This is a genomic window from Streptomyces sp. NPDC088124, from assembly GCF_040685895.1.
Lineage (GTDB): Bacteria > Actinomycetota > Actinomycetes > Streptomycetales > Streptomycetaceae > Streptomyces.
The window spans coordinates 115,344-173,014 of sequence record NZ_JBFBJB010000011.1 but is presented as its reverse complement, the minus strand read 5'-3'; the positions used below and the strand labels follow the sequence as shown (position 1 = coordinate 173,014).

At 73.2% G+C, this 57,671-nt stretch carries 39 protein-coding genes and 1 riboswitch (2 of these 40 cut by a window edge); of the genes, 13 read left to right on the top strand and 26 right to left on the bottom strand.

Annotated features, from left to right (window positions below; translation table 11 throughout):
* A protein-coding gene (locus AB0P17_RS11810) for an amino acid adenylation domain-containing protein (RefSeq protein WP_365809912.1) crosses the window boundary here: on the bottom strand, window positions 1-1,596 show its beginning. Its footprint begins 3,165 nt before the window's first position; the window shows 1,596 of its 4,761 coding nt (coding positions 1-1,596); it begins with the start codon at window positions 1,594-1,596; the stop codon falls past the left edge of the window.
* A 347-nt stretch (window positions 1,597-1,943) separates the two neighbouring features.
* Between AB0P17_RS11810 and AB0P17_RS11805 the strand changes: the two genes are divergently transcribed.
* Window positions 1,944-3,815, top strand: a complete 1,872-nt coding sequence (locus AB0P17_RS11805; RefSeq protein ID WP_365809911.1) for an amino acid adenylation domain-containing protein — start codon at window positions 1,944-1,946, stop codon at window positions 3,813-3,815.
* 117 nt (window positions 3,816-3,932) lie between these two features.
* On the opposite strand, the gene AB0P17_RS11800 is transcribed toward AB0P17_RS11805, so the two are convergent.
* The 6 genes from AB0P17_RS11800 to AB0P17_RS11775 are packed head-to-tail and all read right to left on the bottom strand — an operon-like array spanning window position 3,933 to window position 10,085.
* Entirely contained in the window at window positions 3,933-4,961 is a 1,029-nt protein-coding gene (locus AB0P17_RS11800) for a Gfo/Idh/MocA family oxidoreductase (protein WP_365809909.1), read from the bottom strand.
* Window positions 4,962-4,992: 31 nt separating this feature from the next.
* The gene (locus AB0P17_RS11795) at window positions 4,993-5,943 is read right to left on the bottom strand and encodes an aldo/keto reductase (protein WP_365809908.1); all 951 of its coding nucleotides are present in this window, start codon (window positions 5,941-5,943) and stop codon (window positions 4,993-4,995) included.
* Between the two features lie 2 nt (window positions 5,944-5,945).
* On the bottom strand, window positions 5,946-7,154 hold the full coding sequence (locus AB0P17_RS11790) for a mandelate racemase/muconate lactonizing enzyme family protein (RefSeq protein WP_365809906.1): 1,209 nt from the start codon (window positions 7,152-7,154) through the stop codon (window positions 5,946-5,948).
* Entirely contained in the window at window positions 7,151-7,990 is an 840-nt protein-coding gene (locus AB0P17_RS11785; RefSeq protein ID WP_365809904.1) for a carbohydrate ABC transporter permease, read from the bottom strand. The genes AB0P17_RS11790 and AB0P17_RS11785 overlap by 4 nt, the downstream gene beginning before the upstream one ends.
* A complete protein-coding gene (locus AB0P17_RS11780; protein ID WP_365809903.1) occupies window positions 7,987-8,862 on the bottom strand; it encodes a sugar ABC transporter permease in 876 nt (291 codons plus the stop codon). The genes AB0P17_RS11785 and AB0P17_RS11780 overlap by 4 nt, the downstream gene beginning before the upstream one ends.
* Window positions 8,859-10,085 (bottom strand): sugar ABC transporter substrate-binding protein, encoded by a 1,227-nt coding sequence (locus AB0P17_RS11775; RefSeq protein WP_365809901.1) that lies wholly within the window; start codon window positions 10,083-10,085, stop codon window positions 8,859-8,861. The genes AB0P17_RS11780 and AB0P17_RS11775 overlap by 4 nt, the downstream gene beginning before the upstream one ends.
* Before the next feature lie 233 nt (window positions 10,086-10,318).
* On the opposite strand from AB0P17_RS11775, the gene AB0P17_RS11770 reads away from it, so the two are divergent.
* Window positions 10,319-11,074: a GntR family transcriptional regulator gene (locus tag AB0P17_RS11770; RefSeq protein ID WP_365809900.1), complete on the top strand. Its 756-nt coding sequence runs from the start codon at window positions 10,319-10,321 to the stop codon at window positions 11,072-11,074.
* A gap of 437 nt (window positions 11,075-11,511) precedes the next feature.
* Window positions 11,512-12,576, top strand: a complete 1,065-nt coding sequence (locus tag AB0P17_RS11765; protein WP_365809899.1) for an LLM class flavin-dependent oxidoreductase — start codon at window positions 11,512-11,514, stop codon at window positions 12,574-12,576.
* 44 nt (window positions 12,577-12,620) lie between these two features.
* Here the strand turns inward: AB0P17_RS11765 and AB0P17_RS11760 are convergent, their stop codons facing one another.
* On the bottom strand, window positions 12,621-13,403 hold the full coding sequence (locus AB0P17_RS11760; protein ID WP_365809898.1) for a glutathione S-transferase C-terminal domain-containing protein: 783 nt from the start codon (window positions 13,401-13,403) through the stop codon (window positions 12,621-12,623).
* A 111-nt stretch (window positions 13,404-13,514) separates the two neighbouring features.
* Window positions 13,515-13,580, bottom strand: coding sequence for a putative leader peptide (locus AB0P17_RS11755; protein ID WP_351121255.1), 66 nt, complete (start codon window positions 13,578-13,580; stop codon window positions 13,515-13,517).
* Between the two features lie 36 nt (window positions 13,581-13,616).
* Window positions 13,617-13,724: riboswitch (SAM riboswitch) on the bottom strand.
* Window positions 13,725-14,240: 516 nt separating this feature from the next.
* Between AB0P17_RS11755 and AB0P17_RS11750 the strand changes: the two genes are divergently transcribed.
* The 4 genes from AB0P17_RS11750 to AB0P17_RS11735 all read left to right on the top strand — a co-directional run bounded on the left by AB0P17_RS11750 (window position 14,241) and on the right by AB0P17_RS11735 (window position 18,498).
* On the top strand, window positions 14,241-14,357 hold the full coding sequence (locus AB0P17_RS11750; RefSeq protein ID WP_365809897.1) for a putative leader peptide: 117 nt from the start codon (window positions 14,241-14,243) through the stop codon (window positions 14,355-14,357).
* Between the two features lie 74 nt (window positions 14,358-14,431).
* On the top strand, window positions 14,432-15,646 hold the full coding sequence (locus AB0P17_RS11745) for an LLM class flavin-dependent oxidoreductase (protein ID WP_365809896.1): 1,215 nt from the start codon (window positions 14,432-14,434) through the stop codon (window positions 15,644-15,646).
* A gap of 20 nt (window positions 15,647-15,666) precedes the next feature.
* A complete protein-coding gene (locus AB0P17_RS11740) occupies window positions 15,667-17,040 on the top strand; it encodes an NtaA/DmoA family FMN-dependent monooxygenase (protein ID WP_365809894.1) in 1,374 nt (457 codons plus the stop codon).
* A 102-nt stretch (window positions 17,041-17,142) separates the two neighbouring features.
* Complete coding sequence (locus tag AB0P17_RS11735; RefSeq protein WP_365809892.1) at window positions 17,143-18,498, top strand: sulfite oxidase; 1,356 nt, start codon at window positions 17,143-17,145, stop codon at window positions 18,496-18,498.
* Here the strand turns inward: AB0P17_RS11735 and AB0P17_RS11730 are convergent.
* The 8 genes from AB0P17_RS11730 to AB0P17_RS11695 all read right to left on the bottom strand — a co-directional run bounded on the left by AB0P17_RS11730 (window position 18,476) and on the right by AB0P17_RS11695 (window position 27,053).
* A complete protein-coding gene (locus AB0P17_RS11730) occupies window positions 18,476-20,275 on the bottom strand; it encodes a sugar-binding domain-containing protein (protein WP_365809889.1) in 1,800 nt (599 codons plus the stop codon). The two genes, AB0P17_RS11735 and AB0P17_RS11730, sit on opposite strands and share 23 nt — an antisense overlap.
* A gap of 37 nt (window positions 20,276-20,312) precedes the next feature.
* Window positions 20,313-20,915: a hypothetical protein gene (locus AB0P17_RS11725; protein ID WP_365809888.1), complete on the bottom strand. Its 603-nt coding sequence runs from the start codon at window positions 20,913-20,915 to the stop codon at window positions 20,313-20,315.
* Between the two features lie 5 nt (window positions 20,916-20,920).
* On the bottom strand, window positions 20,921-21,751 hold the full coding sequence (locus AB0P17_RS11720; RefSeq protein ID WP_365809942.1) for a carbohydrate ABC transporter permease: 831 nt from the start codon (window positions 21,749-21,751) through the stop codon (window positions 20,921-20,923).
* A gap of 38 nt (window positions 21,752-21,789) precedes the next feature.
* The gene (locus tag AB0P17_RS11715) at window positions 21,790-22,758 is read right to left on the bottom strand and encodes a sugar ABC transporter permease (RefSeq protein WP_365809887.1); all 969 of its coding nucleotides are present in this window, start codon (window positions 22,756-22,758) and stop codon (window positions 21,790-21,792) included.
* Window positions 22,755-24,134 (bottom strand): extracellular solute-binding protein, encoded by a 1,380-nt coding sequence (locus AB0P17_RS11710; RefSeq protein WP_365809886.1) that lies wholly within the window; start codon window positions 24,132-24,134, stop codon window positions 22,755-22,757. The genes AB0P17_RS11715 and AB0P17_RS11710 overlap by 4 nt, the downstream gene beginning before the upstream one ends.
* A gap of 116 nt (window positions 24,135-24,250) precedes the next feature.
* Entirely contained in the window at window positions 24,251-24,997 is a 747-nt protein-coding gene (locus AB0P17_RS11705) for a cupin (protein WP_365809885.1), read from the bottom strand.
* Window positions 24,991-25,914 carry a PmoA family protein gene (locus AB0P17_RS11700; protein ID WP_365809883.1) on the bottom strand — a complete coding sequence of 308 codons (924 nt, stop codon included), beginning with the start codon at window positions 25,912-25,914 and terminating at the stop codon, window positions 24,991-24,993. Before AB0P17_RS11700 ends, AB0P17_RS11705 begins: the two co-directional genes overlap by 7 nt.
* The gene (locus tag AB0P17_RS11695; RefSeq protein WP_365809881.1) at window positions 25,911-27,053 is read right to left on the bottom strand and encodes a Gfo/Idh/MocA family oxidoreductase; all 1,143 of its coding nucleotides are present in this window, start codon (window positions 27,051-27,053) and stop codon (window positions 25,911-25,913) included. Before AB0P17_RS11695 ends, AB0P17_RS11700 begins: the two co-directional genes overlap by 4 nt.
* A 242-nt stretch (window positions 27,054-27,295) precedes the next feature.
* Here AB0P17_RS11695 and AB0P17_RS11690 point away from each other — a divergent pair, with 242 nt between their 5' ends.
* Window positions 27,296-28,339: a LacI family DNA-binding transcriptional regulator gene (locus AB0P17_RS11690; RefSeq protein WP_365809879.1), complete on the top strand. Its 1,044-nt coding sequence runs from the start codon at window positions 27,296-27,298 to the stop codon at window positions 28,337-28,339.
* A 78-nt stretch (window positions 28,340-28,417) separates the two neighbouring features.
* Here the strand turns inward: AB0P17_RS11690 and AB0P17_RS11685 are convergent, their stop codons facing one another.
* Together AB0P17_RS11685 and AB0P17_RS11680 are read right to left on the bottom strand one after the other, a co-directional pair.
* Window positions 28,418-29,287 carry a TauD/TfdA family dioxygenase gene (locus AB0P17_RS11685; RefSeq protein WP_365809877.1) on the bottom strand — a complete coding sequence of 290 codons (870 nt, stop codon included), beginning with the start codon at window positions 29,285-29,287 and terminating at the stop codon, window positions 28,418-28,420.
* 180 nt (window positions 29,288-29,467) lie between these two features.
* Entirely contained in the window at window positions 29,468-33,409 is a 3,942-nt protein-coding gene (locus tag AB0P17_RS11680) for an amino acid adenylation domain-containing protein (RefSeq protein ID WP_365809876.1), read from the bottom strand.
* A 292-nt stretch (window positions 33,410-33,701) separates the two neighbouring features.
* On the opposite strand from AB0P17_RS11680, the gene cobF reads away from it, so the two are divergent.
* Window positions 33,702-34,544, top strand: coding sequence for a precorrin-6A synthase (deacetylating) (gene cobF / locus AB0P17_RS11675; protein WP_365809940.1), 843 nt, complete (start codon window positions 33,702-33,704; stop codon window positions 34,542-34,544).
* 12 nt (window positions 34,545-34,556) lie between these two features.
* Here the strand turns inward: cobF and AB0P17_RS11670 are convergent, their stop codons facing one another.
* Complete coding sequence (locus tag AB0P17_RS11670; RefSeq protein WP_365809874.1) at window positions 34,557-35,552, bottom strand: aldo/keto reductase; 996 nt, start codon at window positions 35,550-35,552, stop codon at window positions 34,557-34,559.
* 127 nt (window positions 35,553-35,679) lie between these two features.
* Between AB0P17_RS11670 and AB0P17_RS11665 the strand changes: the two genes are divergently transcribed.
* Entirely contained in the window at window positions 35,680-36,540 is an 861-nt protein-coding gene (locus AB0P17_RS11665; RefSeq protein ID WP_365809873.1) for a helix-turn-helix transcriptional regulator, read from the top strand.
* A 27-nt stretch (window positions 36,541-36,567) separates the two neighbouring features.
* Here AB0P17_RS11665 and AB0P17_RS11660 read toward each other — a convergent pair whose 3' ends face one another.
* The 4 genes from AB0P17_RS11660 to AB0P17_RS11645 form a co-directional block, all read right to left on the bottom strand.
* The gene (locus AB0P17_RS11660; protein ID WP_365809872.1) at window positions 36,568-43,437 is read right to left on the bottom strand and encodes a beta-ketoacyl synthase N-terminal-like domain-containing protein; all 6,870 of its coding nucleotides are present in this window, start codon (window positions 43,435-43,437) and stop codon (window positions 36,568-36,570) included.
* 117 nt (window positions 43,438-43,554) lie between these two features.
* Window positions 43,555-49,584 (bottom strand): SDR family NAD(P)-dependent oxidoreductase, encoded by a 6,030-nt coding sequence (locus AB0P17_RS11655; protein ID WP_365809870.1) that lies wholly within the window; start codon window positions 49,582-49,584, stop codon window positions 43,555-43,557.
* Window positions 49,585-49,640: 56 nt separating this feature from the next.
* Window positions 49,641-51,236 carry a PfaD family polyunsaturated fatty acid/polyketide biosynthesis protein gene (locus AB0P17_RS11650; RefSeq protein ID WP_365809868.1) on the bottom strand — a complete coding sequence of 532 codons (1,596 nt, stop codon included), beginning with the start codon at window positions 51,234-51,236 and terminating at the stop codon, window positions 49,641-49,643.
* 79 nt (window positions 51,237-51,315) lie between these two features.
* Window positions 51,316-52,458, bottom strand: coding sequence for an NAD-dependent epimerase/dehydratase family protein (locus tag AB0P17_RS11645; RefSeq protein WP_365809938.1), 1,143 nt, complete (start codon window positions 52,456-52,458; stop codon window positions 51,316-51,318).
* 430 nt (window positions 52,459-52,888) lie between these two features.
* Between AB0P17_RS11645 and AB0P17_RS11640 the strand changes: the two genes are divergently transcribed.
* The 3 genes from AB0P17_RS11640 to AB0P17_RS11630 all read left to right on the top strand — a co-directional run bounded on the left by AB0P17_RS11640 (window position 52,889) and on the right by AB0P17_RS11630 (window position 55,789).
* Entirely contained in the window at window positions 52,889-54,271 is a 1,383-nt protein-coding gene (locus AB0P17_RS11640; RefSeq protein WP_365809866.1) for a wax ester/triacylglycerol synthase domain-containing protein, read from the top strand.
* A gap of 103 nt (window positions 54,272-54,374) precedes the next feature.
* Window positions 54,375-54,989, top strand: coding sequence for an ABC transporter ATP-binding protein (locus AB0P17_RS11635; RefSeq protein ID WP_365809864.1), 615 nt, complete (start codon window positions 54,375-54,377; stop codon window positions 54,987-54,989).
* Window positions 54,986-55,789, top strand: a complete 804-nt coding sequence (locus AB0P17_RS11630; protein ID WP_365809862.1) for an ABC transporter permease — start codon at window positions 54,986-54,988, stop codon at window positions 55,787-55,789. Before AB0P17_RS11635 ends, AB0P17_RS11630 begins: the two co-directional genes overlap by 4 nt.
* Window positions 55,790-55,819: 30 nt before the next feature.
* Here the strand turns inward: AB0P17_RS11630 and AB0P17_RS11625 are convergent, their stop codons facing one another.
* Both AB0P17_RS11625 and AB0P17_RS11620 read right to left on the bottom strand, forming a co-directional pair.
* The gene (locus tag AB0P17_RS11625; RefSeq protein ID WP_365809860.1) at window positions 55,820-56,782 is read right to left on the bottom strand and encodes an aminoglycoside phosphotransferase family protein; all 963 of its coding nucleotides are present in this window, start codon (window positions 56,780-56,782) and stop codon (window positions 55,820-55,822) included.
* A 126-nt stretch (window positions 56,783-56,908) separates the two neighbouring features.
* Window positions 56,909-57,671, bottom strand: partial view of a GNAT family N-acetyltransferase gene (locus AB0P17_RS11620; RefSeq protein ID WP_365809859.1) — the 3' portion only. The gene runs 278 nt beyond the window's last position; the window shows 763 of its 1,041 coding nt (coding positions 279-1,041); its start codon lies off the right edge, out of view; the stop codon is at window positions 56,909-56,911.

Here is a 57,671-nt window from a genome sequence, read left to right as displayed (position 1 = left end):
GGCGGCCCGGGTGGCCGGCAGATCCTCGGCGGCCCCGGCGGTGACCGCGCTCCCCGGCGGGCGGGCCGACGCGCCGAGCGTGCGCGGCGCGCCACCGCCGTGGGAGTGCACCACGTACCGCTGCGGGCAGGCATAGCCCGGCAGCCGCTCCGCCGCCCGCCCGCTGAGTGCCCCGACGAGCCGCTCCGCCGCCCCGGCGGCCGCCGTGCCGACCACCTCGGCGACCAGCAGCTCCCTGCCGTCCGGCCCCGGCTCCGTGGTCACCGCGACCTTCTCGACTCCGGCCACCTCGGCCAGCACGCCCTCGACCTCCCGCGGCTGCACCGTGAAACCCCTGATCTTCAGGCGGGTGTCGATGCGCCCGGCGAAGCGGAAACCGCCGTCGGTGAGGGCCACCGCGCGGTCCCCGGTCGCGTACATCCGGGCGCCCGGGCGGTCCGCGAACGGGTCGGGCGGAAAGCGTTCCGCCGTGCGCGCCGGCTGTCCCGCGTAGCCGCGGGCCGCGGCCAGTCCGCCGACGTACAACTCTCCCGGCACGCCCGGCGGCTGCGGACGCAGCCGCGCGTCGAGCACATAGGCGCGGACGCCGGACAGCGGCCGGCCGATCACACCGCTGCCCACCGGGTCACCGGGGGCGAGGGGCCCTTCCACGACGGAGGTGATGGCCTGCTCCGTCGATCCGTACATGTTGAACGTGCGGCACCCCGGCCCCGCGACGGCCCCCCACCGGGCGATGTCGTCGGCGGCGACCTCCTCACTGCCGACCGCGACCACCCGTACGCATCCCGGAGGCGGCGGCACGTCCCCCGCCTCGACCGCCGACAGCCACGCGGTCCAGAAGGAGGTCGGCAGATCGAGGGCGCTGACCTGGCATTCCGCCAGGAACGCGGTGAAACGCACGAAGTCGCCGGCGGTCGCGGGATCCATCAGGACGAGCGCGGCCCCCGCCGTCCACGCGCTGAACGCCTCCTCCAGTGTGATGTCCACGCCGAGCGGGGTGAACTGCAGCACCCGGTCCGCCGGGGTGAGCTCCCAGCGGTCGGCCAGCCGGGCACAGGTGTTGGCCAGCGCCGCGTGCTCGGTCAGTACACCCTTCGGCGCCCCGGTCGAGCCCGAGGTGAACACCACATAGGCGAGGTCGGCGCCCGTCCCGGCCCACCGGGACACTGGCGCCCGGCGCTCCACCGCCGCCTCCTCCGCCGGGAGCACCACGGACAACCCGGCGTCGCGGGCGAGGCCGGTGTGCTCCGCGTCGACGAACACATGGCGCAGGCCCGCCACTTCGGCGACGTCCGCGATACGGGCCGGCGGCCACGACGGGTCCAGGGGCACATACGCCGCACCGCTGCCGAGCACCCCCAGCACCGTGGCCAGGAAGTGCGGGCGGCGCGCCCCCAGATAGCCCACGGGCAGCTCCGCGCGCTCGGCGGGGGTGCCGAGCGCGCGCACCGAGGCCGCGACGGAGTCCGCCATCGCGCCCAGCCGCTCAAAGGACAGATCACCGTAGGCACCGGTGACGGCCACGGCGTCGGGATGTGCCGCGCGCCGCGCGGTGAACGCCTCGCACACGGACGTCCATGCCCCCGAACCGACCACTGCGGTCTCCTCACATCATCCGATGGTTGGTCACATGCGGTTATTCATCACGGCTTTTCATTGTTCGAGGATTACTACGCAAAGCTCTCGCCACTCCGCTAGACAGATTGACCGAAGGCCGCTGCGCACACCATTCACCAGAACCTGTGACTTGACAGATATGGGTGCCATCGATCTAGTTCCTTCCGGTACGACGCACCGTTGACAGCCCCCCACCCCTGTGGCAGCTTCGGCACATCGCGGCTCCGCCCTCCCACCACATCTGCGACACACCGTCCTGCCGTACGCGCGGGGAAACTCCCCGCCGGCGCGCACGCGGTGTCCTGCCCCGTTGGGAGCGCCGAGAGTTGTCACCGTCATCCGCCGTACCGGCCACCGCCCGCGTTCCGTGGCACGGCTCCCCCCGCCGGCTCCCCCCGGTCACACTCCCCGAGCTGTTCGAGGCACAGGCCGCGGCCACCCCCGACCGCACCGCCCTGGTCTTCGAGGGGAGCGGGACCCGCTACGACCGGCTCGACGCCGACGCCAACCGCCTCGCACACCTCCTGCTGGCGCGCGGCGTCCGCCCCGGTGACCGGGTCGCGGTCGCGGTGCCGCGCTCCGCGGACCTGGTCGTCGCGCTGCTCGCGGTGGTCAAGAGCGGAGCGGCGTACGTACCGGTCGACACCGACCACCCCCGCGACCGGGTCCGCCACCTGCTGCGCGACTGCGCACCCCGCGCGGTGCTCACCACGACCCCGGCCGCCGAGGCCCTGGACGTGCCCGACGGCGACGGAGTCGTCGTTCTGGACGATCCGCACACCACCGCGTCGTTGGCGGCCCTCCCCACGTCCTCGCCCGCCGCGCCGGGACGCGGAGCGCCGCCCGCTCCCGGCGATCCCGCCTACGTCATCTACACGTCAGGATCCACCGGCCACCCCAAGGGCGTCGTGGTCCCGCACCGCGCCGTCGTCAACCGCCTGCTGTGGATGCAGGACACCTACCGGCTGGAGGCCGACGACCGCGTCCTGCAGAAGACCCCCGCCGGCTTCGACGTGTCGGTCTGGGAGTTCTTCTGGCCCCTGATCACCGGCGCCACACTGGTCATCGTCCGGCCCGGCGGACACAAGGACCCCGGCCACCTCGCCCGGCTCATTCGCGCCGAGCGGGTGACCACCGTCCACTTCGTACCGTCCATGCTGCGGTACTTCCTCCAGTCGCCGGGCGCGTCCGGCTGCGACACCCTGCGCCGGGTGTTCTGCAGCGGCGAGGCCCTCCCGGCCGACCTCGTGGAGCCCTGCCTTCGCGTCCTCGGCGCCGACCTCCACAACCTCTACGGCCCCACCGAGGCGACCGTCGACGTCACCGCCTGGCACTGCCTCCCGGGCAGCGGCGCCGCCTCCGTCACGGTCCCGATCGGCAGACCGGTGTGGAACACCGGCGCCTACGTCCTCGACGGGGCGCTGTGCCCGGCCGCCCCGGGCGGCATCGGCGAGCTGTACCTCGCGGGCGCCCAGCTCGCCCACGGCTACCTCGGCAGGCCGGGGCTGACGGCGGAGAGCTTCGTCCCGGACCCCTTCGGAGCGCCGGGCACCCGGATGTACCGCACCGGCGACCTCGCGGCCTGGCACGGGGACGGGTATCTCCTCTTCCACGGGCGCGCCGACCACCAGGTGAAGGTGCGCGGCTTCCGTATCGAGCCCGCCGAGATCGAGGCGGCGCTGACCGCGCGTCCGGAGGTCGGCCAGGCGGTCGTCGTCCTGCGCGAGGACCGGCCGGGCGACCCCCGTCTGGTCGCGTACGTGACCCCCGGCCCCCTGACCGCCCGGCGCGACGGGCCCGACACCGCTCTCCTGCGGGACGCGCTGACGGCCCGGCTGCCCGACTACATGGTGCCCGCGGCGTTCGTCACCCTGGACGCGCTGCCGCTCACCCCCAACGGCAAGCTGGACCGGCGCGCCCTCCCGGCGCCCGGGAGCCCCGCCCCGGCCCGCGCCGGCCGGGAGCCGCGCACGCCCGAGGAGCGCACGCTGTGCGCGCTGGCCGCCGAGATCCTGGGCGCCGACGGCCTGACCATCGACGACAACTTCTTCCATCTCGGCGGGAACTCCCTGCTCGCCGTCGGCTACGCCGCGGGCATCCACACCGCGCTGGGCACGCCGATCGAGGACGTGAGGGTCTTCTTCGAGGCGCCGACCGTCGCCGAGCTGGCCGCACGCCTTTTCCCCACAGCGGGCTGAACACACCGCACACCGCACACCGCACACCGCACACCGCACACCGCACACCGCACGCCCGCCGACGCGCGGCGTGCGTGCGGCGAGCGTGCGGCAGGCGTGCGGCGCGTGGCCCGTTCGCTACCGGGCCCCTGCGAGCGCCTGTTCGATGATCTCCAGCGCGCGGATGCTGTCGGCCGGGTCGACGGGCAACGGGCCGCCCTCCCGCAGAGCGGCGGCGAGCAGACGGTAGAACGCGCGGTAGTCGCCGGCCCGCAAGGGCACGGCCGCCGCACCGTCGGGGCCTTCCACGACGGCGGTCCGTCCGTCCTCGTGCACCCCGAACCCGGCTTCGCCGGGCTTCCGCCCGGCGATGGACTGCGCTTCCTGCGGGTCGAGGCCGTCCGAACGGAAGACGGCCCGGGAGCCGCTGACCCGGAACCGGGGGCGTGGCGCGGGCGCCACGGCGCTCATCCACAGCCGCGTCCGCACACCGGAGACGTGCCGCAGGGTGAGGAAGGAGTCGTCGTCGCTGAAGCCGCCGGGGCGCCGGCGGTCGAGTTCGGCGTGGACCTCGGTGATCTCGCCGAACAGTTGCAGGGCCTGGTCGATCAGGTGCGGTCCGAGGTCGTAGAGGATGCCGCCACCCGCGTCGGGGCCCGTGAGGTCCTTCCAGCCGGTACCGACCCGCGGGTTCCACCATGTGAAGGCGGAGTCGAACTGGCGGACCTCACCGAGCCCGCCGCCTGCGACGACCTCGCGGAGCGTGAGGAAATCGCCGTCCCAGCGCCGGTTCTGGAAGACGGTCAGTACGCGTCCGGCCGCCTTCGCCGCGGCCGCGACGGCGCGTGCCTCGGCGGAGGTGACGGCGATGGGTTTGTCGACCACGACATGCGCCCCGGCCTCGATCGCGGCACGGGCGAGCGGCGCGTGGCTCTCGTTCGGGCTGCCGATGACCACGAGGTCGAACTGGTCCGCCCTGGCGAGGAGGGTGTCCGTGTAGGCGAGTACGTCGGTCTCCGGGTACGTGTCACGGGCGGCCCGGGCCCGCTCGGGTGATCCCGTGACGATCGCGTCCAGGGAGTAGCGCGGGTCCGCGGCGATCAGCGGCGCGTGGAAAACGCGCCCCGCGGTGCCGAAGCCGATGACGGCGGTGCGAATGACGCTCATGGCGTGGTCCTTCCTTCGTGTCGGTGGGCGGTCATCGGGGTCCGACGCCGGCCGGAAGCCCGGCGGCGATCTCGTCCACCGCGTCGAAAAGCCCCGGCGGGATGTCGAGTTCGACCGCCGCGACGCTCTCCGCGATCCGTGACGGACGCGAGACCCCCACGACGGTGGACGCGATCCGCGGGTCACGGGCCGAGAACTGGACGGCCGCGGCGGAGAGCGGCACGCCGGCCTCCCGGCAGAGATCCTCGATCCGGCGGATCGCGTCGAGCAGTTCCTCGGACGCCTCCCGGTATCCGTACCGGCTCGACGCTCCGGTGCCGGCCGCCAGGATCCCGCCGCCGAACACCGCGGCGTTGACCACCCCCATGCCGCGCTCGACCGCGGAGTCGATGAGCCGGTCGGCCGTACGGTTCACGAGGGTCCACCGGTTGTGCGTCAGCAGTACGTCGAAGTGGCCGGTCTCCACGTAGGCGCCGATCGTCGCCGTGTCACCGCCGGCCACCCCGATCGCCCGTGCCACTCCCCGGTCCTTCAGCTCCCGCAGGACCTCGACGGGGCCGCCGGGCGCGGTCGCGGCGGCGAACGTCGTGTTCTCGGGGTCGTGCAGATACAGCAACGGCACCGTGTCGACGCCGAGACGGCGCAGACTGCCCGCGATCGCCCTGCGCATCTGCTCGCCGGAGAAATCACCGGTGTCCAGATCACGGGTGATCTTCGTGGCGAGCAGATAACCGTCGGGCAGACCGCCGACCTCGGCGATGGCCGTTCCGATACGCCGTTCCGATTCCCCGCGGCTGTAGGCGCAGGAGGTGTCGATTCCGCGGATCGGTCCGGTCAGCGCGGCGACGGCGGTCGCCACTCCGTCCTCGGCGCTCACGTCGTAGCCGAAGTTCGAGGGCATCGAGCCCAGCGGCGCGCCGCCGACCATGAGAGGGGTTACGGGGAGCCCTGTGGCACCCAGGGTCCGGGGGGTCCAGCGCACGCTCATTCCTCCGCGCTCGTCCAGTCGAAGAACCCGGCGTCCGCCGGGTCCAGGTGGGCACGGGCGGCCGTACGGTCGAACTCGACGCCCAGCCCCGGGCGATCGCCGACGGTGACATAGCCGTCCCGCACGATCGGCTCGGTGAATCCGTCGAGGATGTCGTACCACCACGTGTCCGTCGCCACGGGGTACTCGAAGGCGATCAGATTGTCGGGCAGGGTCGCCGAGACCTGGATCAGGGCCGCCAGTCCGAGCAGGCCACTGCTGACGCCGTGCGGAGCGATGCCGATCCCGTACAGATCCGCGAACTCGGCGATCCATTTCAGCTCGGCGAGGCCACCGACATCGCCCGGGTCGGGGCCGATGACCCGTACGGCGCGTGTTTCGATCAACTCACGGAAATTCTGCCGGAGATAGAGCTGCTCGCCGGTGTGGGTGGGGACCGTCGTCGCCGTGGTGATCTCGCGGTAGCCCGCGACATCGTTCCAGGGCACGAAATCGCCCGTCAGGATGTCCTCGGCCCACGCGATGTCGAACCGCTCCAGTTCCCGCAGGACCCGGAGGGCGTCGGGCACCGTCCACCCCGGACCCATGTCGAGAGCCAGCCGCCGTTCGGGTCCCAGCACGTCCTTCATCGCGGCGACCGCGTCGACGATACGGCTGATGCCACTCGGCGTCAGAAACCCGCGGTTGGGGTGCAGGGGGCCCTCACGGAGATCGTTGTAGAGGAAGTCCGGCGTATGGGGCGCCATGAACCCGTGCAGGCCCACGCCTTCCTTGATGATGGAGAACTTCTCGGGAGCCGCGGCCATGTGTGCCATCGACGCCGCGTAGTCCTCGGGCGTGTGGGCGCCGAGCGAGGTGCGTACGCCGCCGTTGTAGACACGGACACGGTCACGCACCTTGCCGCCCAGAAGCCGGTGTACGGGGACGCCGAGAGCCTTGCCCGCCACGTCCCACAGGGCGATCTCGATGGCCGAGACGACGGCGCCCCACGGCTTGGACGCGCCCATGCGCCGGATGCGGAGCATGCAGCGCTCGACCTCCGTCGGGTCGGCGCCGAGCAGCAGCGGGCGGTACACCCCGAGCGTCGCGGCCACATAGGGCTTGGAGAACTCGATCTCGGCGAAGCCGTCGATCCCCTCGTCCGTCAGGATCCGGATCACCGGGGACCGGCCGATCCGGGCACACCGGATGTCGGTGATCCTCATCCTTTGACCGCCCCTCCGGTCAGTCCGGCCGTGAAATACCGCTGCGTGATGACGAAGAGGAGGACGATGGGAACGGTGAGGACGACGGACGCGGCCATGGTCGCGCCCCAGTCGACATCGAACTCGCCGGCGAACTGCGTCAGCGCCACGGGGGCGGTACGCGAGGCCGTGGACGTGGCCATCACGGAGGCGAACAGGAACTCGTGCCAGGACTGGAGGAAGGCGAACATCCCGGCCGCCGCGAGGCCCGGAGCACAGACGGGCAGCGTGACGTAGCTGACTGCGTCGAACCGTGAACCACCGTCGATCTGGACGGCTTCCTCCAACTCGTACGGGATCGCCGCGATCTGGTTGCGCACCATCCAGGTCACGAGCGGCACGGTGATCGCGAGATGGGCGAACGCCACGCCGGTCGCCGTGTCGAGCAATTTCAGCGACGAGACGATCTGGTAGACCGGCAGCAGCACCACGGTGAGCGGAACCATCTGCCCGAGCAGAATGAACAGGGCCAACGGCCGGGCCGACCTGAACCGGAACCGCGCCAGCGCGTATCCGGCACTGAAACAGAACAGAAGAGTCGCGAGGGCGACGAGGCCGCCGATGACGACGGAATTCAGCAGCGCACGGGGCATCGACGACGAGGTGAACACCGCGGCGTAGTTCTCGAACGTCCACGAGGCGGGCAGCAGTCGGGCCGGTACGGCGAAGATGTCCCCCCGCTTCTTGAACGACGTGAGCACCATGACGGCGATCGGAGCGAGGCTCCACACCAGCAGGACCGCCAGGGTTCCCCAGACCGCGGCGCGGGCGGACGCGCGGCCGATCAGAAGTCTCATGTCCGCTCCTGGAGATCTGTGCGCATGGTCCGCGCGAAGAAGACGGCGAGGACGGCCCCGATGAGCACCTGCACCAGTGCGACCGCGGACACGAGGGCCTGATCCCCGTTCTGGAACGCCTGGTAGAGAAGGATGGGCAGGATCGTCGACGCGCCGGCCGGACCGCCGCTCGTGGCGACCCAGATGATCGTGAAGGAGTTCAGGGCCCATATCGCGAGTGTCAGTACGCAGATGCCCGTGGTCGGGCGGATGGCGGGCAGGATGATGTGCCGCAGGATCGCGGGACCGCCTGCCCCGTCGAGACGGGCCGCCTCGTAACGCTCGGCGGGGATGGTGGCCAGCGCCGCCGAGACCATCAGCATCACGAATGGCGCGGTGACCCAGATCTGGATGAGCGCGACCGCCCACAGCACGATGCCGGGATCGGAGAGCCAGCGGACGGGCTCCCCGATGAGCCCGAGATCCAGCAGCGTCCGGTTGAGGATCCCGTAGTCCGTGGAGAGCGTCCACCGCCATACGGTGGCTCCGACCACACCGGGAATGATCCAGGGAATCATCAGCAGCGAGCGCCACACCCCGGCGAGCCGGAGCCTTTTCGACTGGAGCACGAGGGCCCCGGCGTAACCGATGACGATCGCCCCTGCCACCGAACCGACCGTCCAGTACAGCGTGTTGAGAAAGACCTGGCCGACATCGGGGAGACCGAAGAAGCGGCTGAGCCCGGTACCGCCGTCGGAGACGACCCGCGCGATCGTCGTGACGACGGGTATCACCATGAGGACGGCGGTGACGATCGCGGCCGGGAGTATCAGGGCGACCGGGCGGGTCCGGTGCCGTCTGCGCACCGGCTCCGTCGCCGTGGTGCCGGTCATCGCGTCACCAGCCGCTGGACCCGGGCGGCGCCCTCGGCCGGCGTGGTACGTCCCAGCGCGACCTCCTGGATCGTGTCGTGCACCGTTTGGACGGCCGCGGTCCAGCGGGGGTCGTTGGGGGCCGGAACGGAGTGGCGGGCGAGCTGCTCCGCGTACGGCCGCCGCTCCGCGGTGGTCAACTTCGCGTCGGTGGACGCGCTGGTCCGCGCGGGGAAGGTCACCGTCAGCTCCGCCATGTTCTCCGGTCGCGCGAGAAAACCGACGAGTTGCCGCGCCGCTTCCTGGTGCCGCGCGGCCTTGGGGATGAGGTAGCCCCAGCCGACCCCTTGCGCCGTCCCCGGCCCGTCCGGTCCGGGCAGCAACGCCGTCGCGACGGGCGCGCCCTGGTCGACCGCGGTGTCCACATCGAACACACCCGCGGGATACATCGCGACGCGCCCCTGGAGAAACAGCTCGCGGATACCCGTGTTGTCGAGCTCGAACGAACTCTTGCCGGCCCATCCCTCGCGGATCGAACCGCCGACCAGCTTCAGTGCCGCCTCGGCCGACGCTTCGGTGAAGCGGGGCGCGCCATCGGTGATCTCCGTACCGCCGGAGACGGCGAAATCGAGGAAGCGCAGTGTCAGGTCATTGGGATCGCCCTGCATCGGCCACGCGGTTCCCACCACGTCGCCCCGGGTGAGGCGCTTGGCGTCCCGCTCGAAATCCGCCCAGGTGCGCGGCGGGGAGTCGATACCGGCCGCCGCGAACAGGCGGGGGTTGTAGATCAGGGCGTTGGTCGCCCACCGGTACGGCACGGCGTACGTACCGCCGTCGAAGGTGAGCGAGTCGACGAGCCCCGGTGCGAAGTCGCCGGCCGGCATGCTCGGGCCGTACAGATCGCTGACACTGGCGAGCTGCCCCTTGCCGGCGTAGCTGCGCACGCGGGACAGCGACTCGGTGATGACATCGGGCGCGTTGCCCGAGTCGAGCGCGACGGAGGTACGGTTCGCCACCGTGTCGCCGGTGGTCTGCACCAGCTCGACCGTGAGGCCGGGATGCTGCTGTTCGAACTCCCTGACGAGCCCGGTCGCCTTCTCGTAGTCCCAGTCGGGCACCCACCAGGCAACGGTGTTGTCGCGCGCCCCGCTCTCCGCGACGTTGTAGGCGGTCGTGCCGGCGAGGGTGAGAACCGCCGCGGCGACCACGCCCATGAAGATCCGGGTCCGAGGCATCATTGCCATCTTCGCTCCGTTGATCGAGTACTCCCTGCTCGGCTTATCGTGTATCCTGTCATTACAGGATGTCAAGCACTCTTCCTGGAGGGGACCGGCTCCCGGGCCAAGCTAGGATCTGGTCCCAGCGGGCAGTGGGCAGCGGGTGCTCTCAACAGGCAAGGGGATGCGGAGACATGAGCGGGGAGACCGAGACCGCCTGAAGCTTCGGCCCGGCCCGGCTCACCACAACCAGGGAACCCATGAGCATTTCATCGTCGATCGACCGGCGCTCGGACGTACCGTTCTACTCGCAGCTGAAGCGATTGCTGCGGGAGGACATCGCGGCACGAGGCCTGGAACCCGGTGACCGCCTGCCCGGGGACCACGAACTCTGCGACAGGTATCAGGTTTCCCGCACCGTGGTGCGCCAGGCGCTCCTGGAACTCGAACACGAGGGCGTGGTCCGCCGGGAAAAGGGCCGCGGCACATTCGTCGGCGACCCGCGGACGTCGCACGGGTTCGGCGGTGCGCTGATCGGCACGTTCGAGGACATCCAGAGCAACGCGGGTGAGCAGCACTCCCGTACGCTGTTCCGCGGCATCGTCGCCGCCACACCGCAGGTCGCGCGTGATCTCGCCGTGGCCGAGGGAGCGGACGTCGTCGAGATACGGCGCGTCCGCGAGGTGGACGGCGTTCCGTGGGCCTTCACCCGCACCTTCCTTCCCGTCGACGTCGGGCAGCCGTTGCTCGACATCGAGCTGGAGGACGTCTCGCTCTTCGGTGTCCTGGAACGGCGGTTCGGAATCCGGTTCGAGCGCGCCCGGCGGTCGGTGGAGGCGGACGTGGCGAACGAGACGGTCGCGTCGGCCCTCGACTGCGCGCCGGGAGCGGCGGTCCTGGTGATGCGGAGCGTCTCCTTCGACCAGGCCGGCCGGCCGATAGAACGGTTCACCGGTTTCCATCGCGGCGACCGCAGCCGCCTGAACGTCGAGGTGTTCCACTCCGCGGATCGCTGATCCGGAGGCCGGGCGGACCGTGCCGTCGTCCGCCGCCCGGTCGTCGTCCGCCGCTCACGCCGGGGACAGAAGCGACGGGCCGCGATCCGGTGAGGGCGAGGCCAAAGGCGCGCGTTGACATTCCTGTCGATCGCGCGGAGACTCCCTCACATGTATGAGGTCCCGTTGCTCACCCGCGAGCGCTGTGTCGACCTCGTCCGCGTGTCCAGCGCACGGTGTTGACCCTCCGGTCCACCTCGCGCCACGCCACCTCACCCTCCGACGTCCGGGGCCGGCACGGCCGTGGAGCGGTGGCCGGTTCGCGTCGCTGAACGGCGCGCACCGCGTACACCCCGGCCGACGAGGCCGCCACGGCCCCGCCCTTCCTCCGGCGTCCCGAGTCCCTCACCGGGCCGTGCCCGCAGCTTCGCGGTGCGGGCCGAGCAGAGATCGGAGTCATGATGGGTCCGGAATTCCTCTGGTACATCCCCAACACCGTCGAACCGGGCCACCGCGGTGACGACAGGGCGACCGGCTGGGGATCCGTCGAGTACTCCACCGACCTGGCCAGGACGGCGGAGGCGCACGGGTGGGGCGGCGCGCTCCTGGGCACCGGGTGGGGGCGGCCGGACACCTTCACCCTGGCCACCGCGCTGGCAGCCAGGACCGAGACCTTCAAACCCCTGATCGCGGTCCGCCCCGGGTACTGGCAGCCGGCCCACTTCGCCGCCGCGGCGGCCACGCTCGACCAGCTCAGCCGCGGCCGGGTGCTGGTCAACATCGTCAGCGGGCTCGACCAGCCCGCCGCCTACGGCGACCCGCACAGTGACCCCGCGGGGCGGTACGCCCGCACGCGGGAGTTCCTGCGTCTCGTACGGCGCCTGTGGACCGAGGAGGACGTGACGTTCGACGGCGAGTACTTCCGGGTCGGCCGGTCCACGGTCGCGCCACGCCCGTACGCCACCGGCACGCGGGCGCATCCCACGCTCTACTTCGGTGGCGCCTCCGAGGCCGCCGAACGGGTGTCGGCGGCGGAGGCGGACGTTCAGCTCTTCTGGGGCGAACCGCTCGACGGCGTCGCCGAACGCATCGCCCGGCTGAAGGCGTTGAGCGAGGAGGTGGGCCGCAGGCACCCGCCTCTCCAGTTCGGCCTGCGGATCACCACGGTGGTGCGTGACACCACGGAGGAGGCCTGGCGGGCCGCCGAGGAGAAGGTCGCGCGGACGGCCCGGAGCGCGGGGGAGACCGCCTGGACGGAGAACGGCAGGACCGCCGCAGGACAGCAGAGGCTTCTCGACCTCGCGGCACGGGGCGAGGTCCTCGACACCTGCCTGTACACCACCCCCGGCACCGTCGGCGGCAAAGGGGCGGCGACCACCTGGCTGGTCGGCTCCGCCGCCGACGTGGCCACGGCGCTGGACAACTACCGCGCGCTGGGCGTCACCCACTTCGTCCTCTCCGACACCCCGTACCAGCAGGAGACCGCAAGGGTCGGAGACCAACTGCTGCCCAGGCTGCGCTGACCGTCATGGACGGCACGACGGCCGGCGCGGCGCCGCGCCCGCCCTCACGCCGCGTCGGGCACCGCCCCGGTCCTGTCCCGGAAGGCGGGGTGATCGGCGAGGCGGCGTACGTACGCCCCGAGCCGGGGGTACGAGCTGAGAGTGCCGGCCGGGCCGAGGTGGACGAGCGCCACCCACAGGTCCACGTCCGCGGCCGTCAGGGTGTCGCCCAACGCGTGGCTGCCCGAGGCGAGCCGGCGGTCCAGCAGGTCGAGTGCCGCCGACCGCTCCGAAGGCCGTCCGGCCGGCGTGACGTCCTGGTCCAGCAGGTCGCGCAGTGCGTCGATCTCCGGGGCGAGACCGGGCGGGTTGAGGGCGCGGTGACGCGCTCCGTCGCGGCCCGGGAGCAGGCCCCCGAGGTCGCGGAGGATGGCCGGGGTCTCGTTGCTGACGATGCGTCCGCTCCAGCGGTCGCGCAGCGCGGGCACGGTCAGCGGCCCGTCGTAGTGGTGCACCGTTGCCTCGTACGCGCCACGCAGCGAGGCGAAGGCCTCGGGCGTCCCGGCGGGACGGGTCAGGAGCGTGGTGGCGACCGACTCGCCGAGGCCGAGCAGGTCGAGGGTGATCGAGACACGCAGCGAGCGGGGACACCCCGCGCAGAGGTAGAGATCGTAGCGGTGTGGTGCCGGGTAGAAGCCGCCGGCCAGGCCGACGCCGATCCTGCTGTGGAAACGGTGCGGTCGGGGGGAGGCCGCGGCCACCCTGGGGCGAAGTGCGGACGCGGACGGAGCCGGGGGACGACCGCCGGCCATGGCCGTGCCGGGGCCGCGCGAAATTGTCTCGGGCATGACTCTCCCTTGGGGAACGAGGAAGCCACCGCCGCCTTGTGGGCACCGGCGGCCGAATACGGAGCGACCGCGCTTCCCGCACCGGTCCGGATCGCACGGACCAACGGCGGATCAGTAAGCGCTGGAGACACGCAACAGGTCGATGTGCAGGCGCCTCGTCAAGCCGTTCCTCGGCATTGCCACCCGTCTCACCTCCGGGGCCCGCGAGACGCGGGACCGCGCTTGCCCCGCCGCGTCGGCGGGACCCGGTCGTCACCCGGAGCACCCCGTCGCGGTGGAAGGGTTGCCTGTCGGCGGGCCGGGGCCGATGACCACATGAGCGGGCGGAACCCGCGCCGTGGGCGCTGACAATCGTGACCGTCCACATCAGTCTCGGTGCCCTCCGTGACGGCGTCAAGGAAGCCGGGTGCGCGATCTCACCTGATGGGCAGCCGCGTTGACATTCTTTTCGGGGCGCGCCTACCGTGCGGCGCACAACGGGAGCCCCCAGGGCCGGAGAAGTGATGGTGACAGCGATGTACGGAGCTGACAGGACGGCCGCACGGCGGCACCCGCTCCGCGCGGACCGCTCCGACGGCCTGCCGCGCGTCAACAGCGCGCCGTGTCCCGCACCTTGTCCCGCCCTCTGCCACTGTCCCGCCCTCTGCCACGACTGACGGTTTTCCCCGTCCCCGACGACCACCGCTGTCGCGGACCGGACGGACAGGAAGCCGGACAGCGGAATGAAAGCCACAGCCGCGTTGTTGCGCCTGCTGACCAGTGAGCGGCGCGCCCCCAGGACAGCCGCGAGCGTGAGGCCGGCCGGGCCGCCGGGCCGGAAAGGTGGAGGTGAGGCACATGCGTCCCGTGTCCCGTCACCGCGCCGTGGCCCCCGCCCCGCCCCGCCGTCTGCACCTGTACTCCCGGACGCACATCGACCTGCTCCGCGTGGCCGGCGCGCTCTGTCGCCCCTGACCTGTTGCCCTCGCAGCCGCACCCCTCGTACGGGGACCGGCTCCCCGTACGGCTGATCAGGAAGGCGTCTCCCGATGTCCTCGTCACCCTCCCCGCTGCACCTCGCCGTCGCCCTCGACGGCGCCGGCTGGCACCCGGCCGCCTGGCGCGAGCCGGTCTCCCGCCCCCGTGAACTGCTTGACCCCGCCTACTGGACCGACCTCGTCACCGAGGCCGAGCACGGCCTGCTCGACTTCGTGACCATCGAGGACGCCCTCGGCCTCCAGTCCTCGTCCCTCACCGAACCCGACGGCCGCACCGACCAGGTACGCGGCCGCCTGGACGCCGTCCTCATCGCCGCGCGGGTCGCCCCGCTGACCCGCCACATCGGTGTGGTGCCGACGGTCGTGGCCACGCACACCGAGCCGTTCCACATCTCCAAGGCGATCGCCACCCTCGACTACGTGAGCACCGGCCGCGCCGGCCTGCGCGTACAGATCTCGGCACGCCGGAACGAGGCCGCGCACTTCGGACGCCGTACGGTCCCGCCGCTCCGCGGCGAGGAGTACGCCACGCCCGCCGGGCACGAAGCCCTGTCCGACGCCTTCGACGAGGCCGCCGACCACGTCGAGGTGGTGCGCCGGCTCTGGGACAGCTGGGAGGACGACGCGGAGATCCGGGACGCCGCCACCGGCCGCTTCATCGACCGCGACAAACTCCACTACATCGACTTCGAGGGCAGGCACTTCGCCGTCAAGGGCCCCTCGATCACCCCCCGCCCGCCCCAGGGGCAGCCCATCGTCAGCGCCCTCGCCCACGCCACCATCCCCTACCGGCTGGTGGCCCGGGCCGCCGACATCGGCTACGTCACCCCGCACGACGCCGCTCAGGCCCGCGCCGTCGTCGACGAGATCCGCGCCGAGCAGACGGCCGCGGGCCGCGCCGACGAACCCCTCCACATCTTCGGCGACCTGCTGGTCTTCCTCGACGACGCCCCCGCCGAGGCCGTGGCCCGCCGGGAACGCCTGGACGCCCTCGCGGGACAGCCGTACACCGGCGACGCCCCGGTCTTCACCGGAACCCCCGCCGGGCTCGCCGATCTGCTCCAGGAACTGCAGTCGTCGGGACTGTCCGGCTTCCGGCTGCGCCCCGCCGTCGTCGGGCACGACCTCCCGGCGATCACCCGGGGCCTGGTCCCCGAACTCCAGCGCCGGGGCGCCTTCCGCCGCGCGTACGAGGCCGGCACCCTGCGCGGGCTGCTCGGGCTCGCCCGCCCCGCCAACCGCTACGCCGCCGCCCCGGCCGTCTGAGCCCGAAGGAGCCTCCTCCCGTGAGCCAACCGCTCAAGCAGATCCACCTCGCGGCCCACTTCCCCGGCGTCAACAACACCACCGTGTGGAGCGCCCCCGAGGCCGGCAGCCATATCGAGTTCAGCTCCTTCGCGCACTTCGCGCGAACCGCCGAACGCGCCAAGTTCGACTTCCTGTTCCTCGCCGAAGGGCTGCGACTGCGTGAACAGGGCGGAAAAATATACGACTTGGACGTCGTCGGCCGACCCGACACCTTCACCGTCCTCGCCGCGCTGGCCGCCGTCACCGAACACCTCGGCCTGACCGGCACCATCAACTCCACCTTCAACGAGCCCTACGAGGTGGCCCGCCAGTTCGCCAGCCTCGACCACCTCTCGGGCGGCCGGGCGGCCTGGAACGTGGTCACCTCCTGGGACGCGTTCACCGGAGAGAACTTCCGGCGCGGCGGCTTCCTCCCGCAGGAGGAGCGCTACGCGCGCGCCAAGGAGTTCCTGGCCACCGCGAACGAACTCTTCGACTCCTGGCACGGGGACGAGATCGTCGCCGACCAGGAGACCGGTACCTTCCTGCGGGACGCGCGCGCCGGAGCCTTCGTGCACCAGGGCCGGCACTTCGACATCCAGGGGCAGTTCAACGTCCCGCGCAGCCCGCAGGGCCGCCCGGTCATCTTCCAGGCCGGGGACTCCGACGAGGGACGCGAGTTCGCCGCGTCGAGCGCCGACGCCATCTTCAGCCGGTACGCCGCCCTCGCGGAAGGCCAGGCGTTCTACGCCGACGTCAAGGGCCGCCTGCCCCGCTACGGCCGGGGCCGCGACCAGTTGCTGATCCTGCCCGCCGCGAGCTTCGTACTCGGCGACACCGACGCGGAGGCGGAGGAACAGGCCCGTGAGGTACGCCGCCTGCAGGTGAGCGGGGCCACGGCCATCAAGCACCTGGAGTTCGTCTGGAACCGTGACCTGTCCGCGTACGACCCGGACGGCCCGCTCCCCGACATCGACCCCGACCCCGGCGAGCACACCGTCGCCCGCGGCCGCGCCCAGGTACGGATGTACCGCGACCCGCTGACCACGGCCCGCGACTGGCGCGAACGCGCGGCCGCCAACAAGTGGTCGATCCGTGATCTCGTCATCGAGACCGGCAACCGGCAGAACTTCGTCGGCTCCCCGGCCACCATCGCCCGGACCATCAACGACTTCGTGCAGGCCGACGCCGCCGACGGCTTCATCCTCGTCCCGCACATCACCCCGGGCGGCCTCGACTCCTTCGCCGACCGCGTCGTCCCGCTGCTCCAGGAACGCGGCGTGTACCGCACGGAGTACGAGGGCACCACGCTCCGCGACCACCTGGGCCTGGCGCACCCCGACGACGAGCGGGGTGAGCGTGCGGCGTCATGACGTTCTCCGCCGGACGGGTTCCGCGAGGATCGGACCCCACCCCCGGCACGGGGCGCGGGCCAACGGGCTCCGCTCCGTCCCTCCACCCCCAGGGAGCTGCTGATGCGTATCGACGAGTCCGCGTACGACCGACGCCGCCTGCGCCAGTGGTTGGCCGGCGAGGCGAGAGCCGACGGGGTGTCCCGGCGCGACCTGCTGCGGCTGGCCGCGGCGGCGGGAGTGCTGACGACGCTGGCGGGCCGGCCCGCCGGCGCGGCCGCCGACACCCCCGCACCCGGGATCGTCAAGCCGGTGCCGCCGGAGCTGTTCACGATCCGGGGCACCAACGCCGAGACCAACTGGAGCGCGCTGCGCGGTACGGGATTCCACACGCCCGTGGACCGGTTCTTCGTCCGCAATCACACCTCGACGCCCCGCCTGGACCGGGACAGCTGGCGGCTCAAGGTGTGGGGCGGCGGACTGCGCGGCGCGCCGGGCCCCGACCGGGCGGTCGAGTTCGGCCACGACGACCTGCGGCGGCTGCCGTCCGTGACGCTCGACGCGTTCGTGGAGTGCGCGGGCAACGGGCGGAGCCACTTCACCACCCAGCAGGGCGACACCGTCACCGGCACCGCCTGGACCCTCGGCGCCGTCGGCACCGCCCGCTGGCGGGGCGTCCGGCTCTCCCGCGTGCTGCGGCTCGCCGGGCTGACGCGGCACGCGGTGGATCTCCAGCCCCGGGGCCTGGACGACGCGTACGTGACCGGCGGGACCAGCCTCGGCCGGGTCCGCCGGCCGCTGCCCGTCGCCAAGGCGCTGGACGACGTGATCCTCGCGTACGAGATGAACGGCGAGCCGCTGCCCCCCGACCACGGCCACCCGGTCCGCGTCCTCGTGCCCTCCTGGGTGGGCATCTCCCACATCAAGTGGGTCGGTGACATCGAGGTCTCCGACCAGCCGCTCTACTCGCCCTGGAACACCGACTTCTACCGGCTCTTCGGACCCGGCCATCCGCCCGGAGGCAGCGCCCCGCTCACCCGGCAGACCCTCAAGAGCGCCTTCGAGACCGACGCGGGCGCCGCCTTCGGCGCGGGGGTACGCCACCGGCTGACCGGCCGCTCCTGGTCGGGCGCCGGAGGCATCCGCCACGTCGACGTCAGCACCGACGCGGGCGCCACCTGGCGGCGCGCCGACCTCCACGACCGTCCCCGGGCCGGCGTCTGGTCCCGCTGGTCCCTGGACTGGCACCCGGCCACGTCCGGCCCCACCGCCCTGCTCGCCCGGGCCACCGACACCGCGGGCCGCACCCAGCCCGACACCACCGCCCCCAACACCCAGGGCTACCTCTTCGACGCGGTGGTCCGCCACCCCGTCACGGTGCTCCCTCCGGCGAGCCGCCACGGCACACAGCCGGGTTCCGGACGACCGGCTGCCGCCGCCGGACCTCCGCCCCAGGTCACCGGGGGCGCGTCCGGGTGAGGACGGCGCGCAGCTCGCGCGCGGGGACCTTCGGCCGCCGGTCCGCGGTGAGCAGGCCGTTCACCTCCTGCTCCGTATCGGTGAACTGGGTGTAGCAGTAGCCGGCGAGACCCGAGTCGACGGCGGCGCCCACCAGGGCGGCCAGCCGGTCGGTGAATTCCCGCTCCGTGGCCACGGTGTCGTAGCCGAACCACTCCGCGCCCTCGGCGGGCTCGAAGGTCGCCCCGCCGAACTCGCTCAGCACGACCGGCTGGCCCTGGTGGTGTACGCCGTCGAGGAGGAGACGCTTGGCGCCCGGCCACGGCTCGGGGAGTTCGCCGCGCCGCAGCGAGATGTGGCCGTACCGCTCGCGCAGCACCCGCGCCTGCTGGGTGTAGTCGTGCACGCCCCAGATGTCGGCGGCGGAGATCTCCCAGCCGTCGTTGGAGACGGCGGGGCGCGCCGGGTCGAGGGTCTTGGTCAGGTGGTACAGGCTGTCCATGAAGTGGCGCTGCTCCGGGACGAGCGCCGGGTTCGGGACGGACCAGGACTCGTTGACCGGCACCCAGGCGACGATCGAGGGATGGCTGAGGTCGCGGGAGATCGCCTCGGTCCATTCGCCGACGACCCGCTCGACGGTCCGCGTTCCGAAGGCGTACGCGGACGGCATCTCCTCCCACAGCATCAGCCCGAGCCGGTCGGCCCAGTACAGGAAGCGGGGATCCTCGATCTTCTGGTGGACGCGCAGTCCGTTCAGCCCGATCTCCTTGGCCAGTTCGGCGTCGCGGCGCAGTTCCCCGGCCGAGGCGGCGAGGTGCGACGCCGGCCAGTAGCCCTGCTGGAGCGCGAAGCGCAGGAAGTACGGCTTGTGGTTGAGGAGGAAGACCCCCTCGCCCCAGCCGATGTCGCGCAGGCCGAGGTAGGAGGAGACGCGGTCGACGAGGGAGTCGTCGGCCGTCTCGCTCAGCACGACCGTGGCGTCGACCAGGTTCGGGTGCTCCGGGCTCCAGAGCAGACCGTCGAGGTCCTGTCCGTGGCGCAGCGCGGGCACCGAGATGTCGAACGCCGTCTCCTCGCCGTCGACGAGGACGCTCTGCTCGGCGAGCAGGCGCCCGCCCAGCGCCAGGCGCACCGTCGCCCGCAGGGGGCGCAGCGGCCACCGGGCCAGACGCATGCGGCACCGCACGCGGGCGTGCGCGACGTCGGGGGTCCAGTGCAGGACCGTCAGATGGTCCTCCGGGACCTCCTCCAGCCAGACCGGCTGCCAGATCCCCGAGGTGCGGTGATACCAGATGACATGCGGGTCGCGCCGCCAGTCCTGCTTGCCCCGGGGCTGCGCGGAGTCCAGCGGCTGGTCCTCGGCCCGGACCACGACCACCTGCTCCCCGTCGCGGTCGACGGCCTCGGTGAGATCGCAGGTGAACCCGGTGTGTCCGCCCTCGTGGCGGCCCACCTGACGGCCGTTCAGCCAGACCTCGGCCCGGTGGTCGACCGCCCCGAAGTGCAGCAGGAGCCGCCGGCCCGCGGCGGGCCGGGCCACGTCGATGGTGCGCCGGTACCAGAGCACCGGGTGGAAGCCGGTGTCCTGGACGCCCGACGCCTTGGACTCGGGTGGGTAGGGCACGGTGATGGTGCGGGTGAAGGGCTCGGTGACGGCCGGATCCATCCAGCGCTCCGACCGGCCGGTGCCGGTGTCGTCGTGGGCGAACTGCCAGGGACCGCTCAGGTCACGCCAGTCGGGGTCGCGGACGAGCTGCGGCCTCGGGTGTCCGGCCGCGTCCAGGTGGGTGTGGGGCATGGGGAACTCCGGTGGTGTAGCGGGGGAGAGAGGAGGCTCAGCCGTGCGGGGAGCGCAGCTCCACGACGGTCGCGGCGAACGCAAGCGGGCCGGGCAGCAGCGGGACCAGCAGCGGAATGGACCAGGCGAGGAGCGCCGTCAGCAGGACGGCCCCGGCCAGCAGCAGGCTGCCGCGCGGGTCGGCGACCGAGCGGACGAGCCCCTCACGGACGGAGAGCCGGTGCGGGGCGTCCAGCGCCGTGGCGCGCAGCCCCACGACCGCGGCTCCCAGCGCGAGCAGGGCCAGGGCGGGTGCCACGACCCCCGCCCCGGGCAGCGCGCTGCGCGCCACCGCGGCGTCGGCCAGCAGGACCACGACCAGCAGAGGCAGCGCCAGACCGGCGCCGAGCGTGCCGGCCGACAGGCGGGCCCGCAACGCGCCGGCGTAACCGCCGAAGGTGACCGGGGCTCCGTCGCCCACGGCCCGGCGGAGGCTCGCCGACGCCGCGGCGAACGCCGCCGGAGCGGTGACGACCGGCAGACAGGCGACGCCGGTCAGCAGGCCCACCAGCAGCATGTCGGCGAAGAGGGAGAAGCCGGAACCGAAGATCTCGCCCGGCTCCTTGCGCTCGCGGCGGACCGCGACAGGTGTGCGGGTCATGGCGGTCAGCCCTTCAGTCCGGAGGTGGCCATGCCCTGCACCAGATAGCGCTGGAAGACGAAGAAGAACAGCACGATCGGCAGCACGGAGATCACCGACATGGCGAACATGGGCCCGTACGCGGAGACGCTGGACTGGTCGACGAAGCTGCGCAGCGCCAGCGTGATGGTGAAGTTCTCCGGCGCGAAGAGATAGATCATCTGCGTGAAGAAGTCGTTCCACGTCCAGATGAAGGTGAAGATGGCCGTGGTGATCAGGGCGGGCCGGCTCAGCGGCAGCGTGACCGACCAGTAGGTGCGGAAGGGCCCGCAGCCGTCGATGCGGGCGGACTCCTCCAGCTCACGCGGCAGCCCGCGCATGAACTGCACGATGAGGAAGACGAAGAACGCCTCCGTGGCCAGGAACTTCGGCAGGATCAGCGGCCAGTACGTGTCCACCAGACCGAGCTGGTTGAACATGATGTACTGCGGGATCAGCACGACGTGGTGCGGCAGCATCAGCGTCGCCACCATGAAGGCGAACATCCCGGTGCGCATGCGGAACCGCAGCCGGGCGAAGGCGTAGGCGGCCAGCGAGCAGGACAGTACGTTGCCGAGGACGGCGCCCCCGGCGATCAGCAGGGTGTTGCCGAGCAGCCGGCCGACGGTGACACCGGAGACGCCTTCGAGGGCGGTGGTGTAGTTCGACCACTCCAGATGGCCGGGCCACAGGTCGAGGCTGGTCACCACCTCGTCGGCGGGCTTCAGCGAGGTGGCCAGCAGCCAGGCCAGCGGGTACAGCAGCAGGAGCAGGCAGAGGGCCGCGACCGAGTGCGGCAGCCACCGCTTCGTGGCGATGCCCGCCGTGCGAGCCGAGTTCACGGGGTTCACCGAACTCACCGTCCCTCCTCGTCCGCGTAGAAGACCCAGGACCGGGAGGTCCGGAACAGGATCAGGGTGATCGCGCCGATGCCGATCAGCAGCAGCCAGGCCATCGCCGCCGCGTACCCCATGTGCGAGGCGGTGAAGCCGCGTTCGTACAGGTACAGCGTGTAGAACAGGGTGGAGTCGGCGGGGCCGCCCTTGCCGTCGCTGATCGCGAAGGCCGGGGTGAAGACCTGGAAGGAGTTGATGACCTCCAGCACCAGGTTGAAGAAGACCACGGGGGAGAGCATCGGCACCGTCACCGAGACGAACTGCCGCCAGCGGCCCGCGCCGTCGAGCGCCGCCGCCTCGTAGAGATCGGACGGGATCTGCTGCAGCCCCGCCAGGAAGATCACCATCGGCGCCCCGAACTGCCAGACCGTCAGCAGCACCACCGCGTACACCGCGAGATCGGGATCGCCGACCCAGCCGCCGGTGTCGATGCCGACCCGGCTCAGGACGTCGGCGACCGTGCCCCCGTCGTTGAAGAGCGCCTTCCACACCAGGGCGATGGACATGCTCGCGCCGAGCAGGGAGGGCGCGTAGAAGGCCGAGCGGTAGAAGCCCCGGCCCGAGCCGAGGTTCCTCAGCAGCATCGCCACACCCAGCGCGAGCCCCAGCTTCAGCGGGACGGCCACCGCGACGAACAGCATGGTGATGCCGACCGACCGCCAGTAGCGCGGATCGTCGGTGAGCATCTCGGTGTAGTTGCGCAGGCCCACCCACTGCGGTGGATCGAAGAGGTTGTAGTCCGTGAAGGACAGGTACAGGGACGCGGCCATCGGCACCAGCGTCAGCACGCCCGCGCCGAGCAGCCACGGTGACAGGAACACGTACGCCGGCCACTGCTTCTCGCGGACCCCGCGCCTCCGCCCGGCCGGCCGTGGCCCCTCGGTCTTCCGCTCGGCGGGCGCGGGCGCCCTGGTCGACACCGTGCTCATGGCCTCAGCTCCCGGTTGGCCTCGTCGATGAGTTCACGCGCCGCCTGCCGGGGGGTGGCCAGGTCGTAGAGCACGCGCTGGTAGGTACGGGTGAAGGCGGTCTGGATCGGGACGTCGCCGCGCGGGGGCGCCGTCGGCGGGGCGGCCAGGCCGTACTCCTCCATCGTCCGCGCGTACTGGTAGATCTCCTTCTCCGGTCCCGTCAGGGTCGTGGCGACCCGGTCGGCGATCACGCGGTTGGGCGGGGTGGAGCGGGTGAAGCCGAGGATGTCGCCCGCCCGCACGTCGTTGAGGAGGAAGTCGATCAGCCTGGCCGCCTCCTCGGGGTGCGCGGTGCCCGCCCCGATGCCCAGGAGCATCGAGGCCTTGAAGTACGAGCCCGCGCGGCCGCCGGTCGTGGGGACCGGCGCGAAGCGGATGTCCCCGCCGAGGAGGCCGACGTACCCGGGGAACGGCGCGTCCCAGGTGAAGTCCGCCGCCGCCAGACGCCGGCCCATGGGGCTGGTCTCGATGCTGCCGGCCTGGACGGTGTCCTTGGCCCCGGCGACCGTCCCCGCCCTGCGGAGGTCGTCGCAGAACGTCCAGAACTCGGTGAGGTCCTCCTCGGTGAAGCCGAGTTCGGTCTGGCTCGCGTAGAGCCGTCCGCCGCGGCTGCGCAGCCACGTCTCGAAGATGTCCTCGTTGGGGCCGTTGTCGTTGGCACCGGTGAAGGGGCGCCCGTCGGGGGCCTTGAGCCCCAGTGCGGTGATCCGCCGGTTGGCGTCCGCCCACTCCTGCCACGTCCAGCTCGGCCGGGGGGTGCGGATTCCGGCCTTGCGGTAGAGGGCGGCGTCGTAGGCGTATCCGGTGATGCCGCGGCCCATGGGCAGCGCGAACTGGCGCTCCTCGTAGGTCCCCGTGCGCAGGAACCCCCGGTCCATCTCCGTGGTGCGGATCGCGCCGCCGCTCAGGATGTCGTCCAGGCGCAGCAGCGCGCCGCCGCCCGCGTACTGGGAGATCTGCCGGTAGTCGAGCTGGGCCACGTCGGGGATGCCGCCGCCGGCCGCCTGGGTCGCCAGCTTCTGCATGTAAGCGCCGAAATCCCCGTTCGAGGTGCGGACCGTGATGCCGGGGTTCTCCTTCTCGAAGAGCCGTACGGCCTTCTCGGTGCGGGCGGCGCGGTCGTCGTTGCCCCACCAGGAGAATGTGAGGGTGACCCCCCGCGACGAGCCGCCGACGGCGGAACACGCGGAGAGCGTGGAGGCCAGGGCGGCACCGGCACCGGCCGCCGCCACGGTCAGTACCGCGCGGCGGCTCGGGGGCAGGCGGCGGCCGTGCGGGGGGCCGGGCACGGGCGGTTCGGGCAACGGGGCTTCGCGCACAGGGGGTTCGGGCATGAGGGGGCGGCCTTCCGGGAGAGCGGGACGGTTGAGGGGAGCGGCGGGGATGCCGGGGTGGGGTGGCGCCACCCCCGACCTCGGGGGTGGCAGCACCCTCGTGGCCGGCGGCGGGCTCAGATGCCGGGGTAGACGTCCAAGCGGCCGCACATGCCGAAGCGGCCGCGGGCGGCGGGCCCGGTCGCGGCGACGCGGGCCTCGGCCAGATGCCGGCCGTCCCGCTCGCGCAGGGCGCCCAACTGGCGCTGTGTGGCGGCCGCGGCGGCGCCCGCGCCGTCGCGCCAGCGTTCCTCCCACCCGTCCAGCCGAGGCCGTACCAGCGCGGCGGCCGCCCGCTGGAAGGCCGCCAGCGGCTCCGGATCACCGGCCGCGGCGGCCTCGCGCAGTTCGAGGAAGCGCCGGGTGGCCAGGTCGCGCCGGGCGCGGGCCGCCTCCGCCTGCTCGGCCTCGGGCGCGCCGGCCGGGATACGGACCGCCTCGGCGTACACCGCGGGGTCGGTGAGGCGGTCCTGCGGCAGGGTGAGGACCGCGTCGCCCGCCTCCGGCAGACCGCTGTTCTGCATCACGACGGTGATCTCCAGGCCGCCCTCGGTGCCACCGGCGTCCTCGCTGACCAGTCGGTGGATCGTGCCGGGGGTGAACCAGGCCACGACCCCCGGCTCCAGGGGCGTCTCCCGGTAGCCCGAGGTGGTCAGCGTCTGCACGGCGCCGCGGCCCGCCGTGACCACGTACCCCTCGCTGCAGGTGAGGTGCAGATGCGGAGTGCCGCCGCCGGGCCGGCCGTCGACGGTGGGCCAGTCGTACACGCGCAGCCGGGACACGCCGACCGCCGCCGGGAACCCGTCGTACGTCGCGCTCACCACGCGACCCCCGCCACGTGCGCGGCGACCCGCTCCCGGTCCCAGGCGCCGTCCGCGACGTGCACGCGGTAGCCGCGGGTGAGGGTGTCGCCGGGGTCGAGGACCAGCTCCTCGTGGAACGCCCAGGACGGCGCGACCGCGGCGAACGGGTCGCTGCGTACGAACCAGTGCGCCGGGTGCGTTCCCTTCTCGCCCGCGTGGTCGTTGCCCGGGGCGTGCTCGAAGACCACCGTGGCGTGGCCGTCGCGCCCGTCGTGCTCGCCCACGTACGCCAGCCAGGGGGCCTGGGCACCCATCAGGTCGCCGCCGTCCGCGCCGGCGGTGAAGACGCGGCCGTCGCGGAAGGCGCGCGGGCCGCGCCAGAACAGCCCGGTGTATCCGGCGGCGGGGCGGCCGTGGGTGGTGGGGCTGCCGAAGCGCAGCGGCTCGGCGCGCCGGTTGGTCACGGCGGAGGTCCAGGTCAGGGACCAGACGCCGGCGTCCGGGTCCACGCCGCCCACCTCGATGCGGCGTTCCTCCTCGGCCCACAGCTCGCCGTCGTGGGGGTGCCAGCTCAGCCGCTCGGCGATGACGGCCCGGTCGCCGGTGGCGGAGACCTCCTCGAAGGCGGTGTGCGCCATGGAGCCGATCCGCTCGGGCAGCGCGACGTACCCCTCGCCGTGTACATAGGTGTTGCCGCCCCACAGGTTCTGCCCCGAGAGGTGGGAGGCCGTCAGCTGCAGCCCCTTGTGCCAACGGTGGTCGTTGGGGCGGTAGTCGGTGACCACGGCGCCGGAGAGGGTGCGGACCGGGTGCAGATAGGGCTTGGGCGCCTCCCACGCGGCTTCGGGACGGTAGACGTACGCGAACAGCTCGGTGCCGGTGGCCTCGTGGGTGACGGTGACCCGGTCGCCGTGGGCGTGGGTCGGTATGAGGGTCATGCGCGGTCCTCTTCCTCGCGGGGGGCGGCCGGCGCCCAGCCCGGGGCGCCGCCGTGCAGTGCGGTGTAGTAGGGGTCGCCGGGGCCGATCTCGCCCGCGCGGACGGTGGCGTCGGTGAACGCGGACTTGTAGAGGGCGGTGATGAACTCCAGCGTCCGCCGGCCGCCCGGGCCGCTGGTGGCGTGACGCCGCCCGGCCCGGATGTCGGCGACCAGCACCCGGAGCTGGGCCAGGTGCGAACTCGGCACATCGGCGCCGAAGTCGCGCCAGGCGGCCACGGTCTCCTCGGGGACGCCGGGCGCGGGGGTGATGCGCCAGTCCGCGTTGCGGTAGCCGTACAGATGGGTCAGCTCGATCGTGGCGCGCTCGCAGTCGACGCGGATCCGGCTCGTCTCGTCGGGGCTGAGGACGCTGTTGACGACGGTGGCGACGGCGCCGTCGGCGAAGCGGACCTGGGCGGTGGAGACGTCCTCGGTCTCCACGTCGTGCACCAGCCGGGCCGCCATGCCGCGCACCTCGGTCCACGGGCCCATGAGGTCCAGCAGCAGGTCCGTCTGGTGGATGCCGTGGCCCATGGCGGGCCCGCCGCCCTCGGTGGCCCAACGGCCGCGCCATGGTACGGAGTAGTAGGCGCTGTCCCGGTACCAGGTGGTCTGGCAGTGGGCCACCAGCGGCCGGCCGAACGCGCCCTCGCGCAGCAGCCGGCGGATGTGGCGGGCGCCGGAGCCGAAGCGGTGCTGGAAGACGATCGAGGCGTACGGGTCCGCGTCACCGCCCCGCTCCGCCGCCTCGACGGCGTCGTGGTCGGCCAGTGACAGGCACGGCGGCTTCTCGCACCACACCCACGCGCCCGCCCGCAGCGCGGCCACCGACTGCTCCCGGTGCGCGGCGGGTGGCGTGCAGAGCACGACCAGGTCCGGGCGTACCTCGGCGAGCATCGCGTCGAGATCCGCGGAGGCGTACGGGATGCCGGACGCGGCGGCGAACGCCCGCACCGCGGCCGTGTCGAGGTCGACCGCGGCGACGAGTTCCACCTCGCCCTCGGCGGCGAGCTTCTCCAGCGCGGGCAGATGACTGCCGCGGGCGATCCCTCCGGTGCCGACCACGGCCGTACGCAGGGGGGTGGTGGAGCGAGACATGCGGACCCTTTCGTGGGGCGGCGTCCGGCCGCAGCCCGAGCACTTCCCTCGTGAGCGGCTCGTACACGGGGTCGGACGGCGTCGGCGAAAGCTTCGTAAGCGCTTTCTGTTCCAACGTTGTACCGGCCGTGTAAGTTCTGGGTCAACCCCTCGTCAGCACGCGATCCGGACCGTCGGATACGCTGAGATCCGCCGCTGGGACACCGGCGATCTGCGGAAACAACAGAGAAGGGGGCCGGTCGGTGGCAGCAGCGACGCTCAAGGACGTGGCGGCTCGCGCGGGAGTGTCGATCAAAACCGTGTCCAACGTTGTACGCGGCGCCCCGCGGGTCTCCGAGGCCACCCGGGAGCGGGTGCTGCGCGCCGTGGGCGAGCTCGGCTACCGACCGAACCCGTCGGCGCGGCGGCTGCGCACCGGCCGCAGCGGACTGATCGGCCTCTCGGTGCCCGACCTGGCGATCCCGTACTTCGCGGAGCTGGCCCAGCATGTCCGGGCGGAGGCCGCGGGGCTGGGGCTGACCGTCCTCATCGAGGAGACGCTGGGCGACGCGGCGGAGGAGCTGCGCCTGGCGACCGGCGTCGGCGCGGCGCTGCTGGACGGTGTGATCCTCTCGCCCCTGCACGTCCCGCTCGACGACCTCGCCTCCGCCGCCGACGCGTTCCCCCTGGTCCTGCTCGGTGAACGGAGCTACGAACGCGACCAGGTCACCGCCGACCACGTCCTGATCGACAATGTCGCCGCGGCCCGCGATGTCACCGCGTATCTGGCCGGGCTGGGCCGCACCCGGATCGCCGCCGTCGGGGTGAAGACACAGTCGGCCGCGACCAGCAGGCAGCGTCTGGAGGGCTTCCAGCGCGCGCTCCACGACGCCGGGCTGACCTTCGACCCGCGGCTCGCGCCGCCGGTGAAGGAGTTCGACCGCCGTAACGGCCTGCTGGCCATGCGCGCGCTGCTCGCGCTCCCGGCGGACACCCGCCCGGACGCGGTCTTCTGCTTCAGCGACCTGCTGGCGGTGGGGGCGGTGCGGGCGTTGCACGAGGCGGGAGTGGGCATTCCCTCGGAGGTCGCCGTGGCGAGCATCGACGGCTCCGAGGAGGCGCTCTACAGCACGCCGTCCCTCACCTCCGTCATACCGGACAAGGCGGCGATCGCCGCGCTGGCGGTGAAGTCGCTGGCCGCGCGGATCGGCTCGGCGGAACCGCTGCCCTTCGAGGTCCACCTGGCTCCGCACCGGCTGGTGGTGCGGGAGTCCACGGACGGGGTACGACGGCGGCTGGAGGTATGACACCGCCCGGTCCGGGAGGCCGTACCGGCTCCCGGACCGGGCGGTGTCGTCGTCGGCACCGGCCTCGGCGGCCCCCGGTCAGCCCTTCAGCGGACCGCCGTTGATCGCGACCCGGCGGCCGTAACGGGTGCGCGGGTAGTAGTCGTACGTCGCGTGGTGCTGCACGCAGCGGTTGTCCCAGAACACCAGGGTGCCCGGCGTCCAGCGGACCCGGCAGGTGAGCATCGGGCGCTGGGGCACGAGGGCGAAGAGCATGCCGAGCAGCGCCTGGCTCTCGTCGGCGGAGAGCTGCGGGATGCGCGAGGTGTAGGCCTGGTTGACGTAGAGGATGGGGCGGTCGGTCTCGGGGTGCCGCACCACCACCGGGTGCTCGTTCACCGGGATCTCGTAGTCGGGGGGCACGGTGTAGCCGCGGAAGCTCTGCGCACCGTCGTGGACGGCGGTCAGGCCGTCCAGCAGGCCGCGCATGGTGGGGGAGAGCATCTCGTAGGCCAGGTGCATGTTGGCGAACAGGGTGTCGCCTCCGCTGCCGCCCTCCGGGGTCTCGGTGATGTACAGCATCGAGCCCAGGGACGGTTCGAGGTCGGCCGTTCCGTCCGCGTGCCAGGCGTTGCCCGCGACGTTCGCGGCGGCCGGGGTGGTCCTGATCTCCAGCACGTGGGGATCGCCCTCGGGCGGCGGCGGATTGACCGGCCGCAGCTCACCGAACCGGCCGGCGAAGCGCTTGTGTTCGTCGACGGTGATCTCCTGGTCGCGGAAGACCAGCACGTGGTGGTCGAGGAACGCGGTTCTGATCTCGGCCAGTTCGTCCTCGGTGAGCCGGGAGAGGTCCACACCGCTGACCTCGGCGCCGATGACCGGGGTCAAGGTGGCCACGGAGATGTGCTCGTAGGGCCTCGGCGGCCGGGTGGTGACGGCTTCGAGAGCGGTGAGTTCGTAGGGCTCCATCGCGTTCTCCTCGGTGGTGGGGGCCTGCCGGTCGGGGGGTGCGGATGCGGGGACGGCCGGACGGGCGGTCGTCCCGGTCTGTGCGACGGCCGTGCCGCCGGTTCCCGTTACGGGTGCGGGGCGCGGCGGGGGGAGGGGACCGAGCCGGTCGGAGGGTTCAGAGGACGTACGGCGCGTGGGTCACCGGGTGTCCCGGGCGTGGCCGTCGAGCCGGTCGAGTTCGCCGGTGACGAGCTCGGCGATGCGGGGGACCCGCTCCCCTTCCAGCACGTCCCAGTGACCGCCCGCCACCCGCTCGACCCGGAACCCGCCCAGCGCCCGGTCCTCCCAGAAGCGGCGTAACTCCTTCTCGGACGCGGCCCTTTCCGCGGCGTCCCGTCCCTCCGCGTCCGCCTGGACGAGCAGCAGCGGGGCGGTCGTCGGCGGTGGCGTGTAGGCGCGGGCCGCGGCGCGGTTGCGGTTGTAGGTCCGGAAGTACCGGTCGATCTGGGCGTCGTCGATGCCGGGGTACATGCCGTTGAAGCGGACGAGTTTCTCCCGGAACTCGGCCGCGTCCACCGGCGCGAACGCGGCCCGCTTCGCCTCGTCGTCCGTACCGTGGGTGTCGAGCAGGACCACGGCGGTCCGGTGGTGACCGGCTCGTGCGAGCCGGCGCCCCATCTCGTGCGCGACCAGACCACCGTAGGAGAGCCCGCACAGGACGAGGGCCTCGTCCGGCGCGGGCCGTACGAGTGCCAGGTAGTGCTCCGCCATGGCCTCCACCGACGGCAGCGGTTCCTCACCGGGGTCGATCCCCCGGGCCTGGACGCCCTGGACGCCGATCCCGTCCGGCAGCGCCGTGGCCAGCTCCAGGTAGCAGAAGGCGGTTCCACCGGCCGGATGGACGCACACCACCCGCCGGCCGCCTCCGCCGGCCCGGAACTCGATCAGGGAATCGTCGCCCCGCGCCGGTGCTCCCCGGCGGAGGTGCGCCGCCAGCCGTTCGATCGTGGGGTGTTCGAGTACGTCACGGATCGGCAGGTCCCGGCCGAACCGCTCACGGATCAGGTGCGCGACCTTGATGGCGGAGAGGGAGGTGCCGCCGACCGCGAAGAAGTCGTCGGTGACGCCGATGCCCGGATGCAGCAGCACCTGTCGCCAGATCCGGTACAGCGACATCTCGACCCCGTCGCGCGGCGCCCGTACGTTGACCTGGGAGGCGGGCGCCGTACGGGCCCGTTCCAGCACGGCCCGGCGGTCCAGCTTGCCGCTGCGGTTGAGGGGCAGCCGGGGGAACTCGGCGAACAGCGACGGGATCATATAGTCCGGCAGCCGCTCGGCGAGGGCGGCGCGCCATTCGTGCGGCGGCAGCGGCGGCCCGTCGGACCGGCCCACCCCGGCCACCAGCACACTCTCGCCGGCCTCGGTACGGTCGGCGAGCACCGCCGCCTCCGTCACACCGGGCAGCTCCCGCAGCGCCGCGGCCACTTCCCCGGGCTCGATCCGGAAGCCCCGGAGCTTGACCTGGTCGTCGGCGCGGCCGACGAACTCGAAGTTGCCGTCGGGCAGCAGCCGCGCCAGGTCACCGGTCCGGTAGATCCGTTCGCCCGGGACCAGGGGGTCCGGCAGGAAACGCTCGTCCGTCAGGTCGGGCCGGTTGAGATAGCCGTCGGCCACCCCCGCTCCGCCGATGTAGACCTCGCCGGTGACCCCGCGCGGAACCGGCAGACCCCGCTGATCGAGCAGCTGTATACGGGTGTTGTCCACGGGCCGGCCGATCGGGCAGCGGCGCTCCCGCGCGTCCGGCTCGTTGTACGTGATGCTGTACACGGTGGTTTCGGTCGGACCGTAGACGTAGCAGATCCGCAGCCCCGGCAGAACCTGCCGCATCCGGTGCAGCGCCGTCTCCGGGAGGGGCTCCGCCCCGGTCGCCACCTGGCGCAGCGCCAGACCCCGCAGCCGCTCCTCGGGGTTCTCGTCGATCCAGATGATGTACGACGCCGGCAGCCAGGCATGAACGATTCTGTGCGCGCGCATCCAGTCCATCAGCTGTTCCGGGTCGCCCCGCAGGTCCTCGGGCACCAGGTGGAGCACCGCACCCGTGGTGACCGGGAGGAACAGCTCGTGCACGGACGCGTCGAAGCCGATGCTGGCCCACACCGAGGACGCTTCCCCGGGGACCGCGTCGTAGTGGTGCAGCCAGTTGTCCAGCAGGTTGACCACACTGCCGTGCCGGACCGCCACTCCCTTGGGACGTCCCGTCGATCCGGAGGTGTAGATCACGTAGGCGAGATGGGACGGCAGGACCGCCGTACCGGGGGAGTCGTCGCGCGCCCCCTCCTCCTCGACCCGCCGCAGCGGCAGCCAGGAGGAGGACGGGCCGGCGCTGTCGCTCAGGACCAGAGCGGGCGCCGCCTCCTCGACGATCACCGTCAGCCGGCCGCCCGGCTGCCCGGGATCCAGCGGAAGGTAGGCCGCGCCCGCCTTGAGGATGCCCCATATGCCCACCAGCAGTTCCACCGTGCGGCCGCAGTGCAGCCCGACGACGTCCCCGGTGCGGACGCCCCGGGCGAGGAGGGCGTGGGCGAGCCGGTTGGCACGCCGGTCGAGGGCGGCGTAGTCGAGCACCGATTCCCCGTCGGCCACGGCGGGAGCGGTCGGCCGCTCCCGGACCTGCGTCTCGAAGCGCTCGACCAGACCGGTGGCCGGCGGGCCGGTGGTCCGCCCCCGGCCCAGTGCCAGCACCTCCCCGTGTTCCCGCTCGTCGAGCAGGCGGAAGTCCGCGACGCACCGCCCGGGGTCGGCCGCCAACTGCTCCAGTACGCGCGTCAGGTAGCGGGCGTGCCGCCGGACCGTCTCGTCGTCGAACAGGTCGCGCGCGTAGTCCAGATGCCCGGCGACGCCGCCGTCCTCCTCGTGGAGCGACAGGGTGTAGTCGAACTTCGCGGACCCGAAGGGGACGGCCAGCAACTCGACCCGGGTACCGGCGAGACTCAGCCGGCCCTTCTGGGAGGTGCCCCACGCCAGCATGGTCTGGAAGAGCGGCCCGTGCGCGAGGCTGCGCGGCGGGTTCACCGCCTCCACGATCTGCTCGAAGGGCAGGTCCTGGTGGTCGAGCGCATTCCGGAGCGAGGCCCGGACACGGCTCAGCGCCTCGGAGCCGGTCGGCTCCCCCGACAGATCCAGCCGGTGCGGGAGCGAGTTGACGAAGAAACCGATCAGCTCGGATGCCTCCCGGCCGCGCCGGCCCGCCACCGGGAAGCCCACGACGGTGTCGCTCTCCCCGGAGAGCCGGGACAGCACGATGTGCCAGCCGGTGAGAACGGCCGTGAACAGGGTGCACTTCTCCCGGCGGGCCACCGCGCGCAGCGCGGTCGTCAGCCGTGGCCCGAGGCGCACCGGGACGCGGCCGCCCGCGTCACTCCGCCGCGCGGAGCGGGGTCTGTCCGCGGGGAGATCGAGCGAGGCCGGCGCGCCGTCCAGATACGTCCGCCAGAACTCGGCCTGCGCGGTGGCCCCGGGCCCGCCCAGCCACTCGCGCTGCCTGCGGCACAGGGTGGTGAACGGTGTCTTCGGCGGCGGCAGCGGGTCGGTCCCGCCCTGCGCGAGTGCCCCGTAGAGGACGCTCAGCTCCCGCAGCAGGATCTCCATGGACCTGCCGTCGAAGACCGCGTGGTGCAGGGTCAGCAGCAGCGCGTGACGGGATTCCCCCAGGATGATCAGCCGCCCCCGGGCCAGCGGACCACGCGCCAGGTCGAACGGGGTGTCGCACTCCTCGCGTTGCCGGTCGGTGACCCGCGCCTCCGGGTCCGGGACGCCGCTGAGGTCCTCCACGGTCAGCGGGAAACCCGTCGCCGCGGGGCCCACCTCCTGACGGGCGTCACCGTTCACGGCGACGAACCGGGTGCGCAGGGTCTCGTGCCGGGTGACAACGATGTCCAGCGCGTGCGCGAGAAGGGTCCTGTCCAACGGCCCCTCGACGGAGAACGCCATCGTCTCGTTGTACGCGGTGCCGGTGCCGGTGCCGTCCGTCTGGGCCAGGGTCCACAGGCGCTGCTGCCCGGGGGAGAGCGGAGGAAGGAGTGTGTGATCGCGGGTGCCGGGCGGGAGGAGACGGGGGCGGGATGCGCGCGTTGCCGACAAGGGCGGCCCTTCTGCCGAACTGTGAACAGTGGTTGGGCGAGAGACAACCGAGGTGCGGGGGGCGTGGATCAGTTCGTGAGGCTGGCGGGAGTCATCATTGGACTCCGGTTCTGATCATGTCAATGGACGAAATCGGCGTTCCACGACCGTCGCGCATGCGCAAGAGGAAAATTGATCGAAATTGATCGAAGTCGACGGATGCGCACCCGGATTGATTCACGGTGGTGTGCCGGGCCGTATCCCGCAGCGGTACCGGCCCTGGGAGACTGACTCCATGACGCTCACCACGCCCATGAGCAGGGAGCAGCGCGCGATCCTCGTCATCGGCATCGGAGCGGGCGACCCCGACCACCTGACCCTCCAGGCCGTGAAGGCCATGGCCCGTGCCGATGTCTTCTTCGTCGTCGGCAAGGGACGGGAGAAGGAATCGCTGACCGATCTCCGCCACACCATGATCGAGGAACACGCGCGTGGCCCCTACCGTGTCGTGCGGGTGGCGGACCCGAGCCGCGACCGCCGCCCGATGGACCACGGCGCCTACCGGTCCGCCGTCCAGGACTGGCGCGACCGCCGGGCGGACCTCTTCGAACGCCTTCTGCGCGAGGAGATGGGGCCGGGGGAGACCGGTGCCTTTCTCGTCTGGGGCGATCCGTCGCTCTACGACAGCACCCTCGGGATCCTCTCCACCGTCGAGGCCCGCGGCTCCGTCTCCGCGACGATCGAGGTGATCCCGGGCATCACCAGCGTCTCCACGCTCGCCGCCCGGCACCGCATCCCCCTCAACCAGGTCGGCAGGCCGGTGCACATCACCCCGGCCCGTCGCCTCCCCCACCTCGGCCGGGGCGACGACGGCGACATCATCGTCATGCTCGACGCGCACGCGTCGTTCACCGAAGTCGAGGGCGACGACGTCTGGATCTACTGGGGCGCCTACCTCGGCACACCGGACGAACTGCTGATCGCCGGGCCGCTGCGTGAGGTGTCGGACCGTATCCGCGCCGTACGGGCCGACGCGCGGGCCCGGCACGGCTGGATCATGGACACGTACCTGCTGCGGAGCACGGGGACGGCGGACGGTCCCCGTACCGCGGCGGCGCCGGGAGAGCGCGACGGGCCCGACGGGACCGCCCCCTGAGACCGGGCCGCTTCAGTTCCCCACGCCGAGGCCCGACATGAACGCGGACGGGTACCGGTCGCCGCGCGCCGCGCCCGGCGGCACCGCCTTCTCGATCTCGGCGAGGTCGTCCGCGGTGAGGTTCAGCCGCATCGCGGGCAACGCCTCGGCCAGCCGCTCGCGGGTGCGGGCGCCGACCAGCGGCACGATGCCCTCGCCCCGCGCCGCCACCCAGGCGATGGCCAGTTGGGCCACCGTGCACCCCTTCGCCCCGGCGACCGCGCGCAGCGCCTCCACGAGGCCGAGGTTGTGTTCCACGTTCCCGCTCGTGAACCGCGGGCTGAAACCGCGGCTGTCGCCGGGACCGGCGGCGCGGTCGGCGGACCAGTGCCCGGAGATGAGGCCGCGGCCGAGGACGCCGTACGCGGTCAGTCCAATGCCCAGCTCCCGCAGCGTCGGCAGGACCTCCGCCTCGACCGCCCGCGAGATCAGCGAGTACTCGATCTGCAGGTCGGCGACCGGGTGCACGGCGTGCGCCCGGCGCACAGTCGCCGCGTCGACCTCCGAGAGGCCGAGGTGGCGCACGTACCCGGCGTCTATCAACTCCTTGACCGCGCCCACGGTCTCCTCGATCGGCACCGCGGGGTCGAGCCGGGCGGGACGGTAGATGTCGACGTGGTCGGTGCCCAGCCGGGTCAGCGAGTGGGCCAGGAAGTTCTTCACCGCCGCCGGACGGCCGTCATGCCCGCCGAACTCGGGCCCCGGCCCCCGCAGCATGCCGAACTTGACGCTCAGCCGGTAGCTGTCCCGGTCCCTGCCGCGCAGCGCCTCGGCGAGCAGCAACTCGTTGTGGCCCATCGCGTAGAAATCGGCGGTGTCGATCAGTGTGACACCGGCCTCCAGCGCGGCGTGCACGGTGGCGATACTCTCCGCGCGGTCGGCCGCGCCGTAGGCGCCCGACATGCCCATCGCGCCCAGGCCCAGCGCGGAAACGGCCGGACCGGTGCTGCCCAGGGTTCGCATCTGCATCGTGTTCTCCTTCGTGGTCGATCCGCCACCCACCCTGCGCCCGCCCCGCCGCCGACGGGAGCGGAGCGTTCATCATGGGAGAGCCGCTCCCTGGATGGGCCGGTCCCTCGCGAGGGACCATGGGGCCATGGAACGTGACCAGCTCGCCGACTTCCTGCGCCGCCGCCGCGAGGCGATCCGCCCGGCGGAGGCCGGCATCGCCAGCGGCCCCCGGCGCCGCACCACCGGCCTGCGCCGGGAAGAGGTGGCCATGCTCGCCGGCATGTCGGTGGACTATGTCGTACGCATCGAGCAGGGCCGCAGCAGCCAGCCCTCGCCCCAGCTGCTCGGTGCGCTGGCCCGGGCACTGCGGCTCTCCGACGACGAGCGCGACCACCTCTTCCACCTGGCCGGCCACCAGCCGCCGCCCGCCGACGGGGTGGCAGGACTGGCCCGCGCCGGCCTGATCCGCCTGCTCGACCTCCTCGGCGACACCCCGGCCCTCGTCCTGTCCGACCTGGGCGAGATCCTCGCCCAGAACCGGACGGCCGTCCTGCTCACGGGCGACCACACCCGGTTCTCCGGAGACCGGCGCTACGTCGTGCACCGCTGGTTCACCGACCCCGCCGCCCGCGCCATCTGCCCGCCCGAGGAGCAGGAGCACCACGCCCGCAAGCTCGTGGCCGACCTGCGCGCGGCCGCCGGCCGCCGGTCCGGCGACCCCACGGTCGCGGGACTCGTCGACCGGCTGCGCGCCGCGAGCGCCGACTTCCGCCGGCTGTGGTCCGAGCACGAGGTGGCGGTCCGGCGCGCCGACCGCAAGACCTTTCTGCACCCGAGGGTGGGCCGCCTGCTGATGGACTGCGAGACCCTGGTCACGCCCGACCAGCGCCAGCAACTGCTCGTGCTCACCCCGGCGGACGCCGGGACCCGCGAGAGGCTGGATCTGCTGCGGGTACTCGGCACCCAGGAGTTCCCCACCGGGCGGACCGGCCCGCCCGTACGGTGAAACGCGTGCGGAACGCTTCCGGGGCGGTCACCCCGGTACGGGAGCGGCGCCGGGGACCACGCGCATGCCCAGCCCGCGTACCCGGTAGATGCGCGTGTCGTCGCCCCACAGCGACGCGTCCGCCACCGCGTACGGGCCCCGCGCGTCCGTACCGGACTCGACGATGTCCAGGTCCACCCGGATCAGCCGGTTGGCCGGGGTGATCTGGCCGCGGTACGTCCAGGCCGTCTCGCGGCCGGGCAGCACCGGCTCGAACCGGGGGTGCGGGACACCGTCCGCGGCGCCGCGTTCGAGCAGGTGGTACTGGAGCAGCTGGCACATGGCCTCCAGGCCCAACGACCCCGGCTGCACCGGGTCCTGGAAGAAATGCGCCCGGAAGAACCACTCGTCCGGGACCACGTCCTTCTCCGACCGCAGCCGGCCGAGCCCCGCACGGCCCCCGTCCGGCCAGAAGCCGGTGATCCGGTCGAGCATCAGCAGCATCGGGCCCGGCAGCCGCGGTTCCCCGGCGAAGTACCGGGCGGGCCGTTCGGTCAGATCGACCGGGCGCCCGCCGGGCTCGTCGATCCTGGCCCGGTCCCCGGCCGGCACCGCGAGGCCCGGCTGGTCGTCGAAGGCCGACGGCGGGAAGTAGCCGAAGACCGTGGAGAGTTCGAACAACGGCGCGCCGCCGGCCGTGCACCGCACCCGGAAGGACTCGACGATCATGTCCCCGGTGCGGGAGACACGGGTCAGTACGGCATGGGTACGGACCGTGCCCGTCGCCGGGGTGACCTCACCGCCGACCGTCCCCGTCCCGTCGAGGTTGCGGAACAGCAGATCCGTGCCGGTGGTCAGCGCGCTGCCCACGTACGAGGCCAGCCAGCCACAGGGTTGCAGCGCGATCTCCATGAGGACGGCGAACGGCATCGTACGGCCGCCGCTCTGCTCGAAGTACCAGGCCCGCTCGGGTACGTCGTACTCCGCGACGACAGCGCTGCCCTCGCGCATCCCGCCCTGCGGCCCGTCCACCGAGACGACGCGGCTCATGAAGTGGTACGGCGGGCCCGGCAGCCGCGCGACCCTGCGGGTCCCGTCGAAGGGCGCGTACGCGGCGCCGAACGCCTCGCTCGGCCTGCCCCAGGCGCACGCCAGCAGCGACTCGTAGCCGAAGGGGAATCCGTCGGCCGCCGCGGCCACGGGCTTCTCCTCCCGGTGCCCGGCCAGCCCGCCGAGCAGGGGCAGCGGCACCGGCGTGGCGCCGGCCTGCACGGCGGGCGGACCCGAGCGCCGCCAGTGCGACAGCGGCCAGTCGGGCACCAGCCGCAGCGCCACGTCGCGGCCCAGGAACGCCTTCGCCCCGTCCACCGAGCCCAGCACATCGGCGTGGAGCGTGGGCACCGGGCCGGCCGAGACGCCGCGCACGAACACCTCGTAGACGACCCGCCGGCCGGACGGGGTGGCCTGGCCCCGGCACATCGTCCGGCACGGGTGGCCGTCGACCGGCTCGAACCGCCAGCCGTCCCGGTCCACGGTGAAGCCCATCGCCGCCAGATAGAACGCCATCGCCTGGAGACCGCCCTGGAGCATCAGGGTGCCCGGCATGCAGGGGTCGTTCTTGAAGTGCCCCGCGAAGAACCAGTCGTCCGGCGACAGCGGGGTCTCGGCCCGCAGATAGCCCCGGCCCCACGGTCCTCCCGCCGGGTCGAACGCGGTCACCTCGTCGATCAGCCGCAGCCGCCCGCCGTCGAGCCGCGGCGGACGGACCTGGGCCGCCGTCGCCTCCCAGCCGGGCCCGAAGCAGTCCGCGGGCCGGCCCTGGGCCAGGGCCGAGACCCGTTCCGCGCCGAAGCGGGTCAGCCCGCACCGTACGGCGGGCGGGTCGAGCGGCAGACCGTCACCGGGCGGATGCTCGGCGGGGTCCCACCGCACGCCGCCACCGCCGGCCAGCTCCTCGGGGGTGAAGAACCCGGCCTGGCCCTCGCGGACGCTCAGCCGCAGCTCGCCGTCGACGAAGCACGCGTAGTGGAAGAAGGCCAGCCGGACGCCACCGTGCTCCGCGTGGCCGTCGACGTGGATCTCGTAGCACAGGGTGTCTCCCGCCTCCGGCGGGCTGCCGTGGTACGTCACCTCGCAGCCGAGCAGCCGGTAGGCGCGCTCGCCCCGGTTGAGGAGATCGACGCCCAGCCAGCTGAGCAGGAGCAGGTCCGCCTGGCCCGCCTCGATCAGCAGTCCGGCCGGCATGCGCCCGGTGGAGTCCAGGTACCAGCTGCCGGGCAGGACGTCGGTCTCGGTCCAGACCGTCCCGTCGGTGCGCACCGGGCCGGGCGCGGCGAGCGCGGCCGGGACGGCGTCGATGCCGGTGACCCGGTCCGCGAACAGCATGGGCGGCTCGGGCATCCGGGTCTGCACCGCGTACGCGTCCTGCTCGGCGAACCGGGGGCCGAACAGCGCGGAGACCTCCCTGGAGGCGAGATGCTCCAGCTGGGCGCGGTCGAACTTCGGCCCCGGCCGCACGGGTTGAGCGGGCGCGGGTGGGGTCTCCGGCAGCCGCTCGGGACGTACGGGGGTGAGCGCCCCGGCGGCCGGACGGCGCGCCGGAAAGCCGGACGCCGGTACGGGGACGGGCCCGGTGGCGGTCAGCGCGGTGACGGCGAGGGCCGACACGCGCAGGAATCGCTGGTGGGCCTCGGTGTGTACGGCCATGATCTCCTGGTGCAGCGCGGCGACCCGCAGGCTCTGCCGGACGACCGCGGCACGGACCCCCGCGGCTCCTGAGACCGCTGCGGCTCCGGCGATTCCGGCGGCTTCCGCGAATCCGGCTGCTCCTGCCGCTCCTGCGGTTCCAACTGCTCCTGCAGTTCCAACTGCTCCGGCGACTCCGGCTGCTCCTGCGACTCCTGCGGTTCCAGCCGCTCCCGCGACTCCAGCCGCTCCCGCGACTCCTGCGGTTCCAGCCGCTCCCGCGACTCCAGCCGCTCCCGCGACTCCAGCCGCTCCTGCGGCTTTCGCGGTCTCCGCCGCTCCCACCGGCCGGGGCCCGGGGCCCGGGGCGCCCCGCCGGCCGGCCTCCCGGTCCGGCACCGGCACCAGTTCGGGGGCGCGGGGCAGCGTCACCACGGCCGGCTCCGGGGACGGCGGCGGCAGACACGGAGTCGCGGGTACGGGAACGGTGACGCTGGGCCCCGGCCGGGGAACCCCGGTGGCGGCCTCCGCGAGCCGGGCGAACAGCTCGTCGGCGCGGACCGGCACCCCGGCGACGACGAGTTCGGCGACCGCGAGGCAGAGCTGCCGCAGCCCGGTGTCGCCCGGGGCGTCCAGGGCGACGGCCACGTGGTCGCGGTCGCCCAGCACCCGCTTGACCCAGCCGGTGCAGAGTTTGCGCGGCCCGTGCTCCACGAAGATCCGGATGCCGTCGGCCCAGGCCCGCTCGACCGTGGCCGCGAAGTCGATCGTGTTCATCCCCTGCGCGGTGAGCGCCTCGGCGGCCCGCTCGGCCGTCGGCCGGTACGGCTCGCCACCGGCCCCGCTGTAGAAGCGGACCCCGGGGACATCGACGGTGGGACGGTGGTGTGCCGTGTGCCACGCCCCGCGCACCTCGGCCAACTCCGGTGCGTGAGCCGCCAGATCGTAGTCCAGCTCGATCGCACGGTCCGCGCCGATCCGGGCCACGACCGCCCCGCACGCACGGGACTCGCCGCCGATGACGCAGACCTCGGGCGCGTTCACCGCCATCAGATGGACCGCGACCTCACCGGCCAGCTCCCCGCGTACCGCCTCCAAGGGCGCGTTGACCAGATAGGTGGCCCAGCGGGTGCCCTGGACGCCCAGCCGCTCCCAGTGGCGTCTCACGGCCCGGAGCTCACCGGTCAGCTCGGTCGTGAAGAGCCCGCTGTCCAGGGTGGCGTCGTACAGTCCCGCCGCGTCCGGCCAGGCACCCAGCGCGACCAGCGCGGCCGACTCGCCGGAGGAGTACCCGACGGCGGCGTCCGGCCGCAGCCCGAGCACCTCCCGGGCGAGCACGGTATGGAAGACGGCGAGTTCGGCGGCGTCCCAGATCTGTTCGAACACCCCCCGCTCCGTCCGGGACCGCAGCCGTGCGCCGATCGTCCCGTGCCCGGCCCTGACGGCCTCCCCGAGGCACGGCAGCGCGAGCATCAGCTCATGGCCCATGCCGGGGTACGCGGCCGAGCCGTTGGTGTAGACGAACGCCGTCCGCCCCGCGACCGGCCCGTCCCGGTACAGCACGTCCGCCGGACGGATTCCGCCCTCGGCCAGCCAGCGGCGGGCCGCCTCCTCGCGGCCCGGCAACAGGGCGTCGTCGTCGACCACCAGCGCCAGCCGGGCCGGGCCGGCGGCGGACCGCGTACCGGACTCCAGCGCCGCCAGCACCTCCCGGCGGTCGGCTCCCGAGAAGACGTGCAGGCGCGGGGCCGGGCCCCGCAGCCACGGCCGGGCGTCCCCCGCGCGCAGCCGGACGCCCGCGGTGGGTCCCTCCATCGGTGTCACCGCGACCTGCGCGGTACGGGCGACGGCCGCCGTGTCCGCGGGCCGGCCGGGACGCGGCACCGCGCGGTGCTGGAGCGCGAGCGCGGCGACCGCGACGGAGACCAGCCCGTACGCGGCGTGCGCGCGGCCGAAGGCCGACGCCGGGTCGAACACCGCGTCGGGGCCGTCCCCGACGACCATGTCGGGGACGTCGGCGGGGTCGGTGGGAGCACGCGGGCCGACGGGCTCCTCGTCGAGCAGGGCGATGACGGTGTCGCCGTCCCCGCGGGCGGTGTCCAGGGACTTGAGGACCAGGACGACGGCGGCGTCCCCCGGTTCGCTCTCGTGCCCCAGCTCCCGCAGCGCGGCCCGGTGGACCACCCCGTGGCACAGATCGGTGGAGCCGACGAGCGCGGCGTCCGCCTCGCCCGCCCGGACGGCCCGGGCCGCGACGTCCAGCGCCACCAGTCCGGACGCCTCCTCCGCCGACACCGCGAAGCTCGCTCCGGCCAGGTCGAGTTGGGTGCTGATGCGGTTCGCCACCAGGTTCGGCATGCTGCCCACCACCCCCTCCGCGGTCATCGGCCCCACGAAGGCGTCCCGGGCGAGGGCCGCGGACGGGAGCGCGCAGCCCGCTCCCGCCTGCTCCAGCCAGTACGGAACCCGCCAGCGGGCCCCGGCCCGCGCCACTTCCGGGTCGGCTCCCATACCGATGACCACCATGGTCCGCTCGCGGGGCAGGGACACCGCCCCCGCGGCCTCCCGGGCGGCCTCCAGCACCAGGAGCTGATGGCGCACGGTCCGCTCCAGGGCGAGGGGCGGGAAACACAGGTCCGTCAGACCCACCGCGATCTCCGTGGCCGGGCCGCGCCGTTCGCCGCCCAGCACCGCCCGGCGGAAGTCCTCGGCGCAGGTCCCGTCGCCGACCCGGGCGCCCAGGGCGACGATCGCCACCGGGCCCCGGCCGCCCGGCGTGTCCCGCGCCGGGTCCGGGACGGGCGCGGCGGACAGCGGGCGGGCGGGGGCCGGCGCGGCGGACAGCGGGCGGGCCGGGGAGCGTCCGGCGGACACCGGGCGGACCGGGGAACGTCCGGCGGACACCGGTCCGCTGTCGTCCGGGTGATCCACGATCAGATGGGCGTTGGTCCCGCCGAACCCGAAGGCGCTCACCGCCGCCCTGCGCGGCCCCGGCCACGGTTCCGGCGCGGTCAGCACCCGCAGCGGCGTGCCCGCCAACGCGTCCAGCGGCCGTTCGGCACCGAGCGTCGCCGGGCGGATCCCCGTACGCAGCGCGCCGAGCACCTTCAGCAGCCCCGTCACCCCCGCCGAGGCCAGCAGGTGCCCGACGTTCGACTTCGCCGAACCGACGGGCACATCGTCGCGGGCCCCGAAGACCCGGGCCATGGCACGCGCCTCCACCGCGTCCCCGACCGGTGTCCCCGTCGCGTGGCACTCGACGAGCGACACCGTCCCCGGCGCCAGGCCGGCCGCGTCGTACGCCAGACGCATGGCCCGTACCTGGCCCTCCTCCGCCGGGCTGATCAGCCCGGCGCCGCGCCCGTCGTTGGACAGTCCGACACCGCGGAGCACGCCGAGCACGGGCAGCCCGGCGGCGCGCGCCTCGGACAGCCTCGTCAGGGCGACGAACCCGGCGCCCTCGCCGTGCACCAGCCCGTCCGCGTCCCGGTGGAAGGGCCGGCTGCGCCCCGTACGGCTGGTCGCGGACAGCCCGCAGAACCCCACGTGCAGATAGAGGGGGTCGGCCCGGCTGACCGCCCCGGCCACCATCAGGTCCGCCGTGCCGTCGTGCAGCCGGTCGCACGCCAGCTTGATCGCGTACAGCGAGGAGGCGCAGGCGGCGTCGAGGGACCACGCGCCCGCGCCGAGCCCGAGCGCCCTGGCGGCGAGCCGGGCGGGCAGTCCGGACGAGAAACGGTTACGGGCGTCGGGCCGCACCCGGCGCTCTCCCGTCAGCAGGGCGTCACGGACCTGCGGGCGCTGGGCGGACAGCCAGACGTGCTCGGCGAAGGCCGTCCCCGTGGGCGTGGGGTAGGAGAGGTTTCCCAGCACCAGTCCCGCGCGCGGCAGCGGACCCTCGCGGCCCGCCTCCGTGAGGGCCTGGCGGACGCCGTACATGACCCAGTGGAAGAGCGGGTCCAGCGACAGGATCCGCTCCGGGGCGAGCCGGAAGCCGCTCGGGTCGAAGACGGACTCGAACCCCTTGACGTACCCACCGACATCGCCGTAGGTGCGGTCGAGGTGGTCGTCCACCGGGCCCATGGCCCAGCGGTGCGGCAGCCGCCACCGGCCCTCGGGGACGGCGGACAGGCTGCCGCGGCCCGCCGCCACGTTCTCCCAGAACGTGTCCGGATCGAGCGCGTCGGGCAGCACGCACCCCCGGCCGACGACGGCGATCGGTTCGCATTCCATACGGGGCTCACTCCGGGTCGGGGACGGGTCGCTCGGGGTCGAACACAGCGGAGGCGCACGGGACTTCGGATTGACTTTCCTAGTGCCGCGACGGGGCAAAGCTTGCCGGGAGGGGCACTAGGCGGGACGGCGGACGAGTTCCACGCCGAGGAGTTCCAGACGGACGGTCCCGTCCGCGTCGATCAGCGCCGCGTCGCAGCGCGCTCCCGTGCTGTGCGCCTTCCGGCCCCGGACCACACACCGCACGGTGCCGTCCACCGGGCCGGGCCGGTGCAGCCTGCACTCCGCGACGGCCATCGGCAGCGTCGCCGCACCGACGGCGTGCCGGGCCCAGACCAGGGCGAGTTGGAGCGCGCCGTCCACGGCGGCCGGGTCCAGCGGCCAGTGTTTCCCCGGCCAGCCCAGGGCGCGCAGACCGGCGACGGTGGCCTCGGCACCGTGCTCCGAGACGCCGTGCGGGGTACGGACGGCCTGGAACCGAGGGCCGTGGAAGAGGAGTTCTCCGTCGTAGAACTCGCCGTGGTCCAGCGGCTCCAGGCCGTCCGGGCTGCCCCAGCCTGCCGGATCCGGCTCCACGGCCCCCGAGTCCAGCACGGCCCGGAAGTGCGCCACGCCGTCCGCGCCCCGCAGCTCCGCCTCCAGTCCCGCCACCGATCCGGCCGCGCCCCGACTCCCGCGCACGGTGAGCCGGTGGCCCTCGCCGGTCAGTTCCGGCAGGGCGAACTTCTTGTACACCCGCAGATCGCGCAGGACGAGCGGACCGGCATCCGGCCGCCAGGCGGTGGCCGCCCCGGCGAACCAGTTCAGGACCATCGCCACGGGCAGCACGGGAACCCCGGCGATCGCGTGGTCGGCCAGGTACGGCAGGGTGTCCGCCCGGACCAGCAGCTGGGCCGGCGGCGGATCACCGATGGGGGACAGGGCCGCGGGACCGCCCCCGGCCGCCAGCGTGACGCGCGGCTCGCCGGCCGTGCCGTCCAACTCGGCGGTGAAGGCGGCGGCCCCCTGTTCCAGAGGGATGAGCGGAACCCCCGACCGGCCGAAGTGCGCGGCCAGGGCGGGCGTGACCATGCCGCCCTGCCACGGGCCCCAGGCGACGCACCGCACCAGGCAGTCCGGGCGGCGGGCCTGCTCGGCCGAGGCCACCTGGCCCAGGATCTCGTTGGCCATGGCGTAGTCGCCCTGCCCCGCGTTGCCGTACCCCGCGGCCACCGAGGAGAACAGGCAGATCATGTCCAGCGGATCGCCGGCCGTCGCGGCCAGCAGCGCGCGCAGACCGTCCACCTTGGTGGACATCACCTGCTCGACCTGCGCGTCGCTCTTCTCCGCGATCCGCTGGTCGGCCAGGACCCCCGCACCGTGCACGATGCCGGTGACCGGGCCCCACGCGTCGCGTACGTCGCGCAGCGCGGCGGCGAGGGCCTCGCCGTCGCGGACGTCGGCCCGGACGTACCGGACGGGCGACCCCGCCGCCTCCAGCGCGGCCAGCGTCGCCCGTACCTCACGCGCGGCCAGGATCTCCCGGGCCCGTGCCGTGATCCGGGCGGGCGAGGAGTCCGCCGAGCCTCCGGTGGAGTGCCCCGCGGCGTGCCGCGCGGCGTGCTCGGCGAGCAGCCGGACGAGCGCCGGTTCGTCGTGGGCCGCGGCGGCCCCGTCGGGCTCGGGGACCGATTCCGTCCTGCCGAGCAGCACGATCCGCGGACGGTGCCTCCTGGCCAGGTCCAGCAGCGCGGCGGCGGTCACCCCGCGGGCCCCTCCCGTGGCCACGATCACCGACGCGGAGGTGATCCGCGGCGCGGCGGCGGGTGTCACCGGGGCGGGCACGGACCGGAGGGTGGTGCGGGTACCGTCCGCGCGCAGACCGGCCTCCGTGGCGGGGCCGCCTTCGAGCAACTCCCGTACGATCGCCTCGGCGACCGCCTCGTCGCTCCGGCCGCCCCGCTCGCAGTCGACGGCCTTGACCGAGGCGTCCGGCCACTCCTTCGCCGCCGTCCTGACCAGACCGGCGACACCGCCCAGCCACGCGCGGTCGGGCGCGTGACCGCCGAGCCCGAAGTCGCCCCCGGTGTCCTGCACGGTCACGAACAGCCCGCCCCGCCCGGCCGTCCTGGCCGCCACCGAACGTGCCGCGCGGAACACCGACCGATGGACCTCCCGCGCCTCTTCGGGCGTGCCGCTCCCGGTCAGCGCGCCGAGGTGTACGACACCGCGCGCGTCCTCGGGCACCTCGGCGACGGCGGTGGCGTCCACGCCACGCTCCGCCAGCTTCCGGGCGACGAGGCCGGTGAGCCCGACGCCTTCGGGACCCTCGCCCGTCACCACGAGCGGCCCGTCCAGGAGTCCCGCCATCGCCAGTCCCGCCGCCGGGGACTCCACCGCGCGCGGCACCAGCCTGGTCAGCGCCGTCTCCGGCCCGGTCCCGGCCTCGGCCCCGGTCCCGGGGGTGACGGTCAGGGTGGGGGCCTCGGGGGCCTTGGCGCCGGTGGCTGTGGTGAGGGCCTCGACGATCTCACGCAGGGTGCGGAGCTTGCCGAGCTGACCGACGTCGCCCGCCACGACGTCGCCGGCCTGCCGTCGCACGGCGGACAGGATCTCGACGCGTTTGATGGAGTCGACCCCCAGATCCGCCTCCAGCTCCATGTCCATGCCCAGCATGTCCACCGGATAGCCGGTGAGCCGGGCCACCACCGAGAGCAGCAGTTCCGCCAGCTCCGATGCCGACAGGTGCGCGGTGGCGGCAGCCGGTGCCCGGTCCTCGGCGGTGGACGGTACGGGTGCCGGTGGGGCCCCGGGAGCCGGCTCCCCGCGTGGCGCCGGAGGGCGGGGGAGTGACAGCGGCGCCAGGGGAGCCGGGGCCTCGACCACCCCGCCGACGCCCTGGTCCAAGCTGCCCTGGTCCAAGCTGCCCTGGCGCAGGCCGCCTTGGTCCAGGGCGTCGCCTTGATCCGCGCCGCCGGGGATTTCCCGAACTCCTCCTTGCCCGCCGTGCGCCCCGAGCATCGCGCTCAGGGTGGTCTCGGTCATCCGCAGGAACGCGATATGGCTGTCCGTCAGCATGCGTTGACAGGCGGCATGGGCCTCCGCCGTCTGCCGCTGGACGCCCTCGACCGCGGCGTACCAGTCGGCTCCGACGGTGGCCCCGGGCCCGGCGTCGTCGGCGGGCACCGGGGCGTCGGCGGACGCCGTGTCGTACGCCGGTGGCTCCGGGGCGCGGAGGGTGGTGGAAGCGTGAGCGGGCATGGGAACCGCCAGAGTGTCGGGAGCGGGAGCAGGGGCGTGCACAGGAGCGGGAACAGGCGCAGAAGTGGGCGCGGGCGGTGCCGGGGCTCCGGCCCGGGGCGGGTAGAGCTGACCGTGGTTGGCTCCGCTGATCTTCACGGTCATCCGGGGCCCGCGCTCCTTCGCCGCCGTTCCGGGCATGGTGTACGGCGCCCAGAGGGGGGCGAGGTCCAGGGGCACACCGCGTACGGCGAGTTCGCCGAGCGCGGTGTGCAGGGTGCTGACCCCGGACCGGCCCGGCCGGTCCAGGGGGACGGCCGCGTGCTCGCGGTCGCCGAGGATCTGCCCGACCAGGCCGGTCAGCGCGGTCCCCGCGCCCACCTCGACGAAGGTCCGCACCCCCGCCGCGTACATCGCCTCGATCTGGTCCTGGAAGAGCACCGGCGAGGCGAGATGGCCGGCGATCCGGCGGCGTATCCCGTCGGGCGAGGCCGGGTACGGGGCCGCGTCCGCGTTGCCGTACACCTCGATCCGGGGTTCCGTGAGCGGGACCGTGCGCAGGAACGCGGCGAGGGGTTCACCGGCCGGGGCGACCAGCGGGCTGTGGAAAGCGGTCGAGGTGGTCAGCCGGCGGGTGCCGACCCGCTCGGCCGCGAACGCCTTCTCGGCCCGCGCGACCGCCTCCGTCGTCCCGGAAAGTACCGTCTGCAGAGGGGAGTTGTGGTTGGCCGGCCAGAGGTCACCGAGTCCGCCACCGGCCAGTACCGCCGCCACGCGCGCCCGGTCCGCCGCCACGGCGAGCATCGCCCCCGGCACGGAGGCCGCGTCCCGCATCAGCACACCGCGCCTGCGGGCCACGGCGACCAGCGACCCGGCGTCCAGGACACCCGCGCAGTGCAGCGCCACCAGCTCACCGAAGCTGTGGCCCGCCACGCAGTCGGGCCGCAGGCCCAGGGACCGCACCACCGCCAGCAGCGCGAGCGAGTGCACCGCGAGCGCGGGCTGCGCCCACTCGGTGGCGGCCAGCACCGCCTGCCGGGCCGCGCGCTCCTCGTCGGTGAAGGCGGGCGGCGGGAACACCACCCGGTGCAGCGGCAGTCCGTCGAACCCGGTGCCGCCCAACTCGTCCCACACGGTCTGGGCCGCCGGTGCCAGCATCGCGAGATCGGCGCCCATGCCGACGTACTGGGACCCCTGCCCCGGGAAGAGGAAGCCGATCCGGCCGGGCGCCGGTGTCCCCACGGCGTACCGGATCCCCGTCGGTGTCGAGAACGGTGTGCCGGGCCGCCGCCGGATGAGCGCGAGTGCCTGCGCGTACCGATCCCGCAACTCCTCGACGCCGGTGGCGATGATGGCCAGCCGTACCGGATCGGTGGGCGAGAACGCGCTGTGGCTCTCCCGCGCGAGCGCGGCCAGCGGGCGGTCGTCGCCGGTGTCCGGGGCCACCAGGGCGGCCGGGGACGCGCCGCTGAACAGGACGAGTTCGCTGGGCGCGCAGCGGTGGCGCGGCGCCGCCCGGCCCGGGGTGCCCGCGGGCACGTACTCCTCCAGTGTGACGTGGAAGTTGCTGCCCCCGAAGCCGAAACTCGACACCGACGCCCGGCGCGGATGACCGGCGGGCCGTACCCATGGCCGGGCCTCGGTGTTGACGTAGAACGGGCCGTCCGGGGTGGCCGCCGCCGGGTTCGGCCGGTCGACCTTGATGGTCGGCGGCAGCACCTTGTGGTGCAGTGCCATGACCGCCTTGAGCAGCCCCGCCGCGCCCGCCGCGCACTTGGTGTGGCCGATCTGTGATTTGACCGAGCCGATCGCGCACCACTGCCCGTCCGTACGCCCCGAAGCCCCGAACACCTCGTTCAGCGCGTCGAGTTCCGCGGTGTCCCCGGCCTGCGTACCGGTGCCGTGCGCCTCGACCAGCTCCACGGTCCCCGGACCGTAGCCCGCCTCCTCGTAGGCGCGTCGCAGGGCCCGCGCCTGACCGCCGGACAGCGGCGCGTAGATCGCCGAACTCCTGCCGTCGGACGAGGTGCCGATGCCCCGGACCACCGCGTGGACGCGGTCGCCGTCCCGCTCGGCGTCGGACAGCCGCTTCAGCGCGTACATGACCACGGCCTCGCCGAGCATCGTGCCGTCCGCCGCGTCCGACAACGGCCGGCAGTCACCGCTGCGGGACAGCGCGGGGGTCTTGGAGAAGGACAGGAACATGCCGATTCCGTTGCCGGTGTCCACACCACCGCTGATCACCAGATCGGCCCGGCCGAGGGCCAGTTCGCCGACCGCGGTGGAGAGCGCCGCCAGGGAGCTGGCGCAGGCGGCGTCGGTGGTGTGGTTGGTGCCGTGCAGATCGAACCGGTTGGCGATCCGGCCCGCGACGACATTGCTGAGCAGCCCGGGGAAGGTCGACTCCCGCCACGGTGTGTAGTGCGCCGAGATCCGGTCGCACACCGCACGCGCCTCGGCCTCGGTGAGACCGCTCTCCCGCAACGCCTTGAGCCACACCGGGCGTTCGGTGCGACCGTACATGTGCGGAAGCAGTTCCAGGGCGGAGACCCCGAGGACGACGCCCACCCGGTCCCGGTCCATGTCCGGCAGGCCACCGGCGTCGGCCAGCACCTGGTCGGCCACCATCAGAGCGAGCAGCTGCGAGGTGTCCGTCGCGGACAGGCTGGTGGGCGGCACACCGTACGCCATCGGGTCGAAGTCGACGTCGGGCAGGAACGCGCCCCGGCGGGCGTACGTCCGGTCGGGGGCGGCCGGGTCGGGATCGTAGTGGTCCGCCACCAGCCAGCGGGAGGCCGGCACCTCGGTCATCAGGTCCTGGCCGCCGGTCACGATCCGCCAGTAGCCCGCCGCGTCGGTCGCGCCGGGCACGAGGGCGCCGGCACCGACCACGGCGACGGGTACCTGGCGAGGGGTGGAGGCGGTCACGGTCTCTCCTCGGATTCGGACGCCGGCAGTTGACGGATCGGGCGCACCGGGGCCGGTCATGCCAGCGCGCACGGTGTGTAGGTGAACGCGTCGGACGGCAACGGGACCCCGTAGGTGCGCAGTTGATGGGCGCGGGTGAGTACCGCGGCGCCTTCGAGCAGGTTGAGCGCGATCTGCACCACGGACCGGTTCGCCGGCTCGGCCAGGAACGTGCCCGCGGCCCACCGGTTGAACGCGCCCATCGCGGGACCGCACCAGATCTGGTAGTCGGGGCGCCGGGCCGTCTCGCCGGTGATCGCCCACCGGCTCGAACTGCCCAGATACCAGCGGAAGACCAGCGCCATCCGGTGCTTGGGGTCGGACTCGGCCCGGGTGATCTCGGTGGGATCGCGCCGCTCCCAGAACGCGACGGTGCGCCGCCAGACCTCGTCGAACGGGGCGCGCAGCACATCCCGTTCGATCGGGGCGCGCACCGCGGGCGGGATCTCCTCCAGCGAACCGTGGGCCCGGTACGCCGCGTGGAGCCGGCCGGCCCGCTGGGCGAACATCGTTCCCCGGGACAGCACTTGCAGCTGGACGCCCAGCTCGAACATGTCCGCCGCGGGTGCCATCGTCACATCGGCGACATCCGCCGCGCAGAGCATTGCCTTGGCCTCGTCGGACAGCCCCGCCTCGGTGGCCGTCTGGTTCACCGACCCGACGACCACGTAGGACGCGCCGAGGGCGAAGGCGGCGGCCACCGCGTCCGGTGTGCCCAGCCCACCGGCCGCGCCGACCCCGACCGCCCGGTGGTAGCCGAACCGCCGGCACAGTGTGTCGCGCAGCGAGGCGATCCTCGGCAGCAGGACCGACAGCGGCCGGTTGTCGGTGTGTCCTCCGCTGTCGGCCTCCACGGTGATGTCCTCGGCCACCGGTACGAAGGCCGCGAGGCCGGCCTCCTCACGCGTCAGCTCGCCCTCTCCGACGAGCCGGTCCAGCAGCGCGGCCGGGGCGGGCGAGAGGAACCTTTCGGCGACCTCGGGGCGGGAGACCTTCGCGAGCATCCGCGTACGCCGGACGATCCGGCCGTCCGCGCCCCGGCGCAGCCCCCGGGCCGAGCACAGCACGACGGCGGGGGTCAGCTCCATGAACGCCGACGCCGAGATCCGGGGCACCTCGCACCGCAGCAGCAGCTTGGCGACGCGGAACTCCAGCTCGGGTTCGGCCGGTGAGTGGATGAGGTTCACGCCCCAGTTCGGGCGGTTGCGCAGCTCGTCGGCGAGCGTCTGCACGGCCCGCTCCACGTCGCCGTAGGCCAGGCCGCCGGCGCCGAAGAACCCGAGCATCTCCGCGCGGGCCATCGCGGACACCATCCGGGTGGTCGCGATGCCGTTCGCCATCTCACCCGCGATATAGGGGAAACGGACACCGTGCGCCTCGCAGAAGGTGCGCCCGCCGAGCCACTCGGGGTACAGCGGTGGCAGCGTACCGAGTACCGGCGTACCGGCACCGGCACCGGACCTGGGGCCGGTCGCCAGCCCCAGCTCACGGCCGCCGGGGCCGCTGACGACGTGGACGGGTTCCCGGATGCGCCGGGCCAGCGCGACGATCTCCTCGGGGGAGAAGACCGGCGGGGACCCGGCGGGGGAGCCGGGAGCGGCGAGGACGGACACGGAGGGCTCCAGCGGGAGTGGCAGGGGCTGACGGGGGGAGACTCGGCGGCGCTGACGGGCGCTCAGGAGTACCGGGCGCTCAGGAGTACCGGGCGGGGGAGAGGCCGGGCCCGGCCGCCGGCCCGGCGCGCACGTGGTTCCTCGCGGCCAGGCCGGAACAGAGGTAGTCGAGGTCCACCCGGTCGGAGGCCGCCGAAGGACCGAGCACGGCCCTGACCCGGGTGTCGTCGAAGCGCCGCCGGTGGGTGAGATAGACCGCCAGCCCCGGGTAGAAGTCCAGCAGGGACTCCAGCGCCGACGGGTCGTCAGGCTCCGTGCCGACCAACTCGACCGAGACCGGCACCAGCCGTTCCAGCAAGGCCACGACCATCGGCACGGGTACGTCACGGTCATGGACCACGTGGTACGTGTCGACCCCGCCCGAGGGCGCCCGGTCGGCGAGGCGCACCATGAGGCCGGCCGCGTGGTCCACCTGCAGTAGGTTCAGCCGGCCGTGCGGATGCCCCAGCAGCCGGACGTGGGGGCGGCCGTCGCGCTCCGGACCCCCGGTTCCGGCGGTGCCCCGCGCGTCACGCATGATCCGCTCGACGACCTGCAGCGGGTGCGAGGGCAGCTCCGGGTGCGGCGGCAGATCCGTGACCAGGATGCTCGGCCGGAGCACCACGACCGGCCGGGCGTGCTCCCGCGACCAGGCGTGGATCAGCTTCTCCGCCTCGTACTTGGAGCGTTCGTAGGCGTTCTCGAAGCCGTACGCGTCGTCCAGCTCGTCCTCGTACGCCACTCCCTCGCGCCGCCCGCCGGCCACGAACGCGGTACTGACGTGGTGGACCACGGGCCGCCCGCGACCGGCGGCGGCCAACTCCAGTACGTGCCGGGTGCCTTCGACGTTGGTCCGGCGCAGCTCGGGGAGGTCTCCCTCCAGGTTGATGCTGCCCGCGCTGTGCCAGATCGCGCCGAGACCGTCGGCCAGCTCCCGGAAGGCGCGCTCCGGCAGACCCAGCCGGGGTCGCTCCAGCTCGGTCTCCACCACCCGCAGCCGGTCGGCGAGTCCGGCGGTGAACGCCTCGGGTGCGCCGGTCAGTTCGAAGAACCGGGTGATGCGGCGCAGCGCGTCGCCCGAGCCCGCGTGGGCCAGGACCGTCACTGATCGGTGCCTGGTGAGCAGACGGCGTAACAGGCGCAGTCCGAGGAATCCGGTGGCGCCGGTGAGGGCGACATGCACGATCACGACTCCAAGGGGTTGGAAAGGGGACGAGACCGTGGGCGGGTCGGTGCGTGACCGCCCCGTCAGCGGCCACCCGTGAGGCATTCAGGCACTTCCCCGGGGACCGGCGACCGCTGACGCACCGCATACGGTGTCAGAAGGCGGGCGGTGGCAGGTTCCCGATTCCGCCTGCTCACCCGAACGGATTACCCGCACCACGGCCGGACTGCGTCCCGGACGGTCCCGCGAGGAGCCTCCGTCCCAGGCCAGGCCCTGGCGTACGGAGCTGACGGAAGCGACCCCGGCCGTACGGGCTGCCCGCGGCGACGTCCTCCTTTCGGGTGATTCCATGAGCGTCGGCCGGGAAGCGGTCCCGCGGCGCGCGACCCTGGTCGGCGCCACCGGCCCGACCGTCTGTCCGTCCGTAGGCACGAACTGGAGTCCTCCGATGCCCGAGTCCGTCCCGTCCGTCCCGTCCGTTCCCTCGCCCCGCCATCCCGCCCACGCGCTCGACCGCGCGTTCCTCGGCATGGAACGCCGCCACCCCGGCGCCCGCTGGGACGCCGGTGGCGTCGCGTATCTGAGCGGTCCGCCCCCGAGCCTGGCGGACCTCCGCGCGTACGTGGACTTCCGCCTGGCCCAACTGCCCCTGCTGACCAGCCGCGTCGAGGGCGGACCGCGGCGCCCCCGGTGGCGGACGGACACGGGCTTCGCCGTCGACCGGCACGTCCATGAGGTGGTCGCCGAGGGCCCCGAGGAGTGGGACCAGGCCCTGCATACCGCGATCAACGCGCCGCTCGCGCCCGGCACCTACTGGGGGGTCTGGCTGGTCCACGGCCACGCGCCCGACCGGTACGCGGTGTGTTACCGCTTCCACCACGCCTGTCAGGACGGTGCGGCCGCCGCGATGACGTTCCGGACCATGCTGGGCGAGGGGGAACCCTCGGCCCGCCCGGTGCCGGGGAAGGGCCGCCGCACCGACCTGCCCCGACGGGCGGGCATGGCTGTCGGGCTGGCCGCGAAGTTCGCGTCCGCCTCCCTCGTCGGCCGCGGCCCCCGGCCGGCAGCCGCCCCCTTCGTCCCCACGGGCGAGAGGCGGCTGTGGCGCGGCCGGGTACCGGCGGGTGAACTCCGCCGGATCGGCGCGGCGCGCGGCGGCTCGGCCCACGATGTCCATCTGGCGGCGCTCGCCGGGGCGTTGGCGACCTGGTCGGCGCGGTCCGGCGTACCGCTGCCACGGGTGACGGCGCTGGTACCCGTCGACGCGCGCCGTCCCGACGAGGATCAGACCTGGGGCAATCGCTGTTTCGCCCTGCCGCTGGAGCTGCCCGTACGGACGGTCCCGAAAGACACGGACGCTTCCCGGGGCACGCGGGGCACGCGGGGCACGCGGGGCACGCGGGGCACACGGGGCACACGGCGCGGCCAGGACGGTGATGCGTCCCTGTGGCGACTGGACCGCGTCATGGCGAGGACCCGGAAGCTGCGGGGCGAGGCCTGGCGGCAGGCCATTCAGGACCTGGTCCGGTTCATGCCGGACCGTCCGACCGAGTGGTACCTGCGACGGGTGATCTCCCCACGTGTCACCGACGTCATGGCCACGTCCATGCCTCTCGCCGACAAGGGCAGCCTGGGGGAGACCCAGGTGACCGGAACCGCCCTGCTCCCCCTGCTCGTGCCCGGACACCTCTTCGGGGTGGGCCTCTCCTTCTTCGACACGTGGGCCGAGGTGTCCTTCCTGGCCGACCGCGCCCTTCCTCTCGGGGAGTCGCTGCCGGGCCTGTGGGAGCGGGCGGTGGCCGAACTGGAGGGCGCCCAGGCTCCCAAGTGAGCGGCGCGCGGCGCCGTTTCCGCCGCGCCGCACGCTCGTTGTGCACGGACGGAGCGGTCTCGCCGCCCTCAGGACGAAGACCTGGCATGGACGGAGCGGCCCGATGGACGTCAGAGGAGTGCATCATTCCTACCGCAAGCACGTCGTCCTGCGCGGTGTCGACCTCCATCTGCGGCCCGGGGTCCTCGCCGGGATCGTCGGGGAGAACGGCGCGGGCAAGACGACCCTGCTCAAGATCCTCTCCGGTGAACTCAGGCCCGACCGGGGCTCGGTCCACCACAGCGGGAGGTTCGGCTACTGCCCGCAGTCCGTGGTCCTGGACGACTCCTTCACCGTCCGCCAGCACCTGGACCTCTTCCGCCACGCCTTCGGGCTCACGGACCTGCGGCGGGCCGGGGAAGTGATGGAGGCCCTGGCCCTGACCGAGTACCTCGACCAGCGCGCGGGCGTGCTCAGCGGGGGCTCGCGACAGAAGCTGAACCTGGCCCTGGCGCTCATGCACGACCCGGACGTGCTGCTGCTGGACGAGCCGTACCAGGGCTTCGACTGGGAGACGTATCTGCGTTTCTGGGACCTGGCGACCGAGTTGCGCGACGCCGGACGCTCGGTGCTGGTCGTCTCCCACCTGGCGTACGACGTCGACCGGCTGGACGAGCTGTACCGCCTGGAGGGCGGACGCCTCACCCGCCAGGACCGGCGGCCGGAGGCGGCGGCATGAGGAGGCACTGGACCCTGTTCGTCACGGCTTCCCGGTACGCGCTGATCGGGCACGCCCGCAACCGGTTCGCGATGCTGCTGGTGGTCGTGTACATCCCTGTCTGGATCGCCCTGGCCTACGTGAGCATTCCCGACCAGCCGGCGCCCTTCCGGCTGCGGGCCACGGGCGAGGTCCTGTCCCCGCCCGGCAACCACCTCACCCAGATCACCGGCGCGCTGAACGCGGTCACCCTGATCGCCGGGTTCATGATGTTCGCCGCCACGTTCACGGGCGGTGCCTTCGACCGGCGCCTGGCGATGGCGGGGTACCCGCGCTTCCACCTGGTGCTCGCCAAGCTCTCCGCGCTCACCCTGGTCTGTGCCGCCATCGCCGCGTACGCCACGGCCGCCGCCGGCTTCGCCTGGTCCCCCCGGCAGCCCTTCCTGCTCGCCACCGCGCTGTTCTTCGCCGCCCTGACCTACGGCGCGCTCGGCGTGGTCCTGGGGTCGGTGCTCCGCCGCGAGGTGGAGGGAATGTTCGCCATCCTGATGATCAGCATCCTCGACGTCGCACTCCAGAACCCGCTCTCCAGCTCCGGATCGGACAGCGCCGTCGTACGCTTCCTGCCCTCGTACGGGGCCGTGCAGGCCAGCATGGCCGCGGCCTTCTCCACCGCGTCGGTGGCCCAGGGCCTCGCGATCCAGCTCCTCTGGCTCACCGGCGCGGCGTTCGCCGCGTTCCTGGTCTTCCGCCGGCGCACCCGCGACGCGCTCCCGCCGATACGGAGGCGACGCACCCTCCGCTTGAGCGGTGAACGATGAGGCCGGGGCCGCGTCGCGGACCGCCCCGGCTCAGGCCGGTGTGTCCAGCAGCGCGGTGACATAGGCGTCCAGCCGCTCCTCCACGGCTCGCGTCGTCAGCTCCGTCCTCCCCGCCTCCCGCCACGGCCGCGCCACCGACCGTACTTCCTCCGAGCACGCCAGCCCGTCCCGTATCCGCCAGTACAGCCGCTCTTCCGTGGCCGCGGCCAGCACCCCGCCGGCCTCCTCGTACGCCTCGGCGAACCGGGGACCCCACGCCGGGCCGTGCAGCAGCGCCAGATTGGTGCAGCAGTGCGCCACATCGAGATCCGTTGGGCCCCAGGAGGCCGCTGCCCAGTCGACGACGCCGGTGATCCGGGCGTCCGCCGACGTCGAAGGCGGCAGGTCGAACAGTACGTTGCCCGGCTGGAAGTCCCGGTGCAGGAACCGCCCTTCACAGGGTGGCGGGGGCTTGCGGATGACGTCGACAGCGGCGGCCCAAGCCGCCGCGTCGGCGCCCTTCGGAACCACGACGGTGTCGGCGGTCGTCAACGTCACATACTCCCGGGGCCGCTCGACGGGTCGCACCGCGTGGATGGCCACGAGCTGACGGGCCAGCAGGGGGAGGCGCGTCTCCAGTCCCTCGTCGTCGAGGACCGTCCGGCCCGCAAGGTGTGTCATGAGGAGCGACGGATACGCGCACTGCGTGGCGGTCGGATCCACCGCGACCAGTCCGGGAGCCGGCACACCGGTCCCCGCGAGCAGGGTCAGGGCGCCGGCCTCCCTGTTCAGCCCGTCCTCGGCGTGTTCCACGCGGAACGGGTCGACGAAGCTTCGCAGCACCAGGTGACGGGTGCCTCCGTCCCGCGTGGCGATGGTCAGCCTCCGCATGTCGGCGGTCATGCCGCCGTGCAGCGCCTCGGTTCCGACGATCCGTTCGCCGGCCTCCAGATGCCGGCTCACCCAGGCCAGTGTCAGCGGACGGACGGCCGCCGCCTCATCGTGGTTGGTCACCGTGCCACCTCATCATCCGGACTGCGTCACACGCGAGGGGGTTTCGGAGGCGACGGCCGTGCCACCCCGCGGCCGGGCAGGGGGCGCATGGTGGACCGTCCGGAGGCGAGGACGTCGATCAGGGGCTCACTCGTTGCCCCAGTCCCAGGTGTCGAAGTACGCGGCCACACCGGTCCGGCGGGCCTCGGCGACGGCGCACAGGCGCGCGAAGTCCCGAGGCGGCATCAGCGCCTCCCACTCGGCCAAGGCCAGGACCCGGACGTCGTCGTGCTCGCGCGGATCCAGAACGATGCCGCGGATCCGGGCCTCGGAGAGCCGGCCGCCGTCGAAGACAAAACCGATCGTGCTGTAGGGCCACTCGGTGCCGGGCAGGCTGTACACCGTCGCCAGGAGCCGAGGCGGCCCGGCCGGCGTGATACCGGTCTCCTCCTGGCATTCGCGCACGGCTGTGTGCCAGGGGCGCTCACCGGGATCCATCGTGCCGCCCACCATCTGCCACGGGTGAGAAGGCGAGTAGACGGAGTGGAGTTGGAGCGGCCGGTCGTGCTCGTCGGTGACATAGACGCACGCGAAGGCGGTGGCCTTGAGGACTGTCTCGGCATACTGCTCGGGCGGCAGCCAGTCGGGGCCGCCCGTCCGCGGGCTCGGGACGACCGGTTCTTCGAGACGCGTCATCCGCATCATTGCCGCGCTGCCGGCGAAACCCAGCTCGCGGTAGAGCGGTGCCGCCTCCTCACTGGCGTGCAGTTCGAACAGGGTGACGTGCTCGGCGTGGAGGCGGTTGAGGAGTGCGGACACCACCGCCCTGGCACACCCGCGGCGCCGGGCGCCGGGGTGTGTGGCGACGACGTGTACCCGGCCGGCCAGGCCCTTGGGGTAGGCCGGTGCC

Bases quoted from the DNA above. Each gene is read 5' to 3' on its own strand.
- AB0P17_RS11800 (WP_365809909.1), bottom strand. From the start codon at position 4,961: ATGAGCGTCATTCGCACCGCCGTCATCGGCTTCGGCACCGCGGGGCGC.
- AB0P17_RS11790 (WP_365809906.1), bottom strand. From the start codon at position 7,154: ATGAGGATCACCGACATCCGGTGTGCCCGGATCGGCCGGTCCCCGGTG.
- AB0P17_RS11785 (WP_365809904.1), bottom strand. From the start codon at position 7,990: ATGAGACTTCTGATCGGCCGCGCGTCCGCCCGCGCCGCGGTCTGGGGA.
- AB0P17_RS11780 (WP_365809903.1), bottom strand. From the start codon at position 8,862: ATGACCGGCACCACGGCGACGGAGCCGGTGCGCAGACGGCACCGGACC.
- AB0P17_RS11775 (WP_365809901.1), bottom strand. From the start codon at position 10,085: ATGGCAATGATGCCTCGGACCCGGATCTTCATGGGCGTGGTCGCCGCG.
- AB0P17_RS11770 (WP_365809900.1), top strand. From the start codon at position 10,319: ATGAGCATTTCATCGTCGATCGACCGGCGCTCGGACGTACCGTTCTAC.
- AB0P17_RS11765 (WP_365809899.1), top strand. From the start codon at position 11,512: ATGATGGGTCCGGAATTCCTCTGGTACATCCCCAACACCGTCGAACCG.
- AB0P17_RS11760 (WP_365809898.1), bottom strand. From the start codon at position 13,403: ATGCCCGAGACAATTTCGCGCGGCCCCGGCACGGCCATGGCCGGCGGT.
- AB0P17_RS11750 (WP_365809897.1), top strand. From the start codon at position 14,241: ATGCGTCCCGTGTCCCGTCACCGCGCCGTGGCCCCCGCCCCGCCCCGC.
- AB0P17_RS11745 (WP_365809896.1), top strand. From the start codon at position 14,432: ATGTCCTCGTCACCCTCCCCGCTGCACCTCGCCGTCGCCCTCGACGGC.
- AB0P17_RS11735 (WP_365809892.1), top strand. From the start codon at position 17,143: ATGCGTATCGACGAGTCCGCGTACGACCGACGCCGCCTGCGCCAGTGG.
- AB0P17_RS11730 (WP_365809889.1), bottom strand. From the start codon at position 20,275: ATGCCCCACACCCACCTGGACGCGGCCGGACACCCGAGGCCGCAGCTC.
- AB0P17_RS11725 (WP_365809888.1), bottom strand. From the start codon at position 20,915: ATGACCCGCACACCTGTCGCGGTCCGCCGCGAGCGCAAGGAGCCGGGC.
- AB0P17_RS11715 (WP_365809887.1), bottom strand. From the start codon at position 22,758: ATGAGCACGGTGTCGACCAGGGCGCCCGCGCCCGCCGAGCGGAAGACC.
- AB0P17_RS11710 (WP_365809886.1), bottom strand. From the start codon at position 24,134: ATGCCCGAACCCCCTGTGCGCGAAGCCCCGTTGCCCGAACCGCCCGTG.
- AB0P17_RS11700 (WP_365809883.1), bottom strand. From the start codon at position 25,914: ATGACCCTCATACCGACCCACGCCCACGGCGACCGGGTCACCGTCACC.
- AB0P17_RS11695 (WP_365809881.1), bottom strand. From the start codon at position 27,053: ATGTCTCGCTCCACCACCCCCCTGCGTACGGCCGTGGTCGGCACCGGA.
- AB0P17_RS11685 (WP_365809877.1), bottom strand. From the start codon at position 29,287: ATGGAGCCCTACGAACTCACCGCTCTCGAAGCCGTCACCACCCGGCCG.
- cobF (WP_365809940.1), top strand. From the start codon at position 33,702: ATGAGCAGGGAGCAGCGCGCGATCCTCGTCATCGGCATCGGAGCGGGC.
- AB0P17_RS11670 (WP_365809874.1), bottom strand. From the start codon at position 35,552: ATGCAGATGCGAACCCTGGGCAGCACCGGTCCGGCCGTTTCCGCGCTG.
- AB0P17_RS11665 (WP_365809873.1), top strand. From the start codon at position 35,680: ATGGAACGTGACCAGCTCGCCGACTTCCTGCGCCGCCGCCGCGAGGCG.
- AB0P17_RS11660 (WP_365809872.1), bottom strand. From the start codon at position 43,437: ATGGAATGCGAACCGATCGCCGTCGTCGGCCGGGGGTGCGTGCTGCCC.
- AB0P17_RS11640 (WP_365809866.1), top strand. From the start codon at position 52,889: ATGCCCGAGTCCGTCCCGTCCGTCCCGTCCGTTCCCTCGCCCCGCCAT.
- AB0P17_RS11635 (WP_365809864.1), top strand. From the start codon at position 54,375: ATGGACGTCAGAGGAGTGCATCATTCCTACCGCAAGCACGTCGTCCTG.
- AB0P17_RS11630 (WP_365809862.1), top strand. From the start codon at position 54,986: ATGAGGAGGCACTGGACCCTGTTCGTCACGGCTTCCCGGTACGCGCTG.